The sequence below is a fragment of the Nocardia amikacinitolerans genome, assembly GCF_900215415.1.
Taxonomy (GTDB): domain Bacteria; phylum Actinomycetota; class Actinomycetes; order Mycobacteriales; family Mycobacteriaceae; genus Nocardia; species Nocardia amikacinitolerans.
Genome location: NZ_OBEG01000002.1, coordinates 1 through 57,671, shown reverse-complemented (window position 1 = coordinate 57,671; position 57,671 = coordinate 1). Strand labels below are relative to the sequence as shown.

General features: G+C 67.6%; 27 protein-coding genes (1 of these 27 running past the window's edge). 10 read left to right on the top strand and 17 right to left on the bottom strand.

Annotated features, from left to right (window positions below):
* From CRP45_RS08590 to CRP45_RS08545, 11 genes are all read right to left on the bottom strand, one after another.
* Positions 1 to 421: the beginning of a replication initiator gene (locus tag CRP45_RS08590; RefSeq protein WP_097244686.1), read on the bottom strand. The gene continues 1,292 nt to the left of window position 1, outside the view; only the first 421 of its 1,713 coding nucleotides appear in the window; its start codon is at positions 419 to 421; the stop codon falls past the left edge of the window.
* Positions 421 to 1,050 (bottom strand): hypothetical protein, encoded by a 630-nt coding sequence (locus tag CRP45_RS08585; protein ID WP_097244685.1) that lies wholly within the window; start codon positions 1,048 to 1,050, stop codon positions 421 to 423. Before CRP45_RS08585 ends, CRP45_RS08590 begins: the two co-directional genes overlap by 1 nt.
* Positions 1,047 to 1,205, bottom strand: coding sequence for a hypothetical protein (locus CRP45_RS33740; protein ID WP_179830816.1), 159 nt, complete (start codon positions 1,203 to 1,205; stop codon positions 1,047 to 1,049). Before CRP45_RS33740 ends, CRP45_RS08585 begins: the two co-directional genes overlap by 4 nt.
* Positions 1,202 to 2,728, bottom strand: a complete 1,527-nt coding sequence (locus CRP45_RS08580) for a DNA cytosine methyltransferase (RefSeq protein ID WP_097244684.1) — start codon at positions 2,726 to 2,728, stop codon at positions 1,202 to 1,204. The genes CRP45_RS33740 and CRP45_RS08580 overlap by 4 nt, the downstream gene beginning before the upstream one ends.
* Positions 2,728 to 2,922, bottom strand: coding sequence for a hypothetical protein (locus tag CRP45_RS08575; RefSeq protein WP_097244683.1), 195 nt, complete (start codon positions 2,920 to 2,922; stop codon positions 2,728 to 2,730). Before CRP45_RS08575 ends, CRP45_RS08580 begins: the two co-directional genes overlap by 1 nt.
* Entirely contained in the window at positions 2,919 to 3,245 is a 327-nt protein-coding gene (locus CRP45_RS08570) for a hypothetical protein (protein WP_097244682.1), read from the bottom strand. Before CRP45_RS08570 ends, CRP45_RS08575 begins: the two co-directional genes overlap by 4 nt.
* Positions 3,242 to 3,442 carry a hypothetical protein gene (locus tag CRP45_RS33240; protein WP_143861383.1) on the bottom strand — a complete coding sequence of 67 codons (201 nt, stop codon included), beginning with the start codon at positions 3,440 to 3,442 and terminating at the stop codon, positions 3,242 to 3,244. Before CRP45_RS33240 ends, CRP45_RS08570 begins: the two co-directional genes overlap by 4 nt.
* Positions 3,443 to 3,552: 110 nt before the next feature.
* Positions 3,553 to 4,866: an FtsK/SpoIIIE domain-containing protein gene (locus CRP45_RS08560; protein ID WP_179830815.1), complete on the bottom strand. Its 1,314-nt coding sequence runs from the start codon at positions 4,864 to 4,866 to the stop codon at positions 3,553 to 3,555.
* Positions 4,867 to 5,175: 309 nt separating this feature from the next.
* A complete protein-coding gene (locus CRP45_RS08555) occupies positions 5,176 to 5,376 on the bottom strand; it encodes a hypothetical protein (RefSeq protein ID WP_097244679.1) in 201 nt (66 codons plus the stop codon).
* Between the two features lie 50 nt (positions 5,377 to 5,426).
* Positions 5,427 to 6,104 (bottom strand): DUF2637 domain-containing protein, encoded by a 678-nt coding sequence (locus tag CRP45_RS08550; protein WP_245910021.1) that lies wholly within the window; start codon positions 6,102 to 6,104, stop codon positions 5,427 to 5,429.
* Positions 6,105 to 6,106: 2 nt separating this feature from the next.
* On the bottom strand, positions 6,107 to 6,547 hold the full coding sequence (locus CRP45_RS08545; protein ID WP_245910020.1) for a hypothetical protein: 441 nt from the start codon (positions 6,545 to 6,547) through the stop codon (positions 6,107 to 6,109).
* A gap of 157 nt (positions 6,548 to 6,704) precedes the next feature.
* Here CRP45_RS08545 and CRP45_RS33235 point away from each other — a divergent pair, with 157 nt between their 5' ends.
* Both CRP45_RS33235 and CRP45_RS08535 read left to right on the top strand, forming a co-directional pair.
* A complete protein-coding gene (locus tag CRP45_RS33235) occupies positions 6,705 to 7,436 on the top strand; it encodes a helix-turn-helix domain-containing protein (protein WP_143861382.1) in 732 nt (243 codons plus the stop codon).
* 9 nt (positions 7,437 to 7,445) lie between these two features.
* Complete coding sequence (locus tag CRP45_RS08535; RefSeq protein WP_097244676.1) at positions 7,446 to 7,928, top strand: NUDIX hydrolase; 483 nt, start codon at positions 7,446 to 7,448, stop codon at positions 7,926 to 7,928.
* On the opposite strand, the gene CRP45_RS08530 is transcribed toward CRP45_RS08535, so the two are convergent.
* The 3 genes from CRP45_RS08530 to CRP45_RS33735 form a co-directional block, all read right to left on the bottom strand.
* Positions 7,904 to 8,431: an HD domain-containing protein gene (locus CRP45_RS08530; RefSeq protein ID WP_218841121.1), complete on the bottom strand. Its 528-nt coding sequence runs from the start codon at positions 8,429 to 8,431 to the stop codon at positions 7,904 to 7,906. The genes CRP45_RS08535 and CRP45_RS08530 overlap by 25 nt on opposite strands.
* 80 nt (positions 8,432 to 8,511) lie before the next feature.
* Positions 8,512 to 9,561 carry an HNH endonuclease signature motif containing protein gene (locus tag CRP45_RS34220; RefSeq protein ID WP_218841120.1) on the bottom strand — a complete coding sequence of 350 codons (1,050 nt, stop codon included), beginning with the start codon at positions 9,559 to 9,561 and terminating at the stop codon, positions 8,512 to 8,514.
* Between the two features lie 521 nt (positions 9,562 to 10,082).
* Entirely contained in the window at positions 10,083 to 10,307 is a 225-nt protein-coding gene (locus tag CRP45_RS33735) for a hypothetical protein (protein WP_097244674.1), read from the bottom strand.
* Positions 10,308 to 10,569: 262 nt separating this feature from the next.
* Here CRP45_RS33735 and ssb point away from each other — a divergent pair, with 262 nt between their 5' ends.
* Both ssb and CRP45_RS08505 read left to right on the top strand, forming a co-directional pair.
* Positions 10,570 to 10,980 (top strand): single-stranded DNA-binding protein, encoded by a 411-nt coding sequence (gene ssb, locus CRP45_RS33730; RefSeq protein WP_097244673.1) that lies wholly within the window; start codon positions 10,570 to 10,572, stop codon positions 10,978 to 10,980.
* A gap of 570 nt (positions 10,981 to 11,550) precedes the next feature.
* Positions 11,551 to 12,057, top strand: a complete 507-nt coding sequence (locus CRP45_RS08505; protein ID WP_097244672.1) for a hypothetical protein — start codon at positions 11,551 to 11,553, stop codon at positions 12,055 to 12,057.
* A 674-nt stretch (positions 12,058 to 12,731) separates the two neighbouring features.
* Here CRP45_RS08505 and CRP45_RS33225 read toward each other — a convergent pair.
* Positions 12,732 to 14,063 (bottom strand): PIN-like domain-containing protein, encoded by a 1,332-nt coding sequence (locus CRP45_RS33225; RefSeq protein WP_143861380.1) that lies wholly within the window; start codon positions 14,061 to 14,063, stop codon positions 12,732 to 12,734.
* Positions 14,064 to 15,370: 1,307 nt separating this feature from the next.
* On the opposite strand from CRP45_RS33225, the gene CRP45_RS08495 reads away from it, so the two are divergent.
* On the top strand, positions 15,371 to 15,907 hold the full coding sequence (locus tag CRP45_RS08495; protein WP_097244670.1) for a helix-turn-helix transcriptional regulator: 537 nt from the start codon (positions 15,371 to 15,373) through the stop codon (positions 15,905 to 15,907).
* A 28-nt stretch (positions 15,908 to 15,935) separates the two neighbouring features.
* Here the strand turns inward: CRP45_RS08495 and CRP45_RS08490 are convergent, their stop codons facing one another.
* Complete coding sequence (locus CRP45_RS08490) at positions 15,936 to 16,811, bottom strand: alpha/beta hydrolase (protein ID WP_097244669.1); 876 nt, start codon at positions 16,809 to 16,811, stop codon at positions 15,936 to 15,938.
* 40 nt (positions 16,812 to 16,851) lie between these two features.
* The gene (locus CRP45_RS08485; protein ID WP_097244668.1) at positions 16,852 to 17,280 is read right to left on the bottom strand and encodes a nuclear transport factor 2 family protein; all 429 of its coding nucleotides are present in this window, start codon (positions 17,278 to 17,280) and stop codon (positions 16,852 to 16,854) included.
* A gap of 134 nt (positions 17,281 to 17,414) precedes the next feature.
* Here CRP45_RS08485 and CRP45_RS08480 point away from each other — a divergent pair, with 134 nt between their 5' ends.
* The 5 genes from CRP45_RS08480 to CRP45_RS34510 form a co-directional block, all read left to right on the top strand.
* Positions 17,415 to 18,206 (top strand): esterase/lipase family protein, encoded by a 792-nt coding sequence (locus CRP45_RS08480; protein WP_218841119.1) that lies wholly within the window; start codon positions 17,415 to 17,417, stop codon positions 18,204 to 18,206.
* A gap of 224 nt (positions 18,207 to 18,430) precedes the next feature.
* Positions 18,431 to 19,807, top strand: a complete 1,377-nt coding sequence (locus CRP45_RS08475) for a flavin monoamine oxidase family protein (RefSeq protein ID WP_097244667.1) — start codon at positions 18,431 to 18,433, stop codon at positions 19,805 to 19,807.
* Between the two features lie 1,114 nt (positions 19,808 to 20,921).
* Positions 20,922 to 34,748, top strand: a complete 13,827-nt coding sequence (locus CRP45_RS08470) for a type I polyketide synthase (protein ID WP_245910019.1) — start codon at positions 20,922 to 20,924, stop codon at positions 34,746 to 34,748.
* A complete protein-coding gene (locus CRP45_RS08465; protein WP_097244666.1) occupies positions 34,745 to 40,297 on the top strand; it encodes a type I polyketide synthase in 5,553 nt (1,850 codons plus the stop codon). The genes CRP45_RS08470 and CRP45_RS08465 overlap by 4 nt, the downstream gene beginning before the upstream one ends.
* Before the next feature lie 51 nt (positions 40,298 to 40,348).
* Positions 40,349 to 57,671, top strand: a 17,323-nt coding sequence (locus CRP45_RS34510) for a type I polyketide synthase (protein WP_097244665.1), incomplete at its 3' end; no start/stop codon positions are given.

The window sequence follows — 57,671 nt, the reverse complement described above, 5'->3', positions numbered from 1 at the left end:
TGGCGTCGGCCATCTCGTCGTCTCCGTCGTCGCGAGATTCGCGGTACTGCTGGGCGAGATCGGCTCGGGCGGTGAGCAGTTCGGTTTGCTGCTCGGACGGGTCGCGGGTGTCTTCGACGGGTTCGGTGTCGGCGTGCCAGCCTTCGCGGCATTGGGTCATCCGCAGCCAGCGAGCCTTGTCAGCGCACGGCTTGCACACCGAGGCTACGGTGGACTTGCAGGGTGCGCCGATGTACTCCTCGGACAGGGTTTTCGGGTTGTAGACCTGCATCGGCACCGGCCGCACGCACACCCCGAATTTCTCTGCTGTCGCTTGGGCCACGTCGGTGAAGTCCGGGAGCGCGCGACGCTGGGCCGCGGTCTGCCGCTCGGTGGTGGCCGTGATGTCGGCGGCCGTGGCGGTCGATAGGTCGGTGGTCATCAGGCGGCTTCCTTTCCCCAGTCGAGCCCGCCATCGATGTGGGGCAGGGCGATCGGATCGGCGAGCGAATCACCGTGGCGGAAAGCGAGTTCCACGGTCGCGGGTCCGGTGATGGTGGCGCGGCATTCCTGGGCGCCGAACGCGTGCGCGAGGTGGGCGACGCGGTTTTCCCAGTCGGCGGGGCAGTGGCCGGGCAGCATCCGCACCCGCACCCGATCCACGCTGTCACCGATCCGCACACCGAGCAGGCGCGGCACGGTGGTGCGGTCGTCGGCGGTGACGGTCAGGTGGCAGGCGCTCATCAGGCGAGTCCAGCGGCGTCGGTAGCGCAGCCAGGTCAGGAACCGGTGCCGTGCCCGCCGAGATACCCACCGCTCGAAGGTCTCCGGGCTCCGGTCTCGCCAGAGCACCATCCCCGCGGCGGACACCCCGACCACCATGGCCGCCCAGGCGGGTCCGAGGAAGACGCCGGCGGTGACCGCGAGCGCGATTGGGGCCGAGACCATCGGGAACAGCAGCGCCCACCAAACGGTGACGCCGAGTCCCGTGATGAGCCCGGCGCCGAGGTTGAGCACGGCCAGGCCGAGCAGGTCGAACGGGTCGCGGTCGGTGTGGGTTTTCGTGGTCACGACCGGTTTCCTTCCTTCGGGTCGAACAGCGACAACTGCCCCGTGCAGGGGCTGTGCAGGTCCTTGCGCCGTCGCTTCGAGTTGGCGACTTGATCGGCCGCGGCTTGTACGATCGGATTGACTCGCGCGCCAGACGATTTGGGTTTGTCGGTCATGCCGCGACCTGGTGTCCGAGGGCTTCGGCGACGGCGGAGACGAGGTCCCGTGCGGCGGGTGGGGTGACGGCGTTTCCGGCTTGGCGGACCTGTTCGCGGCGGTTGCCGAGGATGACGTAGGAGTGGTCGAAGGCCATCGCGCGGGCGATCTCGCGGGGTTCGAGCATCCGGAACTCGCAGTCCGCCACCTTCGGCGCCGGGACGGTCAGCCCGTGGTGGGTGCCTGCCGCGGCGACGGTGTCGAGGGGTTCGGTGACCGGTTTGGCGGTGTTGTGGTTGCGTAGCGGGACGATCAGGGCGTAGCGGTCGCGGGTGGTGGCGGTGCCGTGGGGTTCGCTGGCCGGGCGGGCGGTGCCGTTGCCGTAGTAGGGCATCAGCAGGGCGGTTTCGCTGCGGGTGGTCATCGTGCGCATCGGATCACCCGTCGAGCGGGCATTGAGGCCCTCGCGGCCTTCCACCGGGATCAGCAGCCCATCAGCCTCGCGGGTGGTGCGGGTGGGCATCGGGTCGACGACACTGGTCGCCTCACTGCGCCAGGTACCGCCCGCGGGGACCAGGAACGCGGGCACCTGCGAGGCGGTCAGCGTCGGCGCTGGGGCGGTGACCGCGGTGGTCATCTGCGCGAAACTGCCGCGCGGGGTGTAGTGGCGGACCACGAACGGGTCACCGGCGAACTTCGCCAAGCCCGCTTCGATGCGCTGCATGGTCTTGTCCGCCAACGGTTTGCGCCGATCACCGATGCGTTCCCCGCGCAGGCTCCAGTCGATCGCCGTGGAGGCGGGCAGCCAGGCCGGTTCGACGATCGCGTTGCGGCACGACACCGACGGGCAGCGCCAGACGTATTGGGCGCGGTAACGCCCCCACCGCCGACGCGGGTTCTTCCACCCCTGCACCGCCACCACTTCCCGGTCACAGGTGACGCACCAGGCTTTCGGGCGGGTCCAGCGGTTCAGGTCCGGGGCACGGTCCCCGGTCCGCCAGCACACCACATACAACCGGTCCCGCGACTGCGGTGCCGGATCGCCTGCGGCTTGGGCGTGCATGGAGTTGAGGTAGACCACTTCGTGGCGGTAGCCGAGCAGATCCAAGGCTTGCAGCCAGGCGGGCCACATCACCCACCTCGCGGCGTCGACGACGTTCTCGACGATGATCGCCCGGTACTGGTGGTGCTCGGCGAAGCGCACCACATCCCACATCGTCGCCCGCGACCGCTCCGCCGCCTCATCCGGGAGGATCTCGCCGAACAGGTCGGGGGTGGAGTCGATGTTGCGGCGCCGACCCCGAGCCACACTGTGGTTGGTGCACGAGGGCGAGGCCCACAACACATCCGTGCGCGGGAACAACCGCGGATCGACCTGCGAGAGGTCCGCGCAGGCGTGGTCGGTGCTCGGGTGGTTGGTGTTGTGGGTTTCCACCGCCAACCGCCAATGATTGGCCGCCATCCGCACCATCACGCCGGGGACTTCGGCGGCGCCGGAGCTGGAACCGCCAGCGCCGCAGAACAAGTCGGTGATCGTGAGCATCACGCCGCCTCCGGCCCGTAATCGTCGATGTCCCAGGCCGGGACCGAGCCGGTCTCGATGAGCAGGTTGACCGCGATCGCGAGCGGGTCCAAGCCGCGAGCTTCCAGCTGGCAGCGGCGCCGCGCCACCAGGTCAATCACGTTGTCGTCGTAGCGGGCAGTGGTGGTCTTGCGGGTGGTGGTCTTGCGGGTCATTGCTGGGCCTCGATTTCGGGGACGCCGCACCGGTCGCAGGTGCGGGAACGGGTGGTGGCACCCAGCGGCCACACGGTGGTGTGCCAGGTGTCGGGGAAGGTGTGGCCGTGGGCGACGCAGTAGTTGGTGGCCCGGCAGCCGTCGCAGACAACCGTCACGCCGTCGAACAGCCAGCCGACACCCGCGGCCTGCAAGTCCAGGTGGGTGATGGCCTGGGAGATGGAGTCGAAGCAGATGGCTTCGTTCTCACCCTCGGTGTAGTGGTCCCCGCAGGACTCGCAGTAGACGACCACATGGGTTTCGGTGACGAAGCCGCGCTTCACGCCAGCACCTCGGCGATGTACAGGCCGCAGAGCGTGCACTGGCGAGTCACCAAGGTTTCGCCGCTGGCGATGACACCGATCGAGGTGTGCCAGTCGTGGCCTGGGTTGAAGCACCGCGACAACGGCAGGCAATCCGGGCACATCAGCCTGTCGCCGTAGAGCTCCCAGCCGTCGGCACCGTCGACGAAGAAGTCCATAGCCTCATCGATCGAGCTGAACTCGCACGGCTTCCCTCCCAGCGGACCGAAGGGTTGATCGCAGTGACAGCAGTTGGCGACGACGCGGCCGACCGCGGTGAATCCCCGCTTCATGCCGCCACCCCATCCACGTCGTCGTCACCGAGGTCGTCGGGGTCGAAGTCGCTGTAATCCTGAGTCGGACCGGTGATTTCAGGTGCTGGGGAGTAGGCGGCGACGATCGCGTCGGCGGCGTCGTCGTCCACCCAGTAGGCGCGCACCCGCACGAACCCGGTGGTGCCGTCTTCGCCGACGTAGCCGACACCGGGCGTGTGTTCGCTGATCTCATCGCAGCGGGCGCCGCGGTCGCGGGCACCTTGGCCGTGGACCATGGTGGTTTGGGTCGGCTCATCCAGCCGCAGGCCGATGCGGATCGGGAACAGCTGCCGGTTGGGCATCGTCTCCTTGGACGGGTCCTGCAAGGCCGCGATCACCGACACCGCCGCCGCCCGGCCCTGCGACAACAACAGACCGGTCAGGCGCCGGAACTCCTGCTGCTCTTCACGAGTGGCGTAGGAGGACAGGGAGGCTGCCTCATCGATGATGATCAGGATCAGCGGCTCATCAGTGCTGGGCACGATCTTGCGGATGCCCTCCGCACGCATGCGGGCGAGGCGTTCGCGCATCACCTCGACCGCTTCGTTGAGCATGGCGAGGATGCTTTCGGTGTCGGTGGAGAAGCGGACGAACAGCTTGTTCTCACCGCGCCCGAACTCCGCACCACCCTTGGGGTCGGCCAGCCACACATCCACCAGACCGGTGAGGATGGCCATGCCGAGAGCGGCCAGGATCGACCACAACACGCTGCCTTTGCCCGAACCGGTGGCACCGGCGAGCAGGATGTGCCCGTAGAGCACCCGCACTCGCCAGGTGTCGAAGTCCTCGGTCACGCCGACCGGGACCGCTTCCAGATCCACCACACCCGCCGTGGCGGGCACCGCGGTGGTGTCGGCGAGGGTGTCATAGACCCGCAGGTCCAAGCGCACGAACCCAGGATCGGTGGCCGCGACCGTCACGGCCGGGACGCCGAAGTAGGCGGCCAGCGCCGCGCGGGTGTTGTCGTTGTTCCAGTCCTTGACCGACTGCCCGCCGAGCATCTGCACATCGACCGACATGCCGAACTCGGTGTAGGCCGCGGAGACGATGTTCGGGTAGCCGGTCTGTATCGAACCCAGCTTGAGAGCAGGCCACATCAGAGCCAGTTGCGCCGAGTCGGTCACCAGCAACACCGCCGTGCGCAGCTCCGGAGCAGCCGCGGCGACCTCACGGGCATTACCTGCCGGTTGCGCGGCCGCACCGCGCGCGGCGATTGACCGTAGCCACCACAGTGCCGAGGCCCCCGTGCACATACCACCGGCGAGCATCACCGTTCCCGCGATACTCATTTCACAACCCCCAACCTTGCGGGCTGCGCTCCAACTCGCAGAACAAGCGGCACTCATCCGGAGCCGGAGCGGGGGACGAAGCCGGAGCCTTGTCGGCATCAGGCCGACCAAGACCGGCGTCCTCGCAGAACATCACGCACCCGAGCGGGGCCGGACCCGGATTCTCGGTTGTGGTGACCGACACCGAGGAGGACGGCGCAACCGGGACCAGTGGAGCCGGAGCATCCGAGGTCTGGTCCACCAGAACCCCGACGCCGGCCAGCAGGCTCACCAACGCCGAAAGACCCGTCGCGACAGCAGGAACAGACATCACGCCGCCGCCTTCACCAGATCGACGCGGTAGGCCGACGCGGCGGCCACGTCTGCGAGTCCGGCGTCGAGCAGTTCGCGCAGCAGCCGCGCCTGCTCCACCTTCAGCTGAAGCGTGATCGAACCCAAGTCCACGAACATCCGGTCGCTGAAGTAGTGCACTGACAGTGCAGCGTTGAAGTCGTGCACGCTCAGCGACACGAGAAGGTCATTAGGAATGGCCGTATGCGTGGGCCAACCGACATCAGACATCACATACCCCCAACGGGAACGGCGATCGGCAGCATCTGCTGCACCGGTCGCGAGGAACGAACAGGAACGGGAACCGGCGCGACCACACGCGGCACGGCCGGAGGAATCTCGGGAACCGGGACAGGACGCGCAGCGGTGACCGGTTCGGGATCAGGGACCGCCACCGCAACCGAGGCAGGCTCGGCGACCGGAACCGGGTCAGGTTCGGGGTCGGACTGCGGCTCAACCGAATCCACCACCGGCACCGGCGCCGAACGGCGTTGCGCCGCGCGGAACAACAGCGCCAGACCGTGCGTATCGGCGAGCAAGCTGATCGGGGCGATAGCCGCGACCAGGGCAGCCGCCCACGGCGGGAGATCCCGACCGGCCGCGACCGCGTGCAGCGAGTTGCCCGCCACCGACACCGCCGAGCCGACCACCAGAACCGCGAGGAAGAACCGACGCTCCGGGGAACCGGTGCACACCAGCACCCCAGCCGTCGCCAGCAGAATCGTGCCGTCCACGATCAACGGGAACAGGAACGCATCGCGCGCGGGAACGTGAGCCAGCACCGCGAGATCCTGCAATGTGGTGAACGACAGCCGAAACGCCGCCGCCCCCACGCCCAGGATGATGACCACGGCGGACCAACGCGCCCAACGCATCCCCGCCGACATCGCCTGGTCCGCCGCACCCATCGTCAGGCCGCCTTCGCCTGACGGGCCGCACCCGGATCGGCCGGCGTCTGCTTCGCACCCGAGGTGTCGCCCTTGATGCCGGTCGCGCGGACATACCAGCCGATCGACTTGAAATTGCCGTCGCCGACCATCCGGGGCTTGACATGCAGCCCCTCCAACTCGATCGGGGTCATACCCGGCACGATCTCCGGCGCGGCCGGAACCGGCTGCACATCCGCGACGAACGTGATATCGAAGCTGGCGCTCTTCGCATTCGGGGCGGTCGGGTCGGTCACAGTCGCCTTCCACAGGCGCTTACCCGAGCCACGGCCCTCCTGATCCAGGTCGACCCGCTGAATCTTCGGCGCGTTCCGGTCCTGGCTGAACTCCAACCACGGAGCCACCTCGCCCAACAGGAACAAACCCTTCGGGAACGCCTCACCGAACGCCGGGGAGAACCACACATCCTTCAAAGCCATCTTCGAATCTCCTTGTGCTGGCGTGTATTACGCGGCCGCTGTGGGCCGGTAACTTCCGACACATCAAGAGTCGCCCGACATATAGGGACGAAATAACCCAAGAATAGGGACATTTGGGGACACTTTGAGCTAGAGTGGAGACATGACGAACGAACGCCTCCGGGGTGCAATGGCGGCCGCGAATCTCACGAAACACGCGCTGGCCGAACGGCTTGAGATCAGCACAAAGACCATCGAACGATGGATCACTCAGGATCGATGCCCGCATCCGGGGCTTCGGCTGAAGGTCGCCCGCGAGCTAGGGCACGACGAGACCTATCTTTGGCCAGAACTGTTGGCAGGCAGTCGATCCGCCGCCGCATCACTGTCGGAACTGGTACAGATCTGGCCGACTCGCCCCGAAGTGCCGCATGAGGTTTGGCGGTCGCTCATGAAACAGGCCGCTGGCCACATAGATGTCCTGGTGTACGCGGGAGGGTTTCTCGTTGAGTCCCTCGACTTTGTCAACGTCGTTCGCACGAAGGCTCAAGCGGGAGTACAGATTCGAATCCTCCTCGGGGAGAGCGACGCACCAGAGGTCATCACCCGAGGGCGCGAAGAGGGCCTGCCGTCGCTCCCACAGCGGTGCGAATCGACGCTCGAATACCTCCGGGAGACGATGGACCTGCCGATGGTGGATATTCGAACCCATCGCACGACCCTGTACAACAGCATCTATCGGTTCGGCGACTCGATGCTGGTGAACACGCACAGCTACGGTGCGTATGCCGCGAAGTCGCCGGTTCAGCACCTCCAGCGGATCCCGGGCGGTCGCCTGTTCTCCTACTACCAGGACTCGTTCGAAGCCGTTTGGAAGACCGGACGACCCGCGTAACCTAGCGGCATGGGACGCCGGATCGACTACCACCAGGACCCAAACGCGCCAGCGGCGAACAGTGTCCGACCGAGCGCGGCCGCATTCGTCCAGCGGAACGGCGCAGTCTTGCTGATATGCAGGTCCGACAACGGAAACTGGTCCATGCCTGGCGGTGCCCATGACCCAGGCGAGTCCCTGAGTCGCACAGCTGTTCGTGAGACTCAGGAAGAGACCGGCGTCGATATCCACGTGACCGGCATCGTCGGGATCTTCACAGATCCGACCCACGTCATTCACTACACCAGCAACGACGAGGTGCGCCAGGAGTTCACCGTCGTCTACCGCGGTGAAGCAGTCGGCGGAAGCCCCACGACCAGCGACGAAAGTACGCGGGTCGAATGGGTACCTGTCGATCGAATCCCGTCCCTGGCCATGGACCGCAGCCAGCGGAAGCGGATCGACTGGGCCCTCAATGAGAGCGAGCCCTACATCGACCCGGATGCCCGCTGAACCGCCATCCTCAACCGCGGTTCCGCTCGAGTAATCGCGGTGTGAACGACACTACCTGGCTCATACCGCCTCAGGATCTCGGTGAGCCGTTCATCCACTGTGAAGTCCTCACCATTCGGCCCAGTGCCCAGGTCAGCCCACCACAGAAAGTCGTCGGCCATGTCGAGCCCGGCGACATCGACGACCCGGAATTCATCGAAGATGTGCGCGTCCAGCCCGCGCACCTCCGCTTCAACCTCGGCTGCCGTGTGGAAGGCCACCAAGTGGCACACTGCCCGCGAGTATCCGAGCGATCGCAACAGACGAGCACCGTCGATCGGATGAAATCCAATGTCCGGGCGCCCATAGCCCACATCGTGCAGATACGCCGCCGTGACCGCGTCTGCACGTAGCTCCACCGGCAGCAGCTCGGCAACGCTCTCCATCCGCCGCCCGACAGCGAGCGAATGAGCCCGCCGCGATTCCGTCAGCGAAGACAGCAGCTCAGCCATGGCCTCTTTCACGGCCGCCATGCTACGCCGGGCACCATCCCGAGCTTGTTTCCGAGTATCGCCACATTGCACTTGCGCGTCGGCATTGCGCTCTAAGGCACCGGCCACACCCCTGTCCACGGATGGTCTTGGGGAACGTGATCGGTTCGTCCCTGTCGTTTAGCGAGTCGTCTCCCGGCAATGTGATACGCCCATGCGTGAGTGGACACCTTCCTCTCTACCCCGAAATGTTTGCTGGTGGCTGCGTCGAGCACATGGTGGTATTCCTCCAGCAGCTCCCATGAGGCTTCAGCGAATTCGCCCTCTGACCAGCGGTAGAGGTGTTTCAGCTCGAACCTCACAGCGGCGAGAAAGCGCAACTCGCTACGGTCCTTTGGCTCCGTCCGTCCGCCGCGACTGCGTACCCAATCCTTGATGTCCTCGGATGCCCCCGACCATTTACTACCCGAATCACGGATCTCCGCGTAGTCCACCCAGGCCCAGAAAGCTTCTGAGTCCGCGATATCCGGAGCTTGCCGGTGGTGTTCAGGACACAGCATTGCGAAGTTACGGACATCCATTGATCCGCCTAGAGCTAGTGGCACTACATGTGCCCGCTCTGCGGGGGTGCCCCAGCAGATCAAGCACGCGGGATCCATCCCGAGGTAGTCGGCGATCGCTTCAAGCGCTGGCGCTGTCTTTCTCGATGCTGCTGTTGTCTCGCGAGGGCGCAAGGCAAGCAGATCGACGTCATACCAAAATCCTTCCCCGTCTGGCGGGTAGGCGATCTGGAGGTCGGTCGGGATATCGTTCTGCTGCCGTTTCGAGTTTCGGGCGTGATAGAGAGGCGTCTTCGCCTCAGTAAGGAACGGAAACAGAAGCTGGGGGATGAAATTTCTCATCAGCTCATACGCGTCATGGTCGTATCCGCCAGCGTCGTTCCGATGCCCCTGCACGTCCAAAAACAGATGCCGAGGCTTGCCTGGATGCGCGCGCTGCACGTTATGAATGACCTCGAAGATGCGACGTACACAGCGCTCGAAGTTCTCATAGACAGCCATGTCATGGTAGATCACGGCCGCACGGGCAGTCGAAGGCTGGTGGCGGCGATTCGCCACCCGTTTTCGTGACCGGCTCTTCGGCATGGATGAATCTTCGCCCATAGCGCTACCTGACGTCTGTGGTTCGAACATGCTGCAGTGCCGCACCTTCGGTCAGCAAACGACAGCAGCAGCCACCTCCGTCGTCCTCGCATGTATGCCGGTTGTTGCCGAATTTCGCCATACAGGATCAAGGCGGCGCGCTGGCGCGCGCCGCGCCACGCAGCGACCCACAACGGCCGCGCTCCGCAAGCTCCGCGCGGCCGGAGGCTCGGCGTCGCGCGGCACACACCAGCGAGCCGCGAGGATCCAAGTAACAGGCGAATCCGGCAGCCGACCGCCGCAGCCATGCTCGACAACCGGACCCGCCCGGAGCGAACCCGCTCACCACGGCCGGACCAGCACAACGTCTCACCGACGCCGGCACTGCTGCTGCCGCCGCGACCGCACCAGCTGCCCCGTACACTCCGACCCTCCAGCTCGACGACCACCGCACCGACAGCGAGCCCGAACCCGCCACGCCACTTCCCATCCTCACCGACGCAGGACTCCACGCACAGACACCGACCGGCACCAGCGCCCCGTCACCCCTTGGTCAGACTGTCACCGGCGAGCCGAGCCAGCCCACCCCATCCGCCGCCCCGAATCACGATCTCGGCGGCGTCGACCCCTCCGTCACGCTCACGACCGACCCGACGACCGTTGAAGACGACGGTGCAGCCGATCACGAGCCCACCGACGCCGGCGCCCCGAGGTTCGAGAACGCCACCAAGATCTCCGCCGCTGGCAACGACACCGCCGCCGTCCACGACAGCGTCCTCCCGGCGCGGTTCTCGAACGGCTCCCGGTGCTCGGCGGGCCGAATGCCACCATGGCAGGACCTACCCGATCCCGCCAAGGCCAAGCACAGTCACCACAAATCCGCCTCACCAATTGAGCTGCCGCACAATACTTTTCAGTGAGACAGATCCGCGGCGAGCCTTGACGAGACCGCGCATCCCCTGCCACCGCGTCCTCCGTCCCACCAAGCACCGGGAGCCGCCCGAGCCCCCACCCCAGGAGGAAGCCGCCATGGCCAACCACGTCACCGTCACCATCACCGGACACCTCGCCGACAACCCCGAACCCCGCGTCACCAACACCGGCAAACTCGTCACCAACTTCACCGTCATCTCCAACGACCGCCGCTTCGACCGCGACCGCAACGAATGGATCGACGCCGCCAAGACCGTCATCCGGATCAACTGCTGGGGCGACCTCGCCCAGCTCGCCGGAGACAGCCTGACCAAGGGCTGCCGCGTCACCGTCACCGGTCACCGCCTGACCGTCGACCCCTACATCGGCAGGGACGCCAAGCCCCGCGCCGCGCTCGAACTCACCGCCGACACGGTGGCCGTCGACCTGAAGGGCCAGACCGCGCAGATCACCCGCTACGCCCGCAACGGCAGCACCAGCACCGACGCCACCGAGCCGCCGTTCTGAACCAGCCGCGGTGACCGGGCCCGCTCCAACCGGGTCCGGTCACCGAGCACGGCCACCGCGATCAACTGCCGAATTCCCCTATTACTTAGATTAAAGAGCCCAAACCGATTTCCGGTCTGGTCCGCATCTTCTCGCGTCCTTCGGCCGCGTGGCCCCGGACTGGATGGACCTGCATTGTGTTCACGCGCCCCTCCAGCGTCAAGGGCGCCTACGGCGTCAGCTCCGCTGATGGCTACCGCCACCCTTGACCCTGGAGCCTCTGCGCGCGAAAGGGCAGGCCCTATCGGGGCAGGCGGGTAGCCTGCCCCCTCCAGCGCAGACCCACCCAGCCCGGGCCAAAAGACAGCCATGGGTCCTGTTCGCGGCCAAGGCATCCGCTTCGGCGACGTGGCAGCATGGCCACCCATTCCTGTCTGATCGCTTCACACGACGACCGAACAGTGCTGGGCACGCCGCCTGCCCTACCGGACTTACCTCCCGCGGCCGAGCACGACTCGGCCCCCACCCAGCCCGGTCCACCGGCTGTGGTTACCTTCGATCGCCGTCGATGTCAGCTACTATCGCCCGTCCATGACCGGTCTTGCCATTGCCGCCTTCGTGGTGTCCATCGTCTCTCTTCTCTGGAACATCGGCCTAGCTGTCGTTCGATGGCCGCGTATCGGCGTCGTCATCAGGCCCACGGTCACAATCACGATGGGTGAAGCTGGAAGTGCGACGGACACATATCAATTGGTGGTACTCAACCAAGGAGCGGAAGCCGTGACCATCGCAAACATCGGCCTACGATCCGAAGACCGAACGCTTGTCTTCGACTACGACAACGTCGCCCGCAGTGCCAACCCCGTCCTTCCCGGAGGTGAGGCACTGCCGACCCGGATCGAAGGACATGGCTGCCTTGTCTGGACATTCGACGAAGACCTACTGGCGATGTTCCCACATGGCACCAAGGTGTACGGGTTCGCCGACCGATACCGGACGTTCCGGAAACGGCCAGCACGACGTATGAACCCGATCCGACGAACCGAAACAATCATTCCTTCTCACCGCAACGGCGGCAGACGCGCAATCAGCGCGTAGACCTCACTCGCGTCTTCCGACCGCCGTGGCCTGCTGAATGGTGGCAGGCCCTACGGGGCAGGAGGTGAAGCCAGCTGGGCCGATAGATCACCCAGATCTAATCCATGGGACGAAGAGAGTTCGTTGCGTCTGGTCAGGATCAGGAGACCACCCGTAAGGCCCTGGCAGACGTTCTTGGTTGCATTCCACATTTCACCGAACATGGCCGCTCCCTTCGAGGATTCCTTGTCACTGGACCTGAGCTGGTTTACGGGACCGCTGAGTTTCGTCTCCAGGACGGGGAAAGCCACGAGTACTACAAAAACGCTGCACACTGCCAAGACCTGCAGCACCGAATCGAACGGCGCACCAGACCCGTACCACACGCAACGACCTGACTCTTCCCCCTCTTTGTGACCGCCTATTGCTGAACGCTTGGACCCCCAGGTGTGCAGCTCTGAGGGTAGACGATGCTCTCACGGCACCAACACCGGCGTCAACGCCAGCGCGGTCGGGATGATGCTGTCCGCAGTCCGCAGACAGTCCGCGGTGGGGCCGCAAGCGACCGACCACCACCAACGCTCCAAGACACCGAAGAGCCAGGTCGGCGACGAATGACGATTGCGCCCAGCTACTGCCAACCGATACAAACGCCGAGAGGGACGAACTCAAAAACTGTTGTCCGACAGAACGTGTTAGGCCGACCCGTTGTCCGGATCCGGATCCTGTGCCTCGCCTTCCGCCTGCCCCTCCTCGACGTCTTCATCTTCGTTATCTGCATTGCCACGCCCGCTTGACGAATAGTCCGCAGCCTGCCTCATCTTTCGGAGGGTCTCCGATGGCAGCACCATGGATTCCGCCATCTTCCGGAAGCTCTCCGATGGCAGCACCATGGATTCCGCCGCCTTCCGGAGACTCTCCGATGGCAGCACCATGGATTCCGCCATCTTCCGGAAGCTCTCCGATGGCAGCACCATGGATTCCGCCAACTGTCGAAAACTCTCCGATGGCAGCGAAGTAGCCGTCAGTCGAACTTCTGCTTCTTCTTGCTGCTGGACCTCCGATATTGCCCCGTCTGACAATTTGACCCCGAGATACTTCCTCGCTCCCTCCATGAATTCCTCAAGGGATGCAATGTGCACCTCGGCGCCGACTTCCCTCTTGAATTCATCCAGTAGTTCTGGTCGAGGTCCGGCAACCTTGTTGGATTGGTTCAATACCCACCAGTCCTCCTTGCTGTCACCTGTCACGAACAGCACATCTCGCGATTTGTCTGCGGGAAGAGTGCTGAACCGGTCCAAGAGTTGACGCCAGACCAGGTAGTCACCCGCGCGCCCGAGATCTGTGTCCTTTCGGCCAACATCTGCATAGCCCGGAGGGATCAGGTTGGGGTAGCGAAAGGCGACAGCGAACTCCACATGCTTTCGCAGGTCAGCACTGGAGTATGCGGGACCGGTTCTGCCTGAAAGGATATCATCAAGCTTCTTGAGGACTCCATCGTCGGCTAGATCCTGGGCCGAAAATCCGACCTCGCGATCCAGAGTCTTGAGCTCGTTGATTACCCCATCCCATACTTTTTTCAGCGAATCTCTGATCCCCTTCTCATCGGCTCCCGACTCTGCTAGAGACCATTCGCGGTTAGTGCGCCTACGCTCTCGAAATTCGCTGAATATCAAGGCCTTCTTATTTAGCGAATCAATCGCATCTTGGGCAGATTTTCGCAATTCCTTTTCTGCGGCGGAAAAGTCGCTTTGCCTGTCGAATACGACTCGTTTTCTATTTCTTGAGTATTCGAGCCCTACCTGGTGTGGGATCCATATCCGGGACTGCACTTCATCGAGTAATTCGAGGATCTCTTCTCGAGTTGCGGATGCCAGTCGATATAGCTCTAGGAGGATGTTCGCGTCCAGCACAATGGTTGCCTCTTTGAAGAATCTTTCCGGATTCTTCTCAGACTCGTCAAGCCAGGCAGAGAAATCATCTGTGAACCGCCTCTGTTGCGACGGGTCCGGCGCGTTCTCATTCACAGCGATAGAGGCTACCCCTGAGCCGGGGAACATTGCGACGAATGCCACCCGGCCACGCTGTGTGAGGAAGTAGTTCGTATACGCCGCGCTCGATGTAGGCAAACCGTCAGAGCGGGACCAGAACGGGACCGCACGTCGTGAACGCTCACCGCCGACCAGCACCTTTGAAACGGGCACACGCGGTCGAAATTATGCTCTGAGCTGCATTTTTTGCCATCGGCCCGATCTGGGGGTCAAGTTGGTTGAGCCGCACCCAGTTCGACGACACTTCTGACGACAACGCCGACAACAGTTTCACCCGGCACCCCCTCAGCGACATGAAGTTCGGTACCCGATTGCCCCTGATCACTGACCGCGCCCATGTCTGGCAGTGTGGGGGTCAGGGGTTCGAGTCCCCTTAGCTCCACAGGACGGCAGAGCCGCAGGTCAATGGCCTGCGGCTTTGCTGTGTTCGTCGCAAGGCGCGATCCACGAGGCGATCATGGTCGTGCGTTCCACAGGGCGCTGACCGGGAGGGCGCGGAACTTCGGAACGAACGGGAGGGTTTCGGTGCCGGTGTAGAGCGCGTATCCGGCGAGGAGGTCGTCGCCCAAACGTTCCTCGAGGTGGCGGAGGCCGCGGAAGTCCTCGGCCGTGACGGTGGCCGCCGCTTTCAGCTACCGCCATTTGACTACCGTCGATAGTGAAATGGATTCGACGGTAGTCATATGGCGCTTAGTTGATCTTGGTAAGCAGCCATTTGACTACCGTCGATTTGCGCAAGATGGTGAGCCGGCGAGCGAGGGCGCCGGGCGCCAGGAGTTGACCGGACCTCGCCGCGACGGGGTTGGTCAGGGTGAACATCTACGCGCCGCGTTCGATCTCGGACAGCGGCATCACGTCTCGGTTGATCAGATCGGCGACGTAAGTGTGCGCGTTCTGCCGCAGTGTTCTTGCGCGTTCTGCCGCTACGATCGTGCGCTTCTTGCCGGCGTTGGAAGAACTGCGTTGCCGGAGCGATGTCGACCAGTCGACTGTTTGATCTGCAGGTGATTCGTTGCGGTCGCCACCCCACGCGCAGTCGTCGGCAGTTCCGGACCTTCGGCCAGTTCGACAGGACACCGCAGCGAAGTGCGGAAGTTCATGCGGTGACTCACATTTCGAGGGGCGGTGTCGTCGTTCTAGGCGAGACGAATTCATCGAGCGCGCAGGAGCGCTCTGGTTTCGCGGAGAACCATGGACACATTGCACAACGGTGACCGCCGGGCGCTGGTGGTCGGTCTCGGGGTCAGTGGGGTCGCGTCGTCTCGGGGCAGGCGAGGGCCACGATGGCGCTGAACCGGCTGGGGCTCACCGCCGAGCAGGAACGCATTTATCGGCGACTGCTGCGAGAACACGGGCTCGACGAGGCGCCTACTCCGGCCGAGCGTGCGGTTCTCGCCGAGCTGCGCGCATTGGGGTTGTTGCATGATGATCTGACCCCCAAGTCCCCGGCCGCAGCGGTGGAGATACTGATGCATCGACGTCTTGCCGAGGCGCAACGCCAGCTGGCCGGACTGTCCGCCGCCTGGGACGCGCTGCGGGAACTGGACGCGGAACATCGCACGGGAAATCCGGTGAGCCCGGTCGAATTCCTGCCCACCCCAGCCGATTCCGCGCGGCGAATCCACGAACGACCGTTGTCCGCCACGGAATTGCGGGTCTTGCAGGCGCTGACCTGCCACGACACCGACGAAACCGCGGCACGATCGATGAACGTGTCGGTGCGCAAGTTCCGCGCCCACGTGGCATCGGCGATGGACCGCCTCGGCGCCAGGACCCGGTTCCAGGCCGCTCTGCTCGCCAAGGAGAAGGGCTGGCTGTGAAACCGGGGTGGCAGTGCTCGAGGGTCCGTCAGAGCGTTCGGGCGAAGTGCGCCGCGACCGTATCGATGGCGATGGTGACCTGCGGCTCCTGGTCGTAGAAGTCGAACTGACTGCCCTGGGTCCACAGGAAGTCCTTCGGCCCGGCGAGCCCGGCGTGGAACCGGCGCGCCCCCTCGGGGATCGCCGCGTCCTCGCTGTGCACGAGCACGGTCGGCTGGGCGATCCGCGAGGCGGGCGCGATCGAGTCGTGGGTGAGCCAGTCGACCCAGGACATCACGGCGAACCGGTTGGGCCACAGCGGGATTCCGCCGCGTTCCGGATTGAGGTAGAAGTCGATCTCGTACGGCATGGCGGCCTGTTCCTCGGCGCTGCCCACCACCGGCACGTAGTCGACCTCGCCGGTCTCCTCGAACCGAGCGCGCGCGGTGCGTCCGGCTTCGATCTTCGCGGCCACCTCCTCGGGCCCGCCGTAGGCTTGCTCACACACCGCGGCGTCGTGCAGCCACGGAGCGACCAGCGCCAGCGCCTTCACGCGGGGATCGCGGGCGGCGTTGCCCGACATGTACATCGCGGCCGCGCAGATGCCGAGCGCGCCGATGCGATCGGCGTCGACCGCGTCGTGTGCGGCGAGAAAGCCGACGGCACTGCCGATGTCGCTGATCTTGCGTTCCGGCGACTCGACGTCGCGCGGAGAACCGTCCGACTCACCGAAGCCGGTGAAATCGAACGACAATGCCGCGTAACCACGTTCGGCCAGCCGCTGGGCGTATCGATCGGCCATCATCTCCTTCACACTGGTCCATGTCCCCGCGACCACCACGCCGGGTACCGGTCCCTCGGTATCGGGCAGAAACAGGTTGCCGACGAGTTTCACACCGGCACTGTCGAATTCGACCTTCGTCATTTCGTTCCTCTCGCGGAAGCGGTCGTCGCTGTCAGTGCTTTCATCCGGGCAGCAGGCCGCGATTGCCGTCGCCCCACAGCGCGGTCATCACCACGCCTCGGATCCGCCAAGTGCCGTCGGTGCGCACGAGGTCGAACCGGTAGCTGCCGCCCAGCGTCCACAACGACGCGCCGAAGGCGTCGGCTTTGCGGTGCGTCGCCTGGAACGAGGCCGTGCACACCGCGGTGTCACCGTCGATAGCGACCAGGTGGTTGGCAAGCAGATGCTGGGTCGCGGCGAACCCGCCGAGGGTCTCCCGCCAGGCGCCGACGATCTGCTCCGGGGTCAGCACCACCGGTTCGCCGCCGTTGAGGCTGGTGTAGTCCAGCGTCACCTGTTCGGCGAAGACTTGCTCGAGTGCGTCCCAGTCGCGGTGATCGGTAAACCAGACCATGCGGGTACAGGTGTCGATGACATCGAAACGATCCATACACCGATCCTTACCGCCGAACCCCTTGCGCCGGAAGGGCAGTCGCTGCACATCCCCTGCAACAAGCTGCACCACGGGCACCGGACCGGCCGACCGGGATCGATCAGCGCTGCCGGAACGCGGCGGCATGGGCGGTGAGCGGCTCGACACGGTCATGTTTCACAGTGAGCGGGATAAACCTTGCGGCGCTAGTTTCTGTCTGCTCGCAGCGCAGCGAGCAGATCGGAGTTCGAATCATGCACATCACATCGATCACGCGCCGCCTCGCGATGGCCGCGATCACCGCGGTCGCTACGGCTGCCGCTTCACTCGGCATCACCGTGCCGGAGGCCGCTGCGGCGCCGCCGCGAGATCCGATCCTTTTCGTCCACGGTTGGCAGGGATCGGCGTCGAACTGGGACTACATGTGGGGCCGATTCCTGGGCGCGGGGTACTCCATAAGAGAGTTGGCACGATTCAGCTACGACAGCTCCCAGTCGAACGAGGACATCGCGCTGGAGGTGAAAGCGCAGGTCGATGCGCTGCGCGCGAAGACAGGTGCCGCCAAGGTCGACGTGGTCACCCATTCGATGGGCGGCCTCAACAGTCGCTGGTACCTGAAGAACCTGGACGGCCTGAATTTCGTCGACGACTGGGTCTCCATCGGCGGCCCCAACCACGGCACCGACAGTGCCAACGGATGCTTCGACGCCTCCTGCGTGGAGATGCGGCCCGGCTCGGCCTTCCTGGCCGAACTCAACAGCGCCGACGAAACCCCCGGTCAGGTGAACTACGGCACCTGGTGGTCGCCGTGCGACGAGATCATCAACCCCGATGAGAGCACCATTCTCAGCGGTGCCGCCAACACCCGGACGCTGTGCCTAGGCCATCTCGGGCTGCTGTCGTCGGCGACGGTTTTCGATGGCGTGCGCAACTTCGTGAAGTAGCGGTTGAGCCTCTGCCCCGTCTACGCATCTGCGAGGCGGGGCCGAGTGCTTCTCGAGGTCTTGACACCCTCCGGGCGGCGCTCCTATATTCGAACCCGAATCGAATTCGTGTATCGGAAGTTCGCCGGAGTCGTGCCTGCGCCGGTCGGACGGATTCACCCGACTCTCCCTCGGTGGTCGGCCTGGCCGCCGGGTTGTTCGGAACGGCGAAGTGAGGAAGAACGATGACAGATTCGCGCAGCAGTGAGCTGACCGCCGCGACCGCCCGCGAACAGCAGTGCGATGTGGTGGTCGTCGGTGCCGGTATCGCGGGACTGGTCGCGGGCGTCACGCTCGCGCCTTCGGAAGACGTCGTCGTTCTGGAATCCGCGAGCAGGCCGGGCGGGCGTGTGGAGTCGGTGTGTCGAGGGGATTACTGGCTCAATATCGGCGCCCAGTTCACTGAAGGCACCGGGGTGCTGTTCGACGTGATCGACAAGTACGGCATCCAGCTCGGATCCCTGGCCGACGCGAAAGTCGCCCTCTATCGCGAGGGCCGGACGGTACGCGCCGACAACCCGGCGTGGATGCTCCTGCGCACCCGGATGTCACTGCGGGCCAAGGTCGAGCTGGCGATGCTCGGGTTGCGAATCCAACGTGTCTACAACCGGTTCATGGCCAACAAGAACGCCGAGGACGCGCAGGCTTACCGGGCGTTCTTGGACTCGCAGCCGGCGTCCTGGCTCATGCGCGGCGTCAAGACGGACGAGGTTAGGGAGATCTTCTCGGATTGGGCCGGTCAGTGGATCGGTTGCGATCCCGAGGAGACCGCGGCGACCCAGCTCGCCTTCTCGATCGGCACGCAACTCATGAAAGCGTCGGAGGTGCCCAACTTCGCGCTTCCGGTCGGCGGCAACCAGGCCTTCACCGACGCACTGGCCGACGAACTGGGGACGCGCTTGCGTCTCGGCGCCCACGTGCGATCCGTGACCTGGAACGACGACTACGCGACTGTCCGGTACACCGATGCGACGGGTCCGGTGACGCTGACCGCGCGGCGCGTCGTCATCGCGGTGCCGACCGACAGCGCTCTGCAGATCTTGACGGACCTGCCCGCGGAATACCGTGCCGCCCTTGGCGATACCAACTACGGCCGGTACATCCTCGCGGGCATCTTCACCAAAGAGGAAGGGCCGCAGCGGTGGGACGACTACTACGCCATCGCGACGCAAGGCATGTCGTTCCAGGCGATCTTCAATCATTCCGCGCCGCAGCGCACCGGCGGTCCGCGTAAGCCCGGTGGCGCGCTGGTGTGCCTGGCGGGCGGTTCACGCGCCGACGACCTGAACAAGCTCACGGACGAGCAGATCGAGGCCTTGTTCGTCAGCGACCTCGTCAAGGTGCTACCCGAGCTGAAGGACAAGATCGAGCACGTGGTCGTCAAGCGGCAGCCGCGGGTGGTGCCCTACTGGGCGCCCGGCAAGCGCGACGCCCAGCGAACGCTCGGTCGCTCCCTCGGCCCCATCACGTTCGCCGGTGACTTCCTCGGCGACCCGTCGCTGGCGGCCGCCGCCGACGCGGGACAGCGCGGCGCGGATGCGACCCGCGGGGCTTCGGCCTAGCCCGTCACGAGTAGTTCTTTTTCCCTTCGCGCCCAAGGTGATTCGATCCTGGACAGGATCAGGGCGTTGCAAGCAGGTCCGGACCCGGCCGAGTCGATTCCCCCGCGCGCGTCGGCGGCCTCCGCGTGGTGTTGTGATGCCTTCGTGAAGAGCTCGCGTATGTGGCCGAGCCCGCGGGTGTGCGGGCGGTAGCGAGGTGCTCGGTCGGATCCGATGCCGAGGTCGCTTCGTAGCTGCGCTGCCGGTACCGTTCCGGTGCGAGTTCGACCACCGCGCCGGGGGCGAATTCCTTGGCACGCGCCATGTTTCGAGATACTAGGATGTTGCGACCGATCGGTCAAATATGCGGCGCTGCGAACCGGTAACCGCAACCGGGAGTCGGGCACCTGGGGGAGGCCTAGTTGTAGTCGCCGCGTGCGCTCGGATCGCCCGCCGCATCACTGGGGGCACGGGCGGTCATGCTCTCGGCGTCGGTTGCCAGGTCTTCGGGTTGCCTGATTCGTTCGTGCGGCGCACGAGGACCGCGGCGGACGATGCCGACGGTCCATCGGTTCCTCACCGATCCCGCGCCGGAGTCGACCGGCGATCTTCGACTCGATCGAGCCCGCGGCTCGTCCTCGGTCAGGGTAACCAGCGCGATGCGTCAGGACGGTTGACAAGCTCGAGATCGTGCAAATACTGTTCAGTAACCATGAATCCTGTGCTGTCGTACGAAATTCCGAGAGGGATCGTTGTGCCAATCCACATCGCCATAGCGTAGGTGCGACTGCGCACCTTGTTCGGGCACTACCCCCCTCTAACGCGCGCCGCAATCCGCTGGCATCCCTCGTAGCGCTTCATTTTCAGCGTCGCTCGCTGATCGATTGCTCTACTGAGCCCGACGGCACAGTCAGGTTTCGTCCTGACCTGCGTCGTCTCCTCTGGGCTGTCCGTGGAAGACGTTTCGCATTATTCGGGGCGATTCGCCGACCCTCGACAATGTCGAAATCCGTTATGGCGAAATATGAGCCGTCTGCGCCGGACTGTCTCAATAAATCTTAACGCAATCTTTGGTTTAACCACGAATCGATCGTGACGGGGGGTCACAGCGTGCGCTGAGGAAGGATGTTCAGAGGTGAACGGATCGGCCTTTGCCGTCGCCATCATCGGCATGTCCTGCAGAATGCCGGGAGCGGCCGATCTCGACAGTTTCTGGCAGCTGCTCAGAGCGGGGCGCGCCGCGATCGGCGCAGCTCCTTCCACGCGCGCGAACCTCACCGAGCGGGCCGGATTCATCGACACCGCAGGTCAGTTCGACGCGGATTTCTTCGGTGTCTCGCCCAACGAGGCGCGGGCGATCGATCCGCAACAGCTGCTGGCGCTGGAATTGAGCTGGGAAGCGCTCGAGGACGCGGGCCTGGCCGCCACCGCGCGCGACGCCCGGCGATGTGGCGTCTACCTCGGCTGCACGGGCGGCGACTTCGCCGAAATCCTTGCCTCCCAAGGCGGTCAGGGAGTCAGCCGCCACTCGCTGTGGGGTGTCGGACGTGGCGTCATCGCCAATCGCGTCTCGAACTACTTCGGTTTCAGCGGACCGAGCATCGTCGTCGACAGCGCCCAAGCATCCTCGCTGGTCGCGGTGCATCTGGCCTGTGAGAGCCTGCGCAGCGGCGAGAGCGAGGTGGCTCTGGCCGGTGGCCTGAACCTGATCCTGTCGCCGACGAGCGGTGAACGCATCGAACAGTTCGGCGCGCAGTCGGCGCTCGGCGCGTGCCACACCTTCGACGCGCGGGCCGACGGGTTCGTGCGCGGCGAGGGTGGCGGCGTGGTGGTGCTGAAACCACTGGCCAGGGCGATCGCCGACGGCGACCGGATTCACGCCGTGATCCGCGGCAGCGCGGTCAACACCGGCAACGAACGCCGAGTGCTTAGCGCGCCGAGCCGGGATGCGCAGGCGGCGGCGATCCGCTCCGCCATGAGCGCCGCCGGTGTCGAGGCGCCGTCGGTGCAGTACGTCGAATTGCACGGCACCGGGACGCCCGCCGGTGATCCGGTGGAGGCCGCCGCGCTCGGCGAAACCTACGGCGTGCACCGGGCCACGGACGCACCGCTGGCCGTCGGATCGGTCAAGACGAACATCGGGCATCTGGAAGGTGCTTCCGGTATCGCGGGCCTGATCAAGACCGTGCTCTGTCTGACCAACCGAGAACTGGTGGCCAGCCTGAACTTCGAGACACCGAATCCGCGAATTCCGCTCGAGGAACTGGGTTTACGGGTCGTAACGGGCACCGAGAGCTGGCCCGCGGACGACGTACGCCGTGCGGGTGTGTCGTCGTTCGGTATGGGCGGCTCGAATGCCCACGTGATCGTGGAGGAGGCGCCCGCCGTCGGGTCCGCCGCGTCAGCGGTAAGCGGCGCGCCCGGTGCGGTGCCGTTGGTGGTGTCGGCCCGCACGGAGGACGGCGTGCGCGCGCAAGCGGCCCGGCTCCGCGAGTGGCTGCTCCGTCATCCTGAGCTGGATCCGGTCGATGTGGCGCATTCGCTGCTGACAACCAGAGCGCAGATGGAGTGGCGCGGCAATGTCGTCGGACAGGATCGAGCGGAGCTGCTGGCCGGTTTGGCGGTCCTGGCAGACCCGACCGCGCCCGCTGTATCGATCGAGCCGACAACCGAGCATGCCGAGCAGCGCCGGGTCGCCTTCGTCTTTCCGGGCCAGGGCAGCCAGTGGGAGGGCATGGCGCTAGGCCTGCTGGATGCGGGTGGGGTGTTCGCGGAGTCGATCGCGGAATGCGAAGCGGCACTGAGGCCGTACGTGGACTGGTCGCTGACGGCGGTGCTGCGCCGGGAAGCGGACGCGCCCCCGCTGGAGCGCGTGGACGTGGTGCAGCCGGTGCTGTTCGCGGTGATGGTCTCGCTGGCCACGATGTGGCGGGCGGCCGGTGTGGAGCCGTACGTGGTGATCGGCCATTCCCAGGGCGAGATCGCCGCCGCCCACATCGCCGGTGGGCTGTCGCTGTCGGACGCGGCGCGTGTGGTCGCGCTCCGGTCGCGGGCGGTCGCCGACGAGCTTGCCGGACGGGGCGGTATGGCCTCGATCGGACTCGGCGCCGACGCGGTCCGGGAACGTTTGTCGGCGTACGGGGACCGGCTGTCGTTGGCGGCGGTGAACGGACCGGCGCAGACCGTGATAGCCGGTGATGTTCCTGCGATGGAGGAGTTTCTCACCGCCTGCGCCGACGCGGGTGTGTGGGCCCGCCGGATTCCGGTGGATTACGCGTCGCATTCGAAGGCGGTCGAGCGGCTACGTGATCGGTTGCTCGAGGAACTGAAACCGATTCGCCCGCAGTCTGGTTCGGTGCCGTTCTTTTCCACGGTCTTCGCCGACCGCTTGGATACGGCGGAACTGGATGCCGACTACTGGTATCGGTCGCTGCGGGAACCGGTTCGATTCGCCGACGCTGTGACGGCGCTGATCGCCGACGGCATCAACGCGTTCGTCGAGACGAGTCCGCATCCGGTGCTCACGATGGGCATCGGGGTTACCGCCGAGGCGGCCGGTGCGGCCGAGGGCGTCTCCGTTGTCGGGTCGTTGCGGCGCGGTGCGGGCGGGCCGGAACGGTTCGCGGCGTCCTTGGCGCAGGCGTATTGCGCTGGCGTGCAGGTGGATCCGGCGGTGTTGGTAAAAGGCGGCGCGCGGATCGACCTGCCGCCGTACGCGTTTCAGCGTCGCGACTTCTGGTCCGGTGTGCCGGTCCCTTCCGGTGGCTTCACCGGTGTGACCGACGTCGATGCGGCAACCGAGGAGCGCGTTTCCGAGGGACGACCATCCGAGGGCGATGAGCAGTGGGAAGACGGCCCGCTCGCTCGCGCACTGTCGGCCACACCTGAATATCAGCGCGACACAGTAGTTCTCGGCATCGTCCGCGAGCATGCCGCCGCGGTACTCGGCCACGAGTCGGCCCGGTCGATCGACCCGGACCTGCCGTTCACCGATTTCGGCTTCGACTCCGTCAGCGGAGTGGAGCTGCGGAACCGGTTGATTCGGGCCACCGGTGTGCCGCTGCCGAAGACGCTCGTCTTCGACCACCCGACCGCGACCGCGGTCGCGGCGCTGCTCCGGGCGCGCGTCACGGCGACCGACCATGGGAAGCGGCGCGCTGAGCTCACCAGCCCCGCCGGCCGACTAGCCACGATGTCGGATGAGCCGATCGCCATTGTCGGCATCGGTGCCCGATTCCCGGGCGGTGTGCGTTCGGCCGAGGATTTGTGGGACCTGGTGGCTGCGGGCCGGGACGCGATCGGCGAATTCCCGACCGATCGCGGCTGGGATCTGGACCGGCTGTTCGACCCGGACCCCGACAAGCCGGGCATGGTCTACACGCGCCATGGCGGATTCCTCAGCGATGCAGGTGATTTCGATCCCGGCTTCTTCGGCATCAGCCCACGCGAAGCGCTGGCGATGGATCCGCAGCAACGGCTGTTGCTCGAAACGGCATGGGAAGCCCTGGAGGACGCGGGCATCGACCCGACGTCGTTGCGGGGCAGCGACACCGGCGTCTTCGCCGGTGCCTGCTCGTCGGGATACTCCGGCCGGGTGACCGGTGACCTGGAGGGCTTCCGGCTGACCGGCACGTCGCACAGCGTCATCTCGGGTCGCGTCGCGTACGTGTTCGGCCTGGAAGGTCCGGCGGTCACGGTGGATACGGCGTGCTCGTCGTCGCTGGTGGCGGTGCATCTGGCGTGTCAGGCGCTGCGCCAAGGCGACAGCTCGCTTGTTCTCGCCGGTGGTGTGACAGTCGCGGCGAGTCCGTATCTGTACGTGGACTTCGCCCGGCAGCGCGGCCTGTCACCGGACGGTCGTTGCAAGGCGTTCTCGGCCGCCGCCGACGGTGTGGCGTGGTCGGAGGGCGCGGGTGTCCTTGTGCTCGAGCGACTTTCGGACGCCCAGCGGCTCGGCCACAACATCCTTGCCGTTGTTCGCGGTAGTGCGGTGAACCAGGACGGCGCGAGCAATGGCTTGACCGCGCCGAACGGTCCGTCGCAGGAGCGGGTCATCGCGCAGGCCCTCGCCAACGCGGGGATCTCGGCGGTCGACGTGGACGCGGTGGAGGCGCACGGAACCGGTACGGCCCTGGGCGATCCGATCGAAGCGCAGGCGTTGATCGCTGCCTACGGACAGGATCGCGGCGATCGGGAACCGTTGCGGATCGGTTCCTTGAAGTCGAATATCGGCCACGCCGTTGCCGCCGCCGGTGTGGCCGGTGTGATCAAGATGGTGCAGGCGATGCGGCACGAACGGCTGCCGCGCACGCTGCACGTCGATTCGCCGTCGCCGCATGTGGATTGGGCCGCAGGCGCGGTGCGTCTGTTGACCGAGGCCGAACCGTGGTCCGTTGGCGATCGGGTGCGCCGGGCGGGTGTGTCGTCGTTCGGGATCAGCGGCACCAACGCGCACGTGATCCTCGAAGAAGCCCCGGCCGTCCCCGTCGCGGCTGCCGAGGGCGACAGCGAAGACGGCGCGGAGCGGCCGTCGAACACCACCGTGCCGCTCATTCCCTTGCTGGTGTCGGGCAAGGGCGAGGCAGGTCTGCGTGCCCAGTCCGCGCGGCTGCGTGAGTGGTTGTCGGAGCGGTCGGAGATCGACATCACGGAGACGGCCTACTCGCTGGCGACCGCACGGGCACAGCTGGATTCGCGTGCTGTGGTCCTCGGTCGCGATCGGGACGAGTTGCTGGAACGGTTGACGAGTCTCGCCGAATCGGGAACCGGCACCGGCGTCGTCGCGGGCGCCGCAGGATCGGGGATGACGGCATTCCTGTTCACCGGTCAGGGCGCCCAGCGGATCGGTATGGGCGCCGGCCTGTACGAAGCGTTCCCGGTCTTCGCGGACGCGTTGGATGCGGTGTGCGCCCAGTTCGATCCGCTGCTGGGATGCTCGCTGAAGCAACTCATGTTCACCGGCGGGACCGGTGCCACGGATCTGGATCGGACGGAGTTCACCCAGCCCGCGCTGTTCGCCTTCGAGGTGGCGCTGTATCGCCTGCTGGAATCGTTCGGCGTCACCCCGGACGTGTTGATCGGCCATTCGATCGGCGAAGTCGCGGCCGCGTACGTCGCGGGCCTGTGGTCGCTCGAGGATGCCTGCCGGTTGGTGGCAGCACGCGGCCGTCTCATGGGTGCGCTGTCGGAGGGCGGCGCGATGCTCGCCATCGGGGCGTCCGAAACCGACGTGAACGATGTCGTCGCTCGGTATCCCGGCCGAGTGTCGGTCGCCGCCGTTAACGCGCCCGAGGCTCTGGTGATCTCGGGTGACGAGGACGCGGTCGCCGAGATCGAGGCCCTGTTCGTCGAGCGCGCAAGGAAGACCTCGCGGCTGCGGGTCAGTCACGCCTTCCACTCGCATCGGATGGAGCCGATGCTGGCCGAATTCGAGTTGGTCGCAAAGGGACTGGTGTACCACCGGCTTCGCCTCCCGGTGGTGTCGAACGTGTCCGGCCTGCTCGCCGGTGACGAGATGCTGGAACCCGCCTACTGGGTTCGGCAGGTGCGGGCCGCGGTGCGATTCGCGCCGGGTATCGAGGTGCTGATCGCCTCGGATGTGCGCCGATTCCTGGAAATCGGGCCCGACGCGGTGCTGGCGGCGATGACCAGGCAGACCCTTCCTGAGGGTGTGGACGGGGTGGTGGCCGCCGCAGCGCGCCGGGATCACGATGAGCCCCAACAATTCCTGACGATGCTGGCGCACGCTCACACGTCCGGTGCGCGCGTGGATTGGACGCGACTGTTCCGTCGACCGGCGGGACGGCGAGTTCCCCTGCCCACCTACGCCTTCCAACACCAGCGGTACTGGTTGCCGCCGCGCCCCGAAGCGACCGGTGACCCCCACGGCCACCCGTTGCTCACCGGCGTCGTCCCGGTGGCGGGTAAGGACGAGTTCGTTTTCACCGGCCGGTTCTCGCTGCCGACCGACCCGTGGGTCGCCGACCATATGACATACGGCACCGTGGTGCTGCCGAGCGCGACGCTCGTCGAGTTCCTGCTCGTCGCGGGCAGCGGAATCGGTTGCGGCGTCGTCGAGGAGCTGACCCTGGAGGCTCCGATCCTTCCGGCGGAGGACGACGAGGTCGAACTCCAGGTGTCGGTGCGGGAGCCGGACGGGACCGGGCGGCGACCGTTCGACTTCTACTTCCGCAAGGCGGCGGGCGAATGGGTGCGCAACGCCAGCGGCGTCCTGGCCCCCTCCTGGGACGGCGACGACGCTCTGCTGGACCGGCTGCGCGACGAGGCGTGGCCGCCCGCCGACGCCGAAATCCTCGACACCGCATGGATTCCCGAGCGGATCGCCAAGGGATCCGGACTCGAATACGGTCCGGCGTTCCTCGGCGTCGACGCCGCATGGCAGCGCGGGGGAACCGTCTTCTCCGAGATCACCCTGGACACGACGGCCGCGCCCGAACCCGAGCGGTTCGATCTGCATCCCGCCCTGCTCGACCTGGTGATGCACGCCGGACTGGCCGGGCTCGTCTGGCACGACCAGGACAGCGATCCGAACACCGGCCGGTTGCTGTTCCGCTGGGGCGGGGCGCGACTGCACCAGCCGCTGGTCAAGGCGACGGCGCTGCGGGTCATCGCCGTCGCGACCGGCCCGGAGACGATCTCGGTGGCGACCGTCGATGATTCGGGACGGCCCGTGATCTCCGTCGACGCGGTCGTCATGCGGCCATACGACGTGAAACAGATGCGCGCCACGCTGGCCGGGGACGACGCCGACCTCTACGAGATCCAGTGGACTCCGGCACCGGCCTCGACATCGAGTTCGTCCGGGGACCGGATGGCCGTACTCGGGTCGGTACCGGTCGCCGGAATCGACGCCAGTTATCCGTCTCCATCGGAAATCGCTGCGGCGGAGGTTGTTCCGGATGTCGTGTGCTGGCATCCGGGGATCGGTGCCGCGGCCGACGATCCGGTGGCCGTTCGCGGTCACCTGGAATCGGTGTTGGCGACGGTACAGGCCTGGTTGGCCGAAGACCGTCTGGCCGACACTCGCCTGGTCGTGCTGACCACGAACGGTGCCGGGCTGCCCGGCGCGGCACCGGATCTCGCCGCGGCAGCCGTCTGGGGCCTGCTGCGCAGCGCCCAATCCGAGTATCCGGGCCGGTTCGTCCTGCTCGACGCCGACTCGTCGGCCGCGGCGTCCATGGATTACCCGACGCTGATCGGCGCGGTGATCGCGGCAGAGGAACCGCAGGCCGCGGTGCGCGACGGCGCGTTGCTGGTGCCGAGGCTTGCGAGAGCACGAGCCGAGCACGATGCCGAGCCGGGCCGGGCCCACCCGTCGTTCGGTACCGGCACCGTACTGATCACCGGCGGCACCGGCGGCCTCGGCGCGCTCGTGGCACGACATCTCGTCGCCGCACACGGAGTACGCCATTTGCTGCTTGTCTCCAGGCGTGGCGAAACCTCTGACGGCGCAACGCGACTGGTGTCCGACCTGTCGGAAGCCGGTGCTGCCGTTCGGGTGGCGGCCTGCGATGTCGGCGATCGAGAAGCCCTCCGCTCGCTGCTGGATTCGATCGAATCCGATCATCCGCTGACCGGCGTCGTCCACGCGGCGGGCGTCCTCGACGACGGCACCCTCGGGAGCCTGACCGCCGAGCAACTGCGGCGAGTGTTCGACTCGAAGGCCGCCGCCGCATGGCACCTGCACGACCTCACCCGCGACCGTGACCTGTCGGCCTTCGTGCTGTTCTCCTCTGTAGCGGCAACGATCGGATCGGCGGGACAGGCCAACTACGCGGCGGCCAACGCATTCCTCGACGCGCTGGCGCTGCGTCGCCGAGCCGAAGGGCTGTCCGCGACTTCGCTGGCGTGGGGACCCTGGAATTCCGCCGCGGGCATGACCGGTGGCTTGGACCGCGGCGCCGTCGCCCGCTGGGAAAGGCTCGGCCTCCACCCGCTCAGGAACGACGAAGGCCTCCGGCTGTTCGATGCGGCCGGTGACCGCGTCGCCGCGCACCTGGCGGCGATCGGGTTCGACCCGGCGGAGCTGCGGCGCGAAGCGCGCGACGGTGCGGTGCCCGCGGTGTTCCGTGGTTTCCTGCCCCGCACCACGGAACGGACGGCGGCCGCGTCGAGTTCGCTTGGCACACGACTGAGCCGGGTACCGGAGGGCCAACGCGCCGAGGTCGTGCTCGACTTGGTCAGGGAGCACGCGGCGGCCGTGCTGGGACACCGTTCCGCCGAAGACATCAGCACCGACGAGCGATTCGACGCGCTGGGATTCGACTCGCTCGGCGGCGTCGAATTCCGCAACCGGCTGTCGAAGGCCACCGGTGTCCAGCTGCCGTCCACCCTGGTCTTCGACCATCCCACCGCCGCGGCGGTCGCCACGCTCTTGCGGTCCAAGATCGAGGGAACAGAATCCGGTCCCAGGACGGCGCGGGTGTCGCGCCGCGTCCGCGCGGACGAGCCCATCGCGATCGTCGGCATGAGCTGCCGATTCCCCGGCGGCGTCCGAACCCCGGAGCAGTTGTGGGATCTGGTGCGGTCGGGGACCGATGCCACCACCGAGTTCCCCGACGATCGCGGCTGGGATCTCGAGCGGCTGATCGACCAGGACCCGGACAAGCCTGGCACGGTCTACAGCCGCGGCGGCGGATTCCTGGACGACGCGGGCGATTTCGACGCCGGGTTCTTCGGCATCAGCCCGCGCGAAGCCCTGGCGATGGATCCGCAGCAGCGGTTGCTGCTGGAAGCGTCCTGGGAGGCGCTGGAGGATTCGGGAATCGACCCGAACATCTTGCGCGGCAGCGACACCGGTGTGTTCGCGGGTGCGTGCGCCTCCGGATACGTCGACCGGGTGACCGGCGACCTGGAAGGATTCCGGCTGACCGGCACCACCCACAGTGTCGTCTCCGGCCGGGTGGCCTACGTCTTCGGTCTCGAGGGACCGGCGGTCACGATCGATACCGCGTGCTCGTCCTCGCTGGTGGCCATGCATCTGGCCTGTCAGGCCCTGCGTCAAGGCGAAACGTCGCTGGCCGTGGCCGGTGGTGTCACCGTGGCCGCGACCCCTTATCTCTCCGTGGATTTCGCGCGGCAACGCGGCCTGTCGCCGGATGGCCGCTGCAAGGCGTTCTCCGCCGCGGCCGACGGTGTGGCCTTCGCCGAGGGCGTGGGCGTCCTGATCCTGGAGCGGCTGTCGGACGCGCAGCGGCTCGGCCACGACGTCCTGGCCGTCATTCGGGGCAGTGCGGTGAATCAGGACGGTGCGAGCAATGGCCTGACGGCGCCGAACGGTCCGTCGCAGGAGCGGGTGATCGCGCAGGCCCTCGCGAATGCCGGACTGACGTCCGCCGACGTGGATGCGGTGGAAGCGCACGGAACCGGAACTCCCCTGGGGGATCCCATCGAAGCCAACGCGTTGATCGCGGCATACGGGCAGGAGCGTGGGGATCGGCAGCCGCTGCGCATCGGATCGATCAAGTCGAACATCGGTCACACCGTGGCCGCGGCCGGTGTCGGTGGCGTGATCAAGATGGTGCAGGCGCTGCGACACGAAACGCTGCCCCCGACCTTGCACGCGGAAGCGCCGTCCCCGCACGTGGATTGGTCCGCGGGCGCGGTGCGCCTGCTGACCCAGCCCGAACCATGGCGCGCAGGAGGTGCGGTTCGCCGGGCCGGTGTGTCCTCGTTCGGAGTCAGCGGAACCAACGCCCACCTGATCCTCGAGGAGGCGCCCGCCCCGCAGCCCGTCGTCTCGCCACCTGCTACCGACCACCCGCTCGCGGCGGTGCCCTGGGTGGTGTCGGCCAAGAGCGAGAACGCCCTGCGGGCGCAGGCGGCGAAACTGCAGCAGTGGCTGATCGATCACCCCGACGCCGATCCGGCGGATGTGGCCTATTCGCTCGCCACGACACGTGCGCGGCACGAGTGGCGCGCGATGGTCCTCGGTTCCGATCGCGACGAGCTGCTCGCGCGGCTGGCGAAGCTGGTCGCCGGATCCGCCTCGGCCGGAGTGGTTTCCGGCGCCGCAGGCTCGGGGAAGACCGCCTTCTTGTTCACCGGTCAGGGCGCGCAGCGGGTCGGAATGGGTGCGGGTCTCGCCGAGGCCTTCCCGGTATTCGCCGCCGCGCTGGACGAGGTGTGCGCCCGGTTCGATCCGCTGCTCGGATGCTCGCTGAAGCCGGCGATGTTCACCGGACACCTGATCGACGATCAGGGCGTCACCGCCGGCGACAGCTTGTCAGGTCGCTCGAAAGGGTCAGCGGGGACCGGCATTCTGGACCGGACCCGGCTCACCCAGCCCGCGCTGTTCGCGTTCGAAGTGGCGCTGTATCGGCTGCTGGAGTCGTTCGGGCTCGTCCCGGACATGGTGATCGGGCACTCGATCGGTGAACTGGCCGCGGCGTACGTGGCCGGCGTGTGGTCGCTGGAAGACGCCTGCGAGCTGGTCGCGGCGCGAGGGCGGCTGATGGACGCGCTGCCGTCGGGCGGCGCCATGCTCGCGGTCGCCGCGTCCGAGACCGAAATCCACGCGGCGCTGGCCGGATTCGGCGATGGTGTGTCCCTAGCTGCGGTGAACGCGCCTGGGGCCGTGGTGGTTTCGGGTGACGAGGACGTCATCGAGGAGATCGATCGGCAGTTCGCCGAGCGCGGTCGCAAGACGAGCCGACTCCGGGTGTCGCACGCGTTCCATTCCCCTCGGATGGAGCCGATGCTGGCGGAGTTCGAGGCGGTCGCGGCGCGAATGACCTTCAACGCACCGCGAATTCCGTTGGTGTCGAACATCTCCGGACGGGTCGCAGGCGACGAGATCCTGAATCCGGGGTACTGGGCGGCACAGGTGCGCGCCGCGGTGCGGTTCGCGCCCGGTGTCGAGACGCTGGTGGCATCGGGTGTACGCCGCTTCCTCGAAGTCGGACCCGACGCGGTGCTGGCGGCGATGACGCGGCACACGCTGCCCGAGGAAGCCGAGTCTCGATCGGTGGTCGCCGCGGCGGCCCGTCGAGAGCAGGACGAGGTCGAACAGTTCCTGACCATGCTCGGCCACGCGCACACCGCCGGGCTGTCCGTCGACTGGAATCCGCTGTTCGCCACCCGCCGGGTGGCACGAATCGCCCTGCCCACCTACGCCTTCGACCATCGGCGGTACTGGCTCGAACCCAGCCCGGTGGAGACGAGCAACGCGACCTCGGAACACCCGCTGCTCACCGACGTGGTGCGAGTGGCCGACCGCGACGAGTGGCTGTTCACTGGGCGGCTCTCGCTGCGCACCCATCCCTGGATCGCCGACCACACCACCTACGGCGTTGTGGTCGTCCCGAGTGCCGCGCTCATGGAGATGCTGCTGGTCGCGGGGCCGCGAATCGGATGCGGTGCCGTGGAGGAGCTCATCCTCGAGACGCCGATTCTCCCGCCCGCGGATGGCGAGGTCGAACTCCAAGTGCTGGTGCGGGAACCGGATTCCACGGGACGTAGATCGTTCACGTTCCACTATCGCCGCACCGGCGATGGGGCAGGCAGTGAGTGGACGCGCAACGCCAGTGGCGTGCTGAGCGGTCGGCAGCTGACCGACATCGGACTGATGGACATGCTGCGAAACGCTCCGTGGCCGCCGGTCGACGCCGAACCGGTGGATACCGAGTGGATTCCGGCTCAGGTGGCGCGGGCCGCCGGACTGGAATACGGCGCCTCGTTCCTCGGCGTGGATGCCGCGTGGCGCAGCGGTGACACGGTGTTCTCCGAGGTCACCCTGAACCAGGAATTCCCGGCCGACCGATTCCAGTTGCATCCGGCGCTGTTCGACATGGTGATGCATGCGGGAATCGCCTGTTTGATCTGGCCGGACCACAAGGGCGATCCCACCGAGGGCAAACTCCTGTTCCGTTGGGGCGCAACGCAAATCCACACCACGTCCACGGTCCGGACGTTGCGGGTGATGGCCATCCGCCGCAGCGGTGAGGCGATCACCGTGGTGGCCGTCGACCAGGACGGAACGCCGGTGGTCACCATCGACGAAGCCGTTATGCGCTCCTACGACGTCCAGCAATTCCGCGCCACACTGCCGGGCGGACGCGCGGCACGGTACGGGTTGCGCTGGGTGCCGATGGAGAAGCCCGACGGATACACCGGGACCGGAAGCATGGCCGTGCTGGGAGCCGCGCGTGTGGACGACATCGACGATCGGTATCCGGATCCGACCGCGCTCGCCTCGGCTTCGACGGTGCCAGACGTCGTGGTGTGGTCCGAAGCCGCTGCGCTGCACGGCGATTCGCAGTCGCCTGCACGGGTCCGGGTCGCTGCCGCCTTGCGCACGGTGCGAGATTGGTTGGCCGACGAGCGATTCGCACGGTCGCGGCTGGTCGTGCTGACCAGCCGTGCGGCAGCCCTGCCCGAGGAGACGCCGGACACCGCATCGGCCGCGGTGTGGGGGCTGATACGCAGCGCGCAGACCGAGTACCCGGAGCGAATCGTGCTGCTCGACGTGGGCGAATCTGCTGGTGCACAGCAGATTTCCGCCGATGCGATTCGAGCCGTGCTCGAGAGCGGAGAGCCGCAGGTGGCAGTGCGGGGCGACCACGTCCTGGCACCGCGACTGGAGGCACTGACCGCCCAGGCGGCCGAGCACATAGCGTTCGGTTCCGGCACCGTGCTGATCACCGGCGGGACCGGGGGATTGGGCGCGCTGCTGGCCCGGCACCTGGTCACCACGCACGGTGTGCGGCGACTACTGCTGGTATCCCGTCGCGGCGAGCGTGCCGACGGAGCGAGGGAACTCGCCGCGGAACTCTCCCGATCCGGTGCCGAGGTGCGGATCGCCGCCTGCGATGTCACCGACCGCGACGCGCTTCGCGAGCTGCTGGACGGCCTGCCAGCGGAGCACCCGCTCACCGGTGTCGTCCACGCCGCGGGCGTGCTCGACGACGGCACGTTCCACACGCTCACCGGCGACCAGGTCGATCGGGTGTTCGCTGCCAAGGCGGACGCGGCTTGGCATCTGCACGAGCTCACCAGGGACCTGAATCTGTCAGCGTTCGTGCTGTTCTCCTCGATCGCCGGAATGATCGGCTCGGCGGGGCAAGCGAATTACGCTGCCGCGAACGGCTTCCTGGACGCCCTCGCGAGGCAACGCCGTGCCGAGGGACTGCCTGCGCTCGCACTCGCCTGGGGGCCGTGGCAGCAGGACATCGGCATGACCGGCGCGCTGGACCGCGCGGCCATGAACCGGTTGGAGCGGCTGGGCCTTGCTCCGCTGGACCGTACCGACGGCCTTCGATTGTTCGACGAATCGCTGACCACGGCCGAACCGGTGCCTGCGCTGTTGCGGCTGGATACCGACAAACTGCGCATGGAAGCGCACGCCGGTCCGATTCCGGCGGTGCTGCGCGGGTTCGTTCGCGCACGCGGCCGGTCGGCACCGGCATCGAGGCGTGAACTGTCGCTCGAGGAGCGTCTGCACGGTGTACCGGAGGCGAGGCGACGCGGGGTCGTCCTCGATCTGGTGCGCGAACACGTGGCGGCGGTGCTCGGTTACGGCTCGGCCGACGACATCGGAGCCGATCGCGGCTTCAGCGAACTCGGCTTCGATTCCCTCGGCGGCGTCGAGTTCCGGAACCGGCTCGCCAGGCTGACGGGTCTGTCGCTGCCCTCGACGTTGGTCTTCGACTACCCGACCGCGGGAGATGTCGCCGACTACCTGCTGGAACAGACCGTGCCGACAGCGCACGCGCAACCGGCATCGGCCGTGTCCGACGACATCGCGCGGCTGGAGGCCCTGCTCGAGCGGATCATCGCCGACGGCAGCGACAACGACGAGACCGTCGCCGGATTGCGTGGCGTCAACGAGCGCCTGCGTGCCTATCTGACGGGCAGGTCGTCGGACGGCGCCTACGACGACCTCGATTTCCATTCCGACAGTGAGCTTTTCGACCTCATCGACGAGGAGTTTGGTCCAGCATGAGCAGCCCAGCCGCCAGTAACGAGGAACGGCTCAGCCGGTATCTGAGAAAGCTCACCGGAGACCTGCGCGCCGCCAAGAAGCACATCCAGAATCTGGAAGAGCGTGCCGGCGAACCCATCGCGATCGTCGGCATGAGCTGTCGGTATCCGGGCGGAGTCGAAACTCCCGCGCAGCTGTGGGATCTGGTCGCTTCCGGTGCCGACGCCGTCGGTCCCTTCCCTGCCGACCGAGGCTGGGACCTGGATCGCCTGTTCGACACCGATCCGGACGCGCCGGGCACCATCTACACGCGGGAAGGCGGATTCCTCGACGCGGCGGGCGATTTCGATGCCGCGTTCTTCGGCATCGGCCCGCGCGCGGCCGAGGCGATGGACCCGCAGCAGCGCCTGTTCCTGGAAGCGGCATGGGAGGCATTGGAGGACGCCGGCATCGATCCGGTGACGTTGCGCGGCAGCGACACCGGAGTGTTCGCCGGCGTGATCCACCAGGACTACGGCCCGCGTGTGGGTTCGCCTGGCCTGACCGCCGAATCGGAAGGTCATGTCTACCTCGGTGTTTCGGCCAGCGTCCTGTCCGGGCGCGTCGCCTACACCTTCGGTTTCAAAGGTCCGACGCTCTCGGTGGACACGGCGTGCTCGTCGTCGCTGGTCGCCCTGCATCTGGCGTGTCAGGCGCTGCGGCAGGGCGAGACCTCTCTCGCCCTGGTGGGCGGTGTCACCGTGATGTCCGACCCCACGCTGTTGATCGCCTTCGCCCGGCAGGGTGCGCTGTCCCCGGATGCCCGGTGCAAGGCCTTCGCGGCGGCGGCGGACGGAACCGGATTCTCCGAGGGCCTCGGCATGCTCGCGATCGAGCGGTTGTCCGACGCGCGCAGGCACGGCCACCGGGTCCTCGCGGTCATCCGCGGCAGCGCGGTCAACCAGGACGGCGCGAGCAGCCATCTGACCGCTCCGAACGGTCCGTCGCAGGAAAAGGTGATCGCGCAGGCCCTCGCCAGTGCCGGTCTGGCGCCCGCCGACGTCGATGTGGTCGAAGCGCACGGCACCGGCACCACTCTCGGCGACCCGATCGAGGCGCGGGCGCTGATCGCCGCCTACGGACGCGATCGCGCCGGAGAGCCGCTGCGGATCGGCTCGCTCAAGTCGAACATCGGCCACACCTCCGCCGCGGCCGGTGTGGGCGGCGTGATCAAGATGGTGCAGGCCTTCAGGCACGAAACGCTGCCCGCGACACTGCATGTCGATGCTCCGACGCCGCATGTGGACTGGTCGGCGGGATCGGTGCGGCTGCTCACCACGGCGGAACCGTGGCCGGCGGGCGAGCGGGTGCGGCGCGCTGGCGTGTCCTCCTTCGGCGCCAGCGGTACCAACGCGCACGTGATCCTGGAGGAGGCTCCCGCTGCGGAGGAGGCCCCTGCCGAACCGGCGGAAGACACCGCCGATCGTGGTGCGCGTGCGGTGGCAGCCGGTGTCTCCCCGTGGCTGCTATCGGCGAAAACCGAGGACGCCTTGCGCGCGCAGGCGACCAAACTGCGGCAATGGGTGACCGAAAACCCCGCCCTGACAGTCGAAGACATCGGCTATTCGCTGCTGACGACCCGCGCGCGGCTCGACTGGAGGGCCGCGGTCGTCGCCGACGACCGCGAGACGATGCTCGCCGGACTGGCGGCACTCGCCGAACACGGCACTGCGAGCACCGTCGGCGGCGTGACGGCAGGGCAGGCGGCGCCGCGCAAGGCGGCCTTCCTGTGCACCGGACAGGGTGCGCAGCGGGTCGGGATGGGACGTGAACTGTACGAGGCGTTCCCCGTATTCGCCGCCGCGGTGGACGAGCTGTGCGAGCGGTTCGACCCACTGCTCGGCGGTTCGCTGAAGCAGGTGATGTTCACCGGCCTACCGGCCGAGGGTCCCGCCGACGCCGATGTCCTGAATCGGACCGAGTTCACCCAGCCCGCGCTGTTCGCGTATGAGGTCGCGACGGGCCGGCTCCTGGACTCGTTCGGCGTGACGCCCGACGTCCTGATCGGACATTCGATCGGTGAGCTGGCCGCCGCCTATCTCGCCGGCGTGTGGTCGCTACCGGACGCGTGCCGGTTGGTCGCCGCGCGTGGCCGCCTCATGGGGCGGCTGCCCGAAGGCGGCGCGATGCTGGCCATCGCGGCGAGCGAGGACGAGGTTTTCGAGGCGCTCGTCGACGGTGTCTCCATCGCCGCTGTGAATTCGCCTGTCGCCGTGGTCGTTTCCGGCGACGAGGAGCCGGTCGCGGCGCTGGAGCGGTGGTTCGCCGACCGCGGGCGGAAGACCTCGCGGTTGCGGGTGTCGCATGCGTTCCATTCCCACCGGATGGATCCGATGCTGGCCGAATTCGAGGCTGTCGCACGCGAGGTGACCTACCGACGTCCGCAGATCCCGCTGGTATCGAATGTCTCCGGCCGGATCGCCGGTGACGAAGTGCTGGAACCCACCTACTGGGTTCGGCAGGTTCGCTCGGTCGTTCAGTTCGCTCGCGGCGTGGAGACCCTGCTGGCCTCGGGCGTGCGCCGATTCCTGGAAATCGGTCCCGACGCGGTGCTCACGGCGATGACCAGGCAATGCCTGTCGGACGACAGCGAATCGCAGTCGGCGGTGATCGCCGCAGCGCGGCGAGGGCGTGCCGAGGTCGAGCAGTTCGTGACCTGCCTGGCCCACGCACATGTCGTCGGTGTCGATGTCGACTGGAGCGTGTTCTTCGCCGCTCGCCCTGTCTCGCGAGTGTCGTTGCCCACCTACGCTTTCCAGCGTCGTCGCTACTGGCTCGAACCCTCGCTCGGCACCGCGGGTGTCGAATCCCTGGATTCGAGAGTCGTCGACCATCCCATGGTGGACGCGGCATTGCCGATGGCGGATGGCGGTGTCGTCCTGACCGGGCGCCTGTCACCGCTGGCGCAGCCGTGGTTGGCCGACCATGTCATCGGCGGGGTCTTGTTGTTGCCTGGAACCGGGTTCGTGGAGCTGGCGTTGCGTGCCGGTGCCGAAGCCGGGTGCCCGGTGCTCGAGGAATTGACGTTGCAGGCGCCGCTGGTGCTGCCCGTGACCGGCGGTCGGCGGATTCAGGTCGTCATCGGCGGGCCCACCGAGGAGTCCCCGCAGCGGCCGATCTCTATCTACTCCCGCGCCGAACACGACAACGCCGGACAGTGGGTACTGCACGCGCGCGGCCAGTTGACCGGCCGAGACGACACGGCCGAACCCGAACTGGGGGCTTGGCCGCCTGCCGGAGCGACCGGTGTCGAGGTCGCGTACACCAAGTTCCTGACGCGCGGTTACGACTTGGGCCCGGCTTTCCAAGGTGTGCGTGCGCTGTGGCGACGCGGCGAGGAGGTGTTCGCCGAGATCGCCGCGAGTGCCGAGACCGGGGTGCGCGGGGAGGGCTTCGGAATCCACCCGGCATTGCTGGACGCGACTTTGCAGGCGGGACTGCTGGCCGGTGTGCTCGAAATCGGCGCCGGACAGGTGGTGCTGCCGTTCTCGTGGGAGTCGGTGTCGCTGTACTCGACCGGAGCGTCGGCGTTGCGCGTGCGTCTGACCAGGACCGGTTCGTCGGTGTCGGTGTGGGTGGCCGACGAGCAGGGGCGACCGGTGTTGTCGGGGTCGGTGACGATGCGGGCGACGCCGCTGAAGCAGCTGGCCGCGGCCGCCGCGGGTGTGGGCGGTCGGGCCGAGCAGGTGCTGGAAGTGGTGTGGTCGCCCGCCGCGCTCGAGTCCGCGGCGCTGGATGCGGGCGTTGGTCGGTGGGACCGTTTGGATTCGGAGTCGCCGGTGCCCCCGGTGGTGGTGGTCGAGGCCGGAGCCGGGTGGGGCGACCACACCGACGGCGACGTCGTGGCCACCACCCACACCGAGGTCGCCCGGATTCTCGAGGTGGTGCAGGCGTGGCTCGGCCAGGATCGGTTCGCTTCGAGCACGCTGCTGATCGCCACGCGCGGTGCGGTCGCACTGGCCGGTGAAGACCTCACCGATCTCCCTGGCGCGGCCGTGTGGGGCTTGGTGCGGACGGCGCAGACGGAGGATCCGGGTCGGATCGTGGTGGTCGATGCGGACACCCGCGTCGACGAGCAGCTCGCGGCGACCGTCCTTGCCGTGGGTGAACCCCAGGTGGTCGTCCGCGACGGCGTCGCCCACACCGCTCGGCTCACCCGACCCGCGACCGGTGAGCCTTCCGTGGCGAGCGACGATGCCCCCGCCTTCGGGACGGGGACGGTGTTGATCACCGGCGGCACCGGCGGTTTGGGCGCGGCGGTGGCCCGGCATGTGGTGGCCAACCACGGGGTGCGGTCGTTGCTGCTTGTGAGCCGCAGCGGCCCGCGGGCCGAGGGTGCGGCCGCCTTGTGCGCCGAGTTGGAGCAGGCGGGCGCGCAAGTGAAAGTCGTGGCCTGCGATGTCGCCGATGCCGGTGCGGTGGCCGGGTTGCCCGCGGAAGTGCCCGCGCAGTGGCCGTTGTCGGGTGTGATCCATGCCGCCGGTGTGCTCGACGACGGGGTCATCGCCTCGTTGACCGGACAGCGGATGGACGCGGTACTGGCGCCGAAGGCCGACGCCGCCTGGTACCTGCACGAGGCGACCGCGCACCTGAATCTCGCCGCGTTCGTGGTGTTCTCGTCGCTGTCGGGCACGATCGGCGGACCCGGCCAGGCCAACTACGCGGCGGCGAACACCTTCGTCGATGGTCTGGTCGCGCATCGGCGCGCACGCGGGCTGGCCGGTCGGTCACTGGCCTGGGGTCCGTGGGCACGCTCCAGCGGCATGACCGGACACCTGACCGATGCCGATACGGCCAGGACGACGCGCGCCGGATTCACCGCGTTGTCGGACGAGCAGGCCTTGGCCGCATGGGATTCGGTGCTCGACACGGGTCCCGGTCACGCGGTGATCACCGGCGTGGACACCACCGCGATCCGCGCCAAGGCCGATGCCGGACTGCTGCCACCGCTGCTGCGGGAACTGGTACCACCGACGGCCACCCGTCCGGCGGCGACCCCGGTGGTGATATCCGGTCTGCGGCAACGGCTCGTGGGCCTGGACGCCGATCGGCAGCGGCAGGTTGTGCTCGATACCGTCCGCGCGCACGTGACGGCGGTACTCGGCAGGGACGCCGTGTCCGCGCCCGATGCCGACCGCAGCACTTTCCAGGATCTGGGATTCGATTCGTTGGGCGCGGTCGAGCTGCGCAACCGGATCAAAGCCGATACCGGCCTCGCGCTGGCGGCTACCGTCGTTTTCGACTACCCCACGCCAGCGGCGCTTGCCGAGTATCTCCGCGAACAACTCTCGGACGGGCCGGTCGAAAAGCCGGTTCGTTCGATCGATGCGGTCTTCGAGGATTTGGAATCCGCCCTCGCGACCGCGAAGTGGGACGAACAGGAAAAGGCCCGGATCGCGGCTCGGTTGCAGTCCATTGCGACCAGTTGGACAGCTCGAATCGACACCGCAGGTGTCCATCGCGACGACGATGTGGAAAACGCCGACGAAGCAGCGCTTTTCGCGATCCTCGACAGCGAATTGGAAGCCTGAGTACTGAATTCCTCGAGCGTGGCTCGAGTTCGGAAGGATTGCTGAACTTAGATGGTCGACGACAACAAGACCCTTGACTACCTGAAGCGCCTGACGGTCGATCTGCGCCAAACCCGCAGGCGGCTGCGGGAAGTCGAGGATCAGAAATTCGAGCCCATCGCGGTCGTTGGTGTGGCGTGTCGTTACCCGGGCGGGGTGGCCTCTCCGGAGGATCTGTGGAATCTGGTGTCGGAGGGCGTCGACGCGATCGGTGAGTTCCCCACCGACCGCGGCTGGGATGTGGACGGGCTCTACGATCCGGACCCGCAGGCGCGCGGGAAGTCGTACACCCGCTCGGGCGGGTTCCTCTACGACGCGGCGGAATTCGACGCGGAGTTCTTCGGGATCAGCCCGCGCGAGGCGCTGGCGATGGACCCGCAGCAGCGGATCCTGTTGGAAACCTCCTGGGAAGCCCTGGAACGAGCAGGTATCGACCCGTCGACGTTGCGCGGATCCGATACCGGTGTCTTCGCCGGTGCGTCGAACGGGGAGTACGCCGATCTGCTGCACGCGGGTCCGGTGGACCTGCGGGGCTACCTGCTGACCGGCACGACCGGCAGCGTGGTGTCGGGCCGGGTGGCGTACGCGCTCGGCCTGGAGGGCCCGGCGGTATCGGTGGACACCGCCTGCTCGTCGTCGCTGGTGGCGGTGCATCTGGCGGCCCAGTCGCTGCGCTCGGGGGAGTGCGCGATGGCGTTGGCGGGCGGCGTGACGGTCATGGGTTCGCCGGGGATGTTCGTGGAGTTCTCCCGGCAGCGGGGTCTCGCGGCCGACGGCCGGTGCAAGTCGTTCGCCGCCTCGGCGGACGGCACGGGCTGGGCCGAAGGCGCGGGTGTGCTGGTGCTGGAGCGGCTGTCCGACGCGCAGCGAAACGGCCATCGGGTGTGGGCGGTTATCCGCGGAACGGCGATCAATCAGGACGGCGCGTCCAACGGCTTGACCGTGCCGAACGGTCCCGCCCAGCAGCGGGTGATCCGCGCCGCGCTGGCCAACGGGCGGCTCTCCACCGACGACGTGGATGTGGTGGAGGCGCACGGCACCGGCACGGTGCTGGGGGATCCGATCGAAGCACACGCCCTGCTCGCCACCTACGGACAAGACCGTGATCCGCGGCGGCCGCTGTGGCTCGGGTCGCTGAAATCCAATATCGGTCACACGGTGGCCGCGGCGGGCGTCGGCGGCATGATCAAGATGATCATGGCGATGCGGCACGGGGTGCTGCCGCCGACCCTGCATGTCGACGAGCCCACGCCGCGCGTGGACTGGTCCAGCGGAGCGATCGAACTGTTGACCCGGAAGCGGGAGTGGCCCGAGGATGCGGGCCGTCCGCGCCGCGCCGCGGTGTCCTCCTTCGGCATCAGCGGCACCAACGCGCACGTCATCTTGGAACACCTACCAGCGGACACGCCAGCCGAATCCGAGCCGGGCGACGACACCGGCGGCTCGGAAAGGACTGTGGCGGGGGCGATTCCGTGGGTCGTGTCGGCGAAGTCGCAGGCCTCGCTGCGGGCGCAGGCCGCGCGGTTGCGCGAGTTCGTGGCCGCCGATCCCGCGGTGTCGGTATCCGATATAGCGCATTCGCTGATCTCGACGCGCACGCTGTTCACGCATCGGGCCGTGGTCGTGGGTGCCGACCGGGACGAGCTGCTGCGCAGACTGGCCACGGTGGCGGCCGGCGAACCGGGTCCCGATGTCGCCGTCGGTTCCGGCGCGACATCGAAGGTCGCTGTGATGTTCGCCGGGCAGGGCTCCCAGCGGGCGGGCATGGGTCAGCAGCTGTACGGCCGGTTCCCGGTGTTCGCCGAGGCTTTCGACCAAATCTGCGCGCAACTGGATCCGCTGCTCGGCCTCTCCTTGCGGGACGCGATCGGCTCCGGAAACGATTTGGAGCAGACCCGGTTGACCCAACCGGCGCTGTTCGCGGTCGAGGTGGCGCTGTATCGCCTGCTCGAATCATGGGGCGTCACCGCGGATGTGGTGTTCGGGCATTCGATCGGTGAGATCGCCGCCGCGCATATCGCCGGCGTGCTGAGCCTGGCCGACGCGTGCGCGTTGGTCGCGGCGCGTGGCCGGTTGATGCAGGAATTGCCCACCGGCGGAGCGATGCTCGCGGTGCAGGCCGGTGAGCAGGAGATCACCGCACTGCTTGACGGCGTCGACGGGGTGGACATCGCGGCGGTCAACGGCCACGCGGCAGTGGTGATCTCCGGTCGCGCGGAGGTCGTGGACGTTCTCGCCGAGCAGTTGCGCGAGCGCGGGCGGCGCGTCAAGCGGTTGCGGGTCAGCCATGCCTTCCACTCCTCGTTGATGGAACCGATGCTGGCGCGGTTCGCCGAGGTGGTCGCGACACTGCGCTTCGATCCGCCCCGGATTCCGGTGATCTCGACCGTCACCGGGGCGGTGGCGGATCCCGGCCTGTGGTGCTCGCCGCAGTACTGGGTCGATCAGGTGCGGCGGCCGGTGCGCTTCGCCGACGCCGCGGCAGCGGCCTGGGCCGACGGTGTGGACACCTTCCTGGAAGTGGGTCCCGACTCGGTGCTGTCGGCGATGACAGCCGAGTGCCTACCGGAGGCGGCGACCGCGGTGGCGGTGCTGCACCCCGAGCGCGACGAACCAGCCGAGATCCTCGCCGCGGTCGCGCGGTTGTTCGTGCGGGCGGTGCCGGTGCGCTGGAACGCCATACTCGCGGAACCGAATTCGGCGCCGGTGGAACTGCCCACCTATGCCTTCGACCGTCGGCGCTTCTGGCTCGAACCCGCGCTCGGCGCCGCCGGTGTCGAATCGGTGGGTCTCGGCGCGATGGGGCATCCGCTGCTCGGTGCGGTCGTGTCGGAAGCGAAGTCCGGCGACGTGCTGCTGACCGGCCGGTTGTCGGTGGCGACGCAGCCGTGGCTGGCCGACCACGCGGTCGCCGGGTCGATCCTGCTGCCGGGGACCGGCTTCGTCGAGCTGGCACTGCGCGCCGGTGCCGAAGCCGGATATCCGGTGATCGACGACCTGACGCTGCGGGCGCCGCTGCTGCTGCCCGACTCGGGAGGGGTGCGGATCCAGGTTGTCGTCGGCGGGCCGGGGCCAGAGTTCGCGCCGATCTCGATCTACTCGCGCGGTGAGCACGACCCGGACGGTCAGTGGGTCCTGAACGCGCGGGGGCAGCTGACCACCATGGACGACACGGCCGCGCCCGCATCGCACACCTGGCCGCCTGCCGCGGCGACCGATCTCGACGTCGCGTCCGCGTACGCGGCGCTGTCGGCACGGGGCTACGAGTACGGACCGGCCTTCCAGAGTGTGCGTGCGTTGTGGCGACGTGGCACCGAGGTATTCGCCGAGATCGCCATCGACGCCGACAGTGGCGCGCGCGCCGAAGGATTCGGGATCCATCCGGCCCTGCTGGATGGTGCGCTTCAGGCCGGGCTACTGGCAGGTGTCCTCGACGACGCCGCGGGACAGCAGGATTCACCGTTCGCCATGGCCGCCGGTCAAGTCGTGCTGCCCTTCTCGTGGGAGTCGATCGCGCTGCACGCGGCCGAGGCGTCGGTGCTGCGCGTTCGGTTGACCACCGGCGGATCGTCGGTGTCGCTGTGGGCGGCGGACGAGCAGGGGCAGCCGGTGTTGTCCGGCTCGGTGACGCCACGGCCCATGCGGCTGGAGCAGCTCGCCACGGGCCTGAGCGGCACGGCCGATCCGGTGCTGGAAGTGGTGTGGTCGCCGGTCGAAACGGATTCGGCCGTTGCGGATTCGGGCGCGGTCCGGTGGGACCGGCTGGATCCCGAGGCGGCGGTGCCTCCGGTCGTGGTGGTCGAGGCCGGGTCCGGGTGGAGCGAAGCCTCCGGCGCCGACGTGGTGACCGCTACCCACGCCGAGGTCGCACGCGTCCTCGAGGTGGTACAGGCGTGGCTGTCCGAGGACCGGTTCGCCGCGAGCACACTGCTGGTCGCCACCCGCGGTGCGGTCGCGATGGCCGACGAGGACCTCACCGATCTCGCCGGTGCCGCGGTGTGGGGCTTGGTGCGGTCCGCGCAGACCGAGGATCCGGGACGAATCGTCCTGGTGGACACCGACACCGGTGTCGACGAGGCCGTCGCGGCCACTGTCGTGGCCGTGGGCGAACCCCAAGTTGTCCTGCGTGACGGCATCGCTCACACCGCGCGGCTCACCCGGCCCGCACCCGCCGCGTCCGCATCGACCGTCGATGACACCTTCGGTGCGGGTACCGTGCTGATCACCGGTGGCACAGGTGGTTTGGGTGCCGTGGTGGCCCGGCACGTGGTGGCCGAGCACGGCGTACGGTCGTTGCTGCTGGTGAGTCGCCGTGGTCCTCGGGCCGATGGCGTCGCGGAGTTGTGCGCCGAGCTGGAGCAGTCGGGTGCGCGGGTGCGGGTGGTGGCGTGTGACGTCACCGACGCCGACGCGGTGGCCGGGCTGCTTGCCGACATTCCCGAGCAGCTGACCGGTGTGATCCACGCCGCCGGTGTGCTCGACGACGGGGTCATCGCCTCTTTGACACCCCGGCGGGTGGACGCGGTGCTGGCACCGAAGGTGGATGCCGCATGGCATCTGCACCGCGCGACCGCTGACCTGAATCTGGCCGCGTTCGTGGTGTTCTCGTCGATATCGGGCACCGTTGGCGGACCCGGCCAGGGCAACTACGCGGCCGCGAACGCCTTCCTGGACGGGCTGGTCGCCCACCGGCGCGCCCGCGGACTGGCCGGTCAGTCGCTGGCGTGGGGTCCGTGGGCGCGCTCTGGCGGTATGGCCGGGCAGCTGGGTGAAGCCGACCTGGCTCGAATGAGCCGGGCCGGATTCACCGCGATCCCGGACGAGTCCGCGTTGGCCGGTTGGGACGCGGTGCTCGAACGCGGCACGGCGCACGCGGTGATCGCCATGGTCGACACCGCCGCGATCCGCGCCAAGGCCGAGGCCGGGCTGCTGCCCCCGCTGCTGCGCGCCCTTACGCCTGCGGTGCGGCGGACCGCGGCGCTCTCGGCGGTGGGGTCGAGTCTGCGGCAACGGCTTTCGGGTCTGGACGCCGGTCGGCAGCGGCAGGCGGTGCTCGATACCGTCCGCACCCACATCGCGGCCGTTCTCGGCCACGACAGTGCCTCCGCGATCGATCCCGATCGAGCCTTCCAGGACCTGGGTTTCGATTCCCTGGGTGCGGTCGAGCTGCGCAACCGGCTCAAGACCGCCACCGGTCTGTCGCTGGCGGCCGCGGTCGTCTTCGACTACCCCACACCCCAGGCGCTTGCCGCACACCTGACCGAACAGCTCACCGGCACCGGGCACGACGTGGCGGTCACCGCCGCCAAAGTCTTCGACGGCGAACCGATCGCGATCGTGGGTATGGCGTGCCGGTACCCGGGCGGGGTCCGGTCGCCCGAGGACCTATGGCAGCTGGTCGTGACCGGGACCGACGCGACGTCGGAGTTCCCGGTGAACCGCGGCTGGGACACCGAGCGGCTGTACGACCCGACCGGGGAGACACCGCACACCACGTACACGCGTTCGGGTGGATTCCTGCATGACGCAGGGGAGTTCGATCCGGCATTCTTCAACATCAGCCCGAACGAGGCCGCGCTGATGGATCCGCAGCAGTTCCTGCTGTTGGAGACCGCGTGGGAGGCGTTCGAGCGGGCCGGTGTCGACCCCGCGCTGCTGCGCGGCAGTGCGACCGGTGTCTTCGCGGGCATGATGTATCACGACTATCCGGCCAACGCGAACGCGGGATCCATTGCCTCCGGCCGGATCTCGTACGTGTTCGGTCTGGAGGGCCCGTCGGTCACGGTGGACACGGCGTGTTCGTCGTCTTTGGTGACAATGCATTTGGCGGCGCAGTCGCTGCGGTCGGGGGAGTGCGATCTGGCGTTGGCCGGTGGCGTGACCGTGATGGCGACTCCGGAGACCTTTGTGGAGTTCAGCAGGCAGCGGGGGCTGTCGCCGGACGGCCGGTCCAAGTCGTTCTCCGACACGGCCGACGGTGTCGCCTGGTCCGAGGGCGCCGGTGTGCTGGTGTTGGAGCGGTTGTCGGACGCGCGTCGCAATGGTCATGAAGTGCTCGCGGTGATCGCTGGTTCGGCGGTGAATCAGGATGGTGCGTCGAATGGTTTGACCGCGCCGAATGGTCCGTCGCAGCGGCGGGTGATTCGTCAGGCGTTGGCCAATGCGGGGGTGTCGCCGACCGAGGTCGATGTGGTCGAGGCGCACGGTACGGGTACGACTTTGGGTGATCCGATCGAGGCCCAGGCCCTTTTGGCCACCTATGGCCAGGATCGCGATGCGGATCGTCCGCTGTGGCTTGGTTCGTTGAAGTCCAACATCGGTCACGCTCAGGCGGCAGCTGGTGTGGGTGGTGTGATCAAGATGGTCATGGCCATGCGCCACGGACTGTTGCCGCAGACCCTGCATGTGGACCAGCCGTCCACGAAGATCGACTGGTCCGAGGGACATGTCCGGCTGCTGACCGAGGCGGTCGCGTGGCCGGAGGTGGGTCGGCCGCGTCGTGCGGGTGTGTCCTCGTTCGGTATCAGCGGCACCAACGCACATCTCGTTCTCGAGCAGGCTCCGGCATCGGCGGTCGAGTCGGTCCCGGAGGTCAGGGCCGTCCCTGCCGTGCCGTGGGTGCTGTCGGCGCGCAACGGCCAGGCGCTGGCCGCTCAGGCTGCGCGGCTGGCATCGCATGTGGTCGACCACGATCCGATCGATGTCGGCTTCTCGCTGGCGTCGACGCGCGGTGTCTTCGAGCATCGGGCCGTCGTGGTGGCCGATGACCGTGCCGGGCTGCTCGCGGGCGTTCGGGCGCTGGCCGCGGGTACGCCCGCATCCGGTGTGGTGACCGGCCGGGTGGTGCCGGGTTCGACGGGTGTGGTGTTCTCGGGTCAGGGTGCGCAGTGGGCCGGTATGGCTGCCGAGCTGCGGACCGCCTATCCGGTGTTCGCCGAGCAGTTCGATGCGATTGTCGCGCAGTTGGATCCGATGCTGGAGCAGCCGGTTTCGCTGAGCGTGGCGTTGGCGGACGGTGAGCTGGTCGATCGGACGGTGTTCGCGCAGGCGGGGTTGTTCGCGTTCGAGGTGGCGTTGTTCCGGTTGCTCGAATCATGGGGTGTGCGTGCGGATGTGGTGGCTGGGCATTCAATCGGTGAGGTAGCTGCCGCGCATGTGGCGGGTGTGTTGTCGCTGTCGGACGCTTGTGTGCTGGTCGCCGCGCGTGGTCGTTTGATGCAGGCGTTGCCTTCCGGTGGGGCGATGGTGGCTGTCGGTGCGTCCGAGGGTGATGTGCTGCCGTTGCTGGCAGGCGTCGACGAGGTGTCGGTCGCGGCGGTGAATGGTCCGTCCTCGGTGGTGCTGTCCGGTGTCGAGGACGCGGTTCAGGCTGTTGTCGAGGCGTGTGCCGAGCGTGGTTGGCGCACGCACCGTTTGCGGGTTTCGCATGCTTTCCATTCGGCGTTGATGGAGCCGATGCTGGCCGAGTTCGCTTCGGTGGTCGAAGGTTTGGTGTTCGATCGTCCGAGCATCCCGCTGGTGTCGACGGTGACCGGCGCGCAAGTCGTAGACGAGATGAGTGATCCGTCGTATTGGGTCGGCCAGGTCCGGGATACGGTCCGGTTCGCCGATGCCGTTGCCACGATGGCCGGTTCGGGCGTCTCGAGGTTCGCCGAGGTCGGGCCGGACGCCGTATTGACCCCGATGGTCGCCCAGACTCTCGGCGACGCCACGGCTGTCGCGATGACCAGGCGTGACCACGCGGACGCGGTGGCCGTGACCAGTGCGGTGGCCGGGTTGTTCGTGGCCGGTGCCGAGGTCGATTGGGCCGCCGTCTACGACAGCTCCGGGGCGCGGCGAATCGACCTGCCCACCTACGCCTTCCAACACGAACGGTTCTGGCTCGACGCCAAGCAGATGCTCGCCCAGTCGTGGCTCGGCGCCGAACTCGGCGGCGTCAGCGCGGTCGGGCTGGACGCGGCGGCACATCCGCTGCTCGGCGCCATTGTGCCGCACGCGGATTCGGGTGCGGTGAGCTTCACCGGCCGGTGGTCGCTGGATTCGGTGGAATGGTTGGCGGATCACAGCGTGCTGGGCACCGTGTTGCTGCCTGGCACCGGATTCGTCGAACTGGCGGGTCACGTCGGTGGCCTGCTGGGCTGCGAGGTGGTCGACGAGCTCGTTCTGCATACTCCGTTGACCCTCACGGCCGAGGGCGATGTCGCCGTGCAGGTCGTGGTGGCGGCCCCGGACGAGGCCGGACGACGGCGGCTGAGCGTGCACTCGCGGCAGACAGCCGCGGGTCCGTGGGTGCTCCATGCCGAAGGCGTGCTCGTCCCCGGCGAGGTGACGGCCGACTTCGACCTCGTCGCGTGGCCACCGGCCGGCGCGCAACCGCTGGACGTCGACGGCGCGTACGACGAGCTGCTCGATATCGGCTACGGCTACGGCCCCTTCTTCCAAGGCCTGCGGGCCGCATGGCAGCGCGGTGACGAAGTGTTCGCCGAGGTCGCGCTCCCTGATCCGAAGGACGCCGACGGTTTCGGTATCCACCCCGCGCTGTTCGACGCGGCGCTGCACGCCGCGATCGTCCACGGTCTTCGAGGCGGCCTCGACGGTTTCCCGGCACTCCCGTTCAGCTGGAACCGCGTGGTGCTGCACGCGGCGGGCGCCGCGGCGGTGCGAGTGCGGATCGTGCTGCAGGGCGACCGATTCTCGGTGCGGATGGCCGATGAGCAGGGACGGCCCGTTCTGTCGGTGGGCGCGTTGATCTCTCGGCCGGTGTCGGCCGATCGCCTGAGCGCAGCAGGGGTATCGGATGCCCTCTTCGGTATCGAATGGGTCGCTGCCGCGCCGTCCACGCCGAGCGTCGAGCCGGACCGGGCGGCGGTTCTCGGCGGGCGCGACGGCGATCTCGCGGCATTGATCGCCGAACTGGACGCGAACCCCGACGAGGTGGTGCCCGACCTCGTGCTGCTCGAGTGCCCCACCCACGAGGGCGCGCCGCCGGAGGCCGCCCGCCGGGTCGCGATGGGCGTGCTCGACACCGTCCGACGTTGGCTGGCCGACAGTCGTTTCGCCGGTTCGCGTTTGGTGGTGCTGACCAGGCACGCGGTGGCCGTTGCCGATTCGGAGGACGTGGATCTGGGCCAGGCGCCGGTGTGGGGCCTGCTGCGCGCCGCGCAAGCGGAGCATCCTGGCCGATTCCAGCTGATCGATCTGGACGCCGAGGGTGATGCGCTCGCCGCGGCGGCGGCTGTCGCGACCGAGCCCGAGGCCGCGGTGCGGGGTATGAGCGCGTACGTGCCGCGATTGCGCCGTCACGCGCCCGGCGCGATCGTTCGGTTGTCCGAACCGGGCACCGTGCTGGTGACCGGTGGCACCGGTGGTCTGGGTGCGGTGATCGCTCGGCATCTGGTGGTCGAACATGGTGTGCGCCATTTGCTTTTGACGTCTCGGCGTGGCCTGGATGCTCCGGGTGCGGCCGAGCTGCGCGCGGAGCTGACCGAGCTGGGCGCGCAGGTGACCATCGCCGCGTGTGATGTGTCTGATCGGTCGGCGTTGGCGGCGTTGCTGGACGGCATTCCGGTCGAACATCCGCTGGTTGGCGTGGTGCACGCGGCCGGGACCTCGGACAACGGCTTGGTGGAGTCGATTACGGCCGAGCGGGTCGATTATGTGTTCGGGCCCAAGGTCGATGCGGCGTGGCATCTGCACGAGCTGACGCGCGATCTGTCGCTGTTCGTCTTGGTGTCCTCGGCAGGCGGATTGGTTCTTGCCGCGGGTCAAGCGAACTACGCCGCGGCGAATGTCTTCCTCGATGCGCTCGCGGCACACCGTCGTAGCTTGGGATTGCCTGCGACGGCGGTGGATTACGGGTTGTGGGCGCGATCCTCGGGGCTCGGTGTCGAGCTGTCCCAAGACGACTTCGATCGAATGCGCCGCCAAGGCTTCCCGCCGCTGACCGAGGCCGAGGGCCTCGCGCTGTTCGATTCCGCGATCGCCACCGATTCGGCGCAACTGGTGGCGCTGCGGGTCGATCCGGCGGTGCTCCGGACGCGGGGCGAGCAGATCCCCGCTCTGGTTCGCTCGTTGGCGCCGGCCCCGGTCCGCCGACAGACCAAGACGGCTGCGGGCCAAGCCTTCGCGCACGAGCTGGCCGGTTTGTCGGACGCGGATCGTGCGCGCGCGGTGCTCGATCTGGTCCGTTCGGTGGCCGCTGCCACTTTGGGGCATGCGTCGGTGGATGCTGTGGAGCCGCAGCAGGCGTTCCAGCAGCTCGGTTTCGATTCGTTGAGTGCGGTCGAGTTCCGCAACAAGCTGAATGCCGCGACGGGTCTGCAACTGCCAGCGACGCTGGTCTTCGACTACCCGAGCGCGCAGGTCGTCGCCGAGTTCATCGATTCCCAGCTCTCCGGCACCGTGGCGGTCGACAAGCCCGTGATCGGGCGCGTCCGCACCGGCGACGACCCGATCGCGGTGGTGGCGATGAGCTGCCGCTACCCCGGTGGCGTCGCCTCGCCCGAGGACCTCTGGGAACTGGTCACTTCCGGCACCGACACCACCGGTGAGATGCCGACGGATCGTGGCTGGGATCTCGAGGGCATCTACGATCCGGAGCCCGGTAAGGCGGGCAAGACCTACACGCGACAGGGTGGATTCCTCTACGACGCAGCGGATTTCGATGCGGACTTCTTCGGGATCAGTCCCAACGAGGCCACGTTGATGGATCCGCAGCAGCGGTTGCTGCTGGAGATCTCGTGGGAGGCGCTGGAGCGGGCCGGTGTGGATCCTGCGGTGCTGCGCGGCAGTTCGACCGGAGTGTTCACCGGCCTGATGTACCACGACTACGCCCAGCGCACCGGTACCGGCAGCGGCGCCGCGGGCAGTTTGGTTTCGGGCCGGGTGTCCTATGTGTTCGGTCTGGAAGGACCGTCGGTCACCGTGGACACCGCGTGCTCGTCCTCGCTGGTCGCCCTGCATCTCGCCGCGCAGTCGCTGCGGTCCGGTGAGTGCGATCTGGCACTGGCCGGTGGCGTGGCGGTGATGGGAACCCCGGACATGTTCCTCGAATTCGGCAGGCAGCGGGGTTTGTCGCCGGATGGTCGGTGTAAGTCGTTCTCCGACAACGCGGACGGCGTCGGGTGGTCCGAGGGCGCCGGTGTTCTGGTGCTCGAGCGGTTGTCGGACGCCCGCCGTAATGGTCATGAAGTGCTCGCGGTGATCGCTGGTTCGGCGGTGAATCAGGATGGTGCGTCGAATGGTTTCTCGGCGCCGAATGGTCCGTCGCAGCGGCGGGTGATTCGGCAGGCGTTGGCCAATGCCGGGGTTTCGCCAACCGAGGTCGATGTGGTCGAGGCGCACGGTACTGGTACGACTTTGGGTGATCCGATCGAAGCCCAGGCGCTGTTGGCTACCTATGGCCAAGACCGGGATTCAGATCGTCCTTTGTGGTTGGGGTCGTTGAAGTCCAACATCGGCCATGCCCAAGCCGCGGCTGGTGTCGGTGGTGTGATCAAGATGATCATGGCGATGCGGCACGGTGTGCTGCCCATGACGCTGCACGTCGATCGGCCCAGCACCAAGGTGGATTGGTCCGAGGGTCATGTGCGGTTGTTGACCGAGTCGGTGGCATGGCCGGAGGTGGATCGGCCGCGTCGTGCCGGTGTCTCCTCGTTCGGCATCAGCGGCACCAACGCCCACCTCATCGTGGAGCAGGCCCCGGTGACCGCGCCGGTGGTGGCCCAGGCTCCGGAGCCTGCCTCGGCACCGGCTGCGCGGCCGTGGGTGATCTCGGCCCGTAGCGCCGAGGCCCTCGCCGCTCAGGCCGCCCGCCTGGCAGCGCGTGTGGGCGAACACGATCCGGTCGACGTCGGCTTCTCCCTGGCGTCCACCCGTGCGGCGTTCGAGCACCGTGCGGTTGTCGTGGCCGATGACCGGGACGGTCTGCTCGCCGGCGTGCGGGCGCTGGCCGCCGGTACGCAGGCACCCGGCGTGGTGACCGGGCGTGCCGCGGCCGGGTCGACGGGTTTCGTCTTCTCGGGTCAGGGTGCGCAGTGGGCGGGTATGGCCGCCGGGCTGCGGACCGCCTATCCGGTGTTCGCCGAACACTTCGATGCGATTGTCGCGCAGTTGGATCCGGCTCTCGGGCAGCCTGTTTCACTGGGTACGGCGTTGGCGGACGGTGAGCTGGTCGATCGGACGGTGTTCGCGCAGGCGGGGTTGTTCGCGTTCGAGGTGGCGTTGTTCCGTCTGCTCGAATCGTGGGGTGTGCGTGCGGATGTGGTGGCTGGGCACTCGATCGGTGAGATCGCTGCGGCGCATGTGGCGGGTGTGTTGTCGCTCGAGGATGCGTGTGTTCTCGTAGCTGCGCGTGGTCGTTTGATGCAGGCGTTGCCTTCTGGTGGGGCGATGGTCGCTGTCGGTGCCGCCGAGCTCGATGTGCTGCCGTTGCTGGTGGACGGTGCGGTGTCGATCGCGGCGGTCAACGGCCCGACATCGGTGGTTCTGTCCGGCGTCGAAGCCGATGTGCTCGCCGTCGCTGAACGTTGCGCCGAACAGGGTTGGCGGACACACCGTTTGCGGGTCTCGCACGCCTTCCATTCGGCGTCGATGGAGCCGATGCTGGCCGAGTTCGCTTCGGCGATCGAGGGTTTGACCTTCGGTCGGCCCACCATCCCGTTGGTGTCGACGGTGACCGGTGCTCGGATCACCGATGAGATGTCCGATCCGTCGTACTGGGTCGGTCAGGTCCGCGACACCGTGCGTTTCGCCGACGCGGTCGTCGCGATGGCGGAGATGGGTGTGTCCAGGTTCGCCGAGGTCGGACCCGATGCGGTGCTGACCCCGATGATCGCGCAGACCCTCGATGCCGGGGATGGTGTGGCCGCAACCGTGGCCGCGCTGTCGCGCCGGGACCAGGTCGATGTGTCCGCGGTGTCGATCGGCCTGGCCAGGTTGTTCGTAGCGGGCGCCGATCTCGACTGGGTGGCTCTGTACGCCGGTACCGGAGCTCGCCGAATCGACCTGCCCACCTACGCTTTCCAGCGTCGGCGGTACTGGATATCCCAGGGCTCGGCCGGTGGCGGTGATGCCCGGGCCATGGGTCTGGTGGCGACTGCCCATCCGTTGGTTTCGGTGGTGGTCTCGCAGCCGGACTCCGACGCGATGATCCTGACCGGTCGCCTGTCGGTACAGACGCATCCGTGGTTGGCCGATCACCTGGTGCTGGGAACCGTGTTGTTCCCCGGCACCGGATTCGTCGAGCTGGCCATGTACGCGGGGGAGCGGGTCGGCTGCTCGACCCTGGACGATCTGGTGCTGCGCGCTCCGCTGGTGCTGTCGGAGTCCGGTGGAGCCGCGGTGCGCATCGTGGTCGATGCCGCGGACGAGACCGGTCGGCGCGGGGTGCGGATCTTCTCCAGCCCGGACGAGGACGTCGACGCGTCGTCGTGGCTGTTGAATGCCGAAGGCGCGCTGGCCCCGAGCGCGGCCGTGCCCGCCGTGGATCTCGCGGCGTGGCCTCCGGCCGACGCGCAGGTTGTGAACGTCGATGGTGTCTACGACGAGTTGCTCGACGCCGGGTACGGATACGGCCCCGTCTTCCAGGGCCTGCGGGCGGCGTGGCAGCGCGGCGACGAAGTATTCGCCGAGGTTGCCCTCCCGGACCAAGCGGACGGCCAGGGTTTCGGGCTGCATCCCGCGCTGCTCGATGCCGCGCTGCATGCGCTGCGGCCTGCCGGCCACCTGCGCGGCGAGGGCGCGGGGCCGGAGTTGCCGTTCGAGTGGTCGGGTGTCACGGTGCACGCGGCGGGCGCCGGTGCGCTGCGGGTGCGGTTGACCCGGGTGGGTGACCGTGCCGTGGCGGTGGACCTGGCGGATTCGACCGGAGCCGCCGTGGCGACGGTGCGGAAGCTCGCGTCACGGCCGATCGATCCCGCGCAGCTCAGTAACGGTTCGTCCATCGCGCGCAGCGCCGCATTCCAGGTCGAGTGGACACCGATCTCGGTGTCCGGCAACGGAATCGTTGCGGCGTCGTGGGCGGATCTGGGTGACGAGGTGCCCGCCGCGGTGGTGCTGGACTGCCCGGCCGGAAATGCGCCGGACACTGTTCGCGCGGCGACTCACGATGTGCTGCGGGTGTTGCAGGCGTGGCTTGCCGATGAGCGGTTCGGCGCGTCGGCGTTGGTGGTCCGGACGAGCGGTGCGGTATCGGTTGCCGGGGAGGACATTACGAATCTGGCCGGTGCCGCCGTGGCCGGACTGGTCCGTACGGCCCAGGCGGAGAGTCCAGGCCGTATCGTGCTGGTGGACAGCGATTCCGACATCGACGGCCTGCTCGGCGGGATTCTGGCTGCCGAGGAACCGCAGGTGGCGGTGCGCGGCGGGCAGGTCTTCGGTGCGCGACTCGTCCGGGCGACACCTTCGTCGGCCACCGGCTCGTCCTTCGCCCCGGACGAGACGGTTCTGATCACCGGCGCCAGCGGCTATCTCGGTGGGTTGTTCGCCCGGCATCTGGTGGCCACGCGCGGTGTTCGCCATCTGTTGTTGTTGAGCAGGCGCGGTGAATCCGCGCCCGGTGCAAACGAACTGCGGGACGAGCTGCGGCGGCTCGGCGCCGAGGTCGAGTTCGCCGCGTGTGATGTCGCCGACCGTGACGCGCTGGCCGCCGTACTGAACGCGATCCCCGCGGACCATCCGCTCGCCGGTGTATTCCATACGGCCGGTGTGCTCGACGACGGTGCGATCGCCGCGCTCACCCCGGAGCGGATGGACGCGGTCTTGCGGCCGAAGGTCGATGCCGCCCTGCATCTGCACGAGCTGACCGCCGGCCTGCCGTTGCGGGCGTTCGTGCTGTTCAGTTCGGCGGCAGGCACCTTCGGCAATCCCGGACAGGGCAACTATGCGGCGGCCAACGCCTGCTTGGACGCGATAGCGTCGCACCGCAAGGCAGCCGGGCGTAGCGGACAGTCGCTCGCGTGGGGTCTGTGGGGCGCGGACGGGGGTATGGGTGCGGAGCTCGGCGACACCGAGCGGCGCCGGATGTCTCGGTCCGGCATGCTGCCGCTGACGGAGGAACAGGGTCTGGCACTGTTCGACGCCACTTCCGGAATCGACGCGGCCGTTTCCGTGCTTGCCCGTCTCGATCTGGACGGCATCCGCACCGAGGGGTCGGCCACTACCCTGCTGTCCGGCCTGCTTCCTGCGCGCCGTCGGACGGTCTCGGGCGGCGCCACGGCGCTGCGTTCTCGTTTGGCCGCGACCCCCGACAGCGAGCGACTCGGTGTGCTCGTGGAAACCGTTCGCGGTCAAGTCGCGGCCGTTCTGGGCCATCGGAACGCGAATACGATCGAAGCCGCCCGAGCATTCAGCGAGCTCGGCTTCGATTCGGTCTCCGCGATCGAGTTCCGCAATGCCCTCGCGACCGTGACGGGTCTGCGGTTGCCCGCCAGTTTGGTGTTCGACTATCCGTCACCGCAGGCGCTGGCCGAATACCTGGTCGGTGAGTTCGCTGACCACCAGCTCTCGGCGGCAGCTGTTCGTGGCGCGCAGCGGACCCGCGACCCTCGGCTCGACGAACCCATTGCCATCGTGGGTATGGCGTGCCGCTACCCGGGCGGGGTCGGCTCACCCGAGGAGCTGTGGAATCTGGTCGCGACGGGGACGGATGCGACGTCGCAGTTCCCCGTGAATCGCGGGTGGGATGTCGATCGTCTCTACGACGCGGCCGGGGAGAAGCCGAACAGCAGCTACACCCGCGAGGGTGGATTCCTCCATGCCGCAGGCGAATTCGATCCGGCGTTCTTCAACATCAGTCCGAACGAAGCCGCGATGATGGATCCGCAGCAATTCCTGCTGTTGGAGACATCATGGGAGGCGTTCGAGCGGGCCGGTGTCGACCCCGGCGCGCTGCGGGGCAGCCGGACCGGTGTGTGGGTCGGCATGATGTATCACGACTATCCGGCCAACGCGAACGCGGGATCCATTGCCTCGGGTCGTGTTTCGTATGTGCTCGGTCTGGAGGGCCCGTCGGTCACGGTGGATACCGCGTGTTCGTCGTCGCTGGTGGCCATGCATTCGGCCGCGGCCTCGCTGCGGTCGGGCGAATGTGATCTGGCCCTGGCCGGTGGTGTCACCGTCATGGCCACGCCCGAGACGTTCGTGGAATTCAGCAGGCAGCGCGGGCTGTCGGCGGACGGCCGGTGTAAGTCGTTCTCCGACAGTGCCGATGGCGTGGGCTGGGCCGAAGGCGTCGGCATCCTGGTGCTCGAGCGGTTGTCCGACGCCCAGCGCAACGGTCATCGAGTGCTTGCGGTGATGACCGGCTCGGCGGTGAATCAGGACGGTGCGTCGAATGGTTTGACCGCGCCGAACGGTCCCTCGCAGCGGCGGGTGATCGGACAGGCGCTGACCAATGCCGGGATCGCGCCGACCGAGGTGGATGTGGTGGAAGCCCACGGCACCGGTACGAGTCTCGGTGATCCGATCGAGGCCCAAGCCCTGCTGGCTACATACGGCCAAGACCGCGACTCGGATCGTCCGCTGTGGCTCGGATCGCTGAAGTCCAACATCGGCCACGCTCAGGCGGCGGCTGGTGTGGGCGGTGTGATCAAGATGGTCATGGCCATGCGGCACGGGATGTTGCCGAAGACGCTGCACGTGGATCAGCCGTCTACGAAGGTTGATTGGTCCGAGGGTCACGTGCGGTTGTTGACCGAGTCGGTGGCGTGGCCGGAGGTGGATCGGCCGCGTCGCGCGGGAGTGTCCTCGTTCGGTATCAGCGGCACCAACGCTCACGTCATCATCGAACAGGCCCCGGCTGCGCGGCCTGAGCCGGTGGCGGCCGCTCCGTCCGGCGGATTGCTGCCGTGGGCGGTCTCGGCGCGCGGTGGGCAGGCGCTTGCCGGTCAGGCCGAGCGGCTGGCGTCTCATGTCGCCGATCAGGATCTGGATCCGCTCGATGTCGGATTCTCGTTGGCGTCGACGCGTGCGGTGTTCGATCATCGTGCGGTCGTGGTGGCAGAGGATCGTGATGGGCTGCTGGCGGGTATGCGGGTGCTGAGCCGCGGCGAAACCGCTCCTGGTGTGGTGACCGGCCGGGTGGTTCCCGGGTCGACGGGTGTGGTGTTCTCGGGTCAGGGTGCGCAGTGGGCTGGTATGGCTGCCGCGTTGCGTGCGGTGTATCCGGTGTTCGCCGAGCACTTCGACGGGATCGTCGCGAAGCTGGATCCGCTTCTGGAGCAGCCGGTTTCGCTGGCCATCGCGTTGTCGGACGAGATTTCGATCGATCGGACGGTGTTCGCGCAGGCGGGGTTGTTCGCGTTCGAGGTGGCGTTGTTCCGTCTGCTCGAATCGT

Coding starts and splice junctions, on each gene's coding strand:
- CRP45_RS33740 (WP_179830816.1), bottom strand. CDS start 1,205: ATGACCGACAAACCCAAATCGTCTGGCGCGCGAGTCAATCCGATCGTA.
- CRP45_RS08580 (WP_097244684.1), bottom strand. CDS start 2,728: ATGCTCACGATCACCGACTTGTTCTGCGGCGCTGGCGGTTCCAGCTCC.
- CRP45_RS08575 (WP_097244683.1), bottom strand. CDS start 2,922: ATGACCCGCAAGACCACCACCCGCAAGACCACCACTGCCCGCTACGAC.
- CRP45_RS33240 (WP_143861383.1), bottom strand. CDS start 3,442: ATGGACTTCTTCGTCGACGGTGCCGACGGCTGGGAGCTCTACGGCGAC.
- CRP45_RS08560 (WP_179830815.1), bottom strand. CDS start 4,866: ATGAGTATCGCGGGAACGGTGATGCTCGCCGGTGGTATGTGCACGGGG.
- CRP45_RS08550 (WP_245910021.1), bottom strand. CDS start 6,104: ATGGGTGCGGCGGACCAGGCGATGTCGGCGGGGATGCGTTGGGCGCGT.
- CRP45_RS33235 (WP_143861382.1), top strand. CDS start 6,705: ATGACGAACGAACGCCTCCGGGGTGCAATGGCGGCCGCGAATCTCACG.
- CRP45_RS08535 (WP_097244676.1), top strand. CDS start 7,446: ATGGGACGCCGGATCGACTACCACCAGGACCCAAACGCGCCAGCGGCG.
- CRP45_RS34220 (WP_218841120.1), bottom strand. CDS start 9,561: ATGGGCGAAGATTCATCCATGCCGAAGAGCCGGTCACGAAAACGGGTG.
- ssb (WP_097244673.1), top strand. CDS start 10,570: ATGGCCAACCACGTCACCGTCACCATCACCGGACACCTCGCCGACAAC.
- CRP45_RS08505 (WP_097244672.1), top strand. CDS start 11,551: ATGACCGGTCTTGCCATTGCCGCCTTCGTGGTGTCCATCGTCTCTCTT.
- CRP45_RS08495 (WP_097244670.1), top strand. CDS start 15,371: ATGGCGCTGAACCGGCTGGGGCTCACCGCCGAGCAGGAACGCATTTAT.
- CRP45_RS08490 (WP_097244669.1), bottom strand. CDS start 16,811: ATGACGAAGGTCGAATTCGACAGTGCCGGTGTGAAACTCGTCGGCAAC.
- CRP45_RS08485 (WP_097244668.1), bottom strand. CDS start 17,280: ATGGATCGTTTCGATGTCATCGACACCTGTACCCGCATGGTCTGGTTT.
- CRP45_RS08475 (WP_097244667.1), top strand. CDS start 18,431: ATGACAGATTCGCGCAGCAGTGAGCTGACCGCCGCGACCGCCCGCGAA.
- CRP45_RS08465 (WP_097244666.1), top strand. CDS start 34,745: ATGAGCAGCCCAGCCGCCAGTAACGAGGAACGGCTCAGCCGGTATCTG.